Source organism: Intrasporangium calvum, assembly GCF_028446585.1.
In the GTDB taxonomy this organism is placed as follows: domain Bacteria; phylum Actinomycetota; class Actinomycetes; order Actinomycetales; family Dermatophilaceae; genus Intrasporangium; species Intrasporangium calvum_A.
Genome location: NZ_JAPFQL010000018.1, coordinates 1 through 40,473, shown reverse-complemented (window position 1 = coordinate 40,473; position 40,473 = coordinate 1). Strand labels below are relative to the sequence as shown.

Sequence of the window (40,473 nt, the reverse complement as noted above, 5' to 3'; positions counted from 1 at the left end):
ACGTCAGCGGGGGGGCGCTCAGCCCACCGCCACCTGCGTCATCAACCACCGCCCGTCGAGGCCCTCGAGCCGGAAGGCGAGCGCTCGCACCCTGCCGTGGGACACGACCACCGCGCAGGCCTCGACGACCCCGTCGGTCGGCTCGCAGACGCGGATCCGTCTGACGACGGCAGGGCGACGAGGGCCGGCTGCCAGTCGCCGGGTCGAGACCAGGGCGCGACGAGCCAGCAGTGAGTACACCGTCGGACTGGTGTGCCGGATGAGCTGGGTCGCAGGTCGCTGCCCCGAGATCACCTCCACCATCGCCTGGGCGATCTTGGCGACGAACGGCTCGGGGTCGGGCAGATCGCTCGAGCGAGTCGGCTGGCGGGCGAAGTCGTCCTCCATCGCCGGGAAGAAGTCGAGGGCCAGTGACTCCTGCGTGTAGGGCGCGGACTCGCTCGTCCAGGCCTCGTCGGCGCTGATCCGCCGGGGCGCCAAATCCGGAACGTGTCGCACCGAGAACGGGGCCGGGCCGGAGGCGTGGGGAACGGGCGGCCGAGCCGGCTCGGGGATCCTCACCGGGCCACCTCCGCGACCGGGACGCGCAGCAGCTGACCGGGCTCGACGACGTCGGGATTGTCACCGATGACGTCGCGGTTGGCGTCGTACCACCGCGGCCACTCGGCGGCAATCTCGGCATCGCTCGCCGCGGGGCCGAGGTGCCGCGCAGCGATGGACCAGAGGGAGTCGCCGCGACGCACCGTGACCGTGTCGATCGTGGTGGCGGAGGGCCGCAGGGCCACCCCCAGCGGAGCAGCGGTCCCTGACCGCATGACCTTCGCCGGGCGGTCCGGAACCCAGCCGGGCCCGGGTGAGCTCGTTGCACCTTGGGACCCCGCAGCCTCGGCGGGTTCGGCAGCTTCGGCAGCGTCGGCCGGGGATTCTGCAGCGGCGCTGGGACGGAAGCCGGGACCGGTCACCTCATTGACCGACAACGTGGCTGTGCCGGCGGCTGAACCCGCGGCTGTTGCCGGTCCATCGACCTCGACAACGGCCGCCAGCCCCATCGGGGCGGGGAGGGCGACGGTGCCGACGGACACACCCAGGGCGAGCGACAGGGCGCGACGGGCGCAGTGAGGTGTCAGCCACCCAGCCAGGCGCCGAGCGCCGCGGCCCAGCGCTCCGGGCGCTGCGCTCAGAAGGGTGATCGTGGCGACGCACGCGAGCCAACCGCAGAGGGCCACGGCTCCCCAGAGCAGCCCGGTGATGAGCACCCGTTCGAGGTCCGCGGGCGCGCTTCTGCCGGCCACGGCCCCGTCTTGATGCGCCAGCAGCGCCAGCGCCCACGTGGCTGCTACCGAGCCGGCAGTGAGGCCGAACGCCCGCGCCCACGAGTGTGGAGGACCTGCCTTGTCATGTACCCCTGACCATGTCATGAAGGCATTTAATGGCGTTTGATGTTGTTTGACAACCTCAACTTCTGCAACCTGTGGAAACGTCCACTAGCCTCGGAATCGCCAAGACTGGCTCTGACAGGGGGCACGGATGCGTTGGGAGCAGCTCTTCGACGACCTCGAGGCTGCGTGGACCGCGGAGTCGGGAGCGCAGCACGAGGCGGAGGTCGCGGACCGGACCCGCCGCGAGCGGGCGCAGGTCAGCCTGCATGCGCGATTGCTCGCCAACGTCGGACGGGCCACGATCTCGGTCCGCTTGGCCGGAGGGACCCCGGGAGCGAGCCTCATGGGGACCGTGACGGACGTGGGGCCCGACTGGCTCCTCCTCGCCGAGGCTCAGCGGGGTTCGGTGCTGGCGCCCCTGGGTGCCGTGCGTGACCTGGTCGGCCTGGCGCCGGGCGCGCAGGAGCCGACTCTGGTGGCCAAGCGCTTCACCTTCGGTGCGGCGCTACGCGGCCTGAGCCGGGGCCGGGTGCCGGTGGAGCTGATGGACCTGGACGGTCGCGTCCTGACCGGCACGATCGATGCGGTGGGGTCCGACCACCTCGATCTCGCCGAGCACGCCCTCGACGAGCCCCGCCGGAGCAAGCACGTGCTTCGCAGGCATGTCCTTCCCCTCGCCGCCCTCAGCTGCCTTCGGCACCACTGACAGGGCGGCAGCCCCCTAGTCACGGTCCGGGGGCCCTCACTCCTCCAGGGCGCCCCCGAACGGGTGGGACTGCACGAACGACCTGGTCTCTGCGTACATGCGTTGGATGTAGTTCTCGAGCTCGGTGACCTCGACCCGCCACTGACCACGCCCGCCGATCTTGATCGCGGGCAGCTCCCCTGAGCGCACGAGTGCATAGGCCTGCGCCGAGGAGATGTTGAGGATCTCCGAGACCTCCGCCAACTGGAGGAACCTTTGGGCCACGATTGCTCCTTCACTTCGTTGCCGCAGGGCGACGGGTCGTGCGCGTCGTTGAGCAACTCATACCCCGGGCGGCGGCCGGTGCACACACCCGATACGAGGCGTCTTCATGTTAGGCACCGATGCGCCCACATGATTGAGTTTTCCACAGTTTTGCCCCTCAAGAGGCAGCTCGCTTACGGATGCGGCAGGATGAGCGCGGCGCCGGGGACTGATGCCGGCGCCTCGTCCGAGACGCCGTCCGCCGTTACAGCGAGATCATCCGACCGCTGCGCGGGGTTGCGCGTCCCAGGGCGCTTCACTGCATCACGCCGACCAGGGGGTTGACCGACCGATGAGCGAACTTGCCGCACCGACCGCGAAGCGACTGGAGAAACCCTCCTGGCGGGACAGCCGCCTCATCGTGGGAGTGATCCTCGTGCTCGCGTCGGCCGCCCTCGGCGCCCGGCTCGTCGCGACTGCCGACAACCGGACGCCCTACTACGTGGCGGTGGAGAACCTCGTCGCGGGTGACCGTGTGACCGCCTCGACGTTCCGGCCGGTCGAAGTTGCCCTGGCCGACGGAATGGGGGGATACCTCCGGGCCGACGCCCCGATCCCACAGGGAAAGCTGATCACTCGTGACCTCCAGGCGGGTGAGCTGGTGCCCTCATCGGCCCTCGGAGAACCGGGCGAGGTGGACGTCCAGCGCGTCACCGTGCGCACCGACGCGGTCGCGACAGCCGGCCTGGACCGCGGTCAGCGTGTGGATGTCTACGTCACCACCGACGACGCCACGCCCGGCTCCGGTGACGAGGCATCGGCCGGCACGACCCGGCTCCTCGACGGTGTCGCGGTCGTCGGCGTGCATGCGAGCGAGGGTGGCTTCGGCGCGGCGGCTCGCACCTCGGTCCAGCTCTACGTGCCGGCCGCAGAGGTGCAGGCCGTGGTCGAGGCGGTCGATCACGACGCGAAGATCACCTTGGTGCCGGTGTCCGGTGGCGGGGTCGCCTCGGGGGCTGATGACGCATGACCGACGTCATCACCGGACTGAGCCCGGAGTGGGAGTCGATGGTGGCGACGACCCTCGAGTCGGCACCGGGGCTCACGGTCACCCGGCGGTGTGCCGACGTGGCCGAGCTGCTCTCGGTCGCAGAGGCGGGACGTGGAAACTGTGCGGTGGTGAGTGCGGATCTTCGCGGTCTCGATCTGACGACCGTCCGTCGGCTCGCCCGAGCGGGCCTGGTCGTTCTCGGTCTCTATCCGTTGGGCGACGAGGGTGCCGAGCGGCGGCTGCGTCAGCTCGGGGTCACCTCCATCCTGTCCGTCGACGCCGATCCGGACTCGTTCGCTGAGATCCTCAGCCCGCATGCTGATCTCTCCGGCATCGACGCCCTGTCCGCCTCGTCGGCTGCGACTGCGACTGCGGCTCGGCTGACAGCGGACGGCGTCGTCATCCCCGACCACGTCCCTGACGGACTGGTGCAGGGTGACGCGCCCACCGACGGGATCTTGTCGCGGACCGAGGGGGAGCCGGGACCCGACCTCGCGTCGAGTGGGTCGCCAGCCAGTGTCGGGTGGCAGCCTCGAGGCTCCGAGGAGGTGTCAGAGGAGGTGTCAGAGCGCCTCGACGCCGACGTGCGTGGGCCGGAGCCCGACGCGAGCGGGTCCGGGCGGTCAACCCTGGTGGCCGTGTGGGGCCCGGCGGGCGCCCCGGGCCGCACCACGGTCGCGGTCAACGTGGCTGTCGAGCTCGCTTCCCGCGGCCAGGATGTCCTTCTCGTCGACGGCGACACCTACGGAGGCTGCGTCGCCCAGGTGCTGGGGCTGCTCGACGAGGCTCCCGGGCTCGCAGCCGCGTGCCGGGCCGCGGACCAGGGCACCCTCGACCTGCCCACCCTGGCTCGCCTCGCTCCCGTGGTCACTTCGCGGCTCCGCGTCCTCACCGGGCTCCCGAAGGCGGAGCGCTGGCCGGAGCTGCGGGTAGCCGCGCTCGAGCGCGTCCTCGACCTCGCTCGCCGGCTGAGCACCGTCATCGTCGTCGACTGCGGCTTCTGCCTCGAGGACGACGAGGAGCTCAGCTACGACACGACGGCCCCCCGCCGCAACGAGGCGACCCTCACGACGCTGTCCCGGGCCGACACGCTGCTCGCGGTCGGAGGGGCGGATCCTGTCGCGCTCCAGCGGTTCGTGAGGTCTCTCCAGGAGCTGGGGTCGGTGCCGTCGCCGATGCCGATCCCGGTCGTCAACCGGGTCCGTGCCACGGCGGTGGGCTCGCGACCGGAGGAGCGCATCGCCGAGTCGCTGCTGCGGTTTGCCGGTCTCGACGGCCTGCACTTCGTGCCGAACGACCCGGACACGGTGGACGCGGCGCTCCTCGCCGGGCGCACGGTCGTCGAGCAGGCTCCGGACTCCACTCTGCGTGCCTCCTATGCCGAGCTGGCCTCGGCCGTCGCTCCGTGGACCCGGACGCGGGCCGGTGAGCGACGGAGCCGGCCGTGGCGTCAGGGGGCGAAGAGGATGGTGAGTCCGGCGAACGTGTAGAAGAGCATGATCACCATGAGGGGGACCTGACCGACGATCGCGGAGCGCCGATCGAGCACGGTCACCGCTCGCTCGTGGGCCGCCAGCACGCCGAGCAGGTGTCCCAGGACGATGCTGCCTGCCTGGATGGTGGCAACGAGCGTCGCCTGGACCAGGGTGTCGTCCGGTCGGAGGCCAGCGGTGCCGAGCAGGTTGGCGCCGGTCCCGAGCGGGTCGCTGAGGAGGGCCAGCCCGACCGGCGTCTGGTAGACGAAGAGCGACCAGTAGTGGGCCACGACATAGCCACCCGCGATGGGGACGAGGGATGGGGCGATGTCGGACACGAAGTCGAAGGAGTCGCGCAGCGCGCGGCGGGCCAACGCCATCGAGACGGCGGACGCGAGCCAGAGAGTCAGCGCCACGGCCGCGAAGAAGGCGAGCAGCGTCGCGGTCTTGAGGACGGACGCGGAGACGGTGGAGGTCTGGACGAAGGTCGCCCACGCCAGGTTGGCCGAGAACCCGTCGTAGGCGGTGCTGCCCAGCATGACGGCGACGGTCGCCACGAGACCACGCTCGCCGCGCAGCTCGTTGATCCCGTGCAGCGGCGTCCGCAGGACCCACCGTCCGTCGGCCCGCCGGCCCACCGGGGCGAGGGCGCCGAGCAGTCGGGACCAGGCCTCGAAGGGGTCGGCCCGGTCGAACCACGCCCTGCCGAAGACGGCTGCCCCGAGGACGGAGACGAGGAGGAAGGCGAGGACGAGCAGGCGCAGGAACGGGAGGCTGGTGTTGTCGTTGGCGACCAGCTCGACCCACGTGAAGATGCCGAGCGCGATGGCCGCCGGCCACCACCCGAAGCGGTAGGGGAGCACGGCGAGGTCGGGTGAGACGCGAGCGAGCCGGAGCAGCCCGGTGTGCAGGAGCCGGAGCGGGTTGATGACCCGCCAGACGGGGCCGAACAGCATTGACGCGAAGGCCAGCCCGACCCACAGCCAGACGTAGACGACGTGGGGCACGGGGTTGCGGGCGCTGTCGGGTCCGAGGAGCAGGGCGGTGAGCGTCCACAGGGTGAGGGCGATGGACAGGGCCTGGGCGACCCGGCGGACCCAGCGCGACTCGAGGACGGCCGCCACGGGGTCGGGGAGGAGCAGCCCTTGGGACCGGTCGAGCCGGGGCTCGCGCCAGAGCACCCCGATCGCCAGGAAGGAGATGACGAGTGCCGCGAGGGCGCTCACGAGGAGCGCCCCGAAGGGGAGGGGAAGGTCACTCCGGCTCCCGACGCCATGGGTCGGCAGGACCGTGGCGACGTGGGAGAGGATGCCGTATGCCGCTGGGCTGGCCACCGCTTCCTCCTACCGGACCGCGACGGTGAGGATGGTGAGGGCCGGGTCGTGGGTCTCCACCTCGAAGACGCCCGACTCGGTGCCCACCAGCTTGACGGTGGTCGGCTGACCTGCCTTGAGCTCGGCTTCGGCTCCGTTGAACCCGTGGGCGTGCAGCTCGTCGTCGTGGTCCACGGTCACGGTGAGCTCGATGGCCTGCCCGACTCCGAGGTCGACCTGAGAGGGCGTCGGCGTGATCGTCGTGCCGTTCACTGCGATGTCCATGCGCTTCACCACGGGGGCGCTCGCGACGGCGTCGGGCGGGGGCGCGTCCGGCGAACCGCACGCGGTGGCGCCGCCGAGCGCGAGCAGGCAGGCGGCATACGGCAGGAGACGATTCACACGCATGGGGCGGATCCTACGGCCAGCGGTCTGGCAGAGTGTGAGCATGTCGGACCGCCTGACCTCCCTCGACGCGTCCTTCCTCTATCTGGAGCAGTCCACGACGGCGATGCACGTCGGATCGGTGATGATCTTCCAGCCGCCCGGGGACGGTTTCGACCACGACAAGCTCGTGCGGATCATCGAGAGTCGGATCGGCGCGATTCCGCGCTTCCGGCAGAAGGTCCGCGATGTGCCCGGCCGCATCGCCAACCCCGTCTGGGTCGACGACGAGTCGTTCGACATGAGCTACCACGTCCGCCGGACCGGCCTGCCGCGTCCGGGGACGGACCGCCAGCTGCAGGACTTCGTCGCCCGGGTGCAGCCGCGCAAGCTGGACCGGACCCGCCCCCTCTGGGAGGTCTACTACGTCGAAGGTCTCCAGCGCGGGCGGTTCGCGGTCGTCACGAAGACCCACCACGCCCTCATCGACGGGGTCAACGCCCTGGACATCGCGCACGTCATCGTCGACTCGACGCGCACGCAGGACCTCGGCGAGGAGCAGGTGCCGTGGGAGCCCAAGGCGCCGCCCTCGTCCGTGGAGCTCGTCGCCGGTGCCGTCGTCGACGCGGTGCGGCGTCCGACGCAGGTCCTCGACCTGGTCCGAGGCGGTGTGAACGACGCCCTGCACGTGGGCCTTCGGGCGGTGGAGTCTGCCGGGGCCGTCGTGTCCACCGTCGCGCGCACGGCGGCACGGCCGGCGCCACCGTCGCCTCTCAATGCGGAGGTGGGGTCGGCCCGGCGGTGGGTGATGGTCTCCACCGACCTCGAGGACTACCGGGTCGTGCGCAAGCGGTTGGCCAAGGGGGCCTACGCGGAGGACGTGACCATCAACGACGTCGTGCTGGCGACGATCACGGGAGGCTTCCGCAGCTGGCTGCTGGCCCGCGGTGAGCCGGTGCACAGCGGCACCGTCGTCCGTGCCATGGTCCCGGTGAGCGTCTACGGTGACGACCCGTCGGGCATGTACGCGAACCAGGTGATGGCCTGTGTCATCAACCTTCCCGTCGGTGAACCCGGCGCGTCGATGCGGCTGCACCAGATCGCCTTCGCCATGCGACAGCAGATGGAGGGCGGACAGGCCGTGGGAGCGACGTCCTTGGCGAACCTCGCCGGTTTCGCGCCGCCGACCCTGCACGCGCTCGGCGCGCGCCTCGGCTCGGCGGTGTCGCGGCGGCTCTACAACGTCATGATCACCAATGTTCCTGGGCCGCAGTCCCCGCTCTATGCCGGTGACGCGGAGATGCTCTCCACCTACCCGGTCACGCCCCTGGCCCGCGGTCAGGCCCTGTCCATCGGCATCACGTCCTACCACGGTGGCGTCTACTACGGACTCAACGCCGACCGTGACGCCATGTCCGATGTCGACGAGCTGGGCGCCTCCATCGTCGAGTCCTTGGCCGAGCTACGCAGTGGGAGGGAGTCCTGATGCCCGTGGTGCGCATCTATCTGCCGATCGGACGGCGCGAGCTGGATGCCCTCGCCACGACGGGCTCCCTCGACGCGTCGGAGGCGGACCCGCGGCCGGCCTTCGCCGTCACCGACGCGCTCCGCGGCCGGGCTCCGGGCCTTGACCTCGAGGAGCTCGAGTACGCCGCGTTCTCCGATGCCGTGGCCGCTGCGGCCTCCGCTCGGGCACGGCGGGGACACCGCCGCGTCGTCGCGGCAGCGGACGCAGACCCGGGCTGGCTCTCGCCTCGGGACGGCGCCTCCGTGACGGCGGTCCACCTGGTCCGTGCCGTCCCCGTGAACCGCGTGGCAAGCTTCCACGTGGACGAGGACGAGGGCCAAGGAGAGTCGAGCGGTGGTGACGAGCTGCTCTGGTATGACGTGACGGAGCTCGACGAGGTGCGCAGGCTGCTGAGTTGACCGGCGTTCCCGACGAGCGGGTCGCTGTCTACGACCCTGAGGGTGCGGTGGTCGGGGCCGCGCCTCGTTCGGTCGTGCGTCGCGAGAACCTCTGGCACGCAGCCTCTTCCATCGTGGTGCGGCAGGGCGCAGGTCGCATCTACGTGCACCGACGCACCGAGACCAAGGACCTCTTTCCCGGCCTGCTCGACGTGGCGGCGGGCGGGGTCGTCCTCGCGGGGGAGGATCCCGCGGCCGGCGCGGTCCGGGAGCTGGAGGAGGAGCTCGGCATTCGCGTCCCGGACGGGGGCGGGTCGCTGGTGCCGCTCGGAGCCGTCCCCTACGCGGCCCGGCACACGAGGTATCACGCCCACCGCTTCGTCGTGCAGTGGTCCGGACCCGTGCGCTGGCAGCCCGAGGAGGTGGCGTGGGGGGAGTGGGTGCCGCTGGCCGAGGTCGTCGGACGGATCGACCGGGAGCCGGACGCATTCGTCCCGGACAGCCTGGCGGTGTGGCGCGAGCAGCTGCACGAGTGGATCGGCCTGCCGCCGCAGGCGACCGGGCGCGCACCGTCCTGAGCTCTTGCGCTCAGACGAACGATCGTGCTTTTATGATGAGGTGAGCAAGGGCGAGCAGACCAAGGTGGTCATCCTCGGCGAGGCCAGTGAGCTGGCCTCTCGAGTCGGGCTCGGCGGTCTGACCATCGGCACGCTGGCGGCCGCGACCAACCTGTCCAAGAGCGGCCTCTATGCCCACTTCCTGTCCAAGGAGTCCCTGCAGGTCGAGGTCCTTCGGCACGCCCGTGACCTGTTCACCGACCATGTGCTGCGGCCCGCGGTCAAGGCACCGCGTGGCGAGCCGCGCCTGCGCGCCTTCTTCGAGCACTGGCTCGCGTGGCAGACGGGGCGTTTCAGCGGGGGCTGCATCTTCGTCAACGCTGCGAGCGAGTTCGATGACCAGGAGGGCCCGGTGCGCGACGAGCTGGTCCGGGCCGAGCGCGACAAGGAGGAGTCCATCGCGCTCGTCGTCCGCACGGCGGTGGCGGAGGGGCACTTCCGGACCGACGTGGACCCAGCCCTCGTGGCCTACGAGCTCGAGGGGATCCTCCTGGCCCACCACCATGCCCGCCGGCTGATGCGCGACCGGCGCGCCGACGAGCTCGCCCGGCGCTCCTTCGAGCGACTGCTCGACAGCTGTCGGGCCCAGGCCACCTGACGGGCGGCAGCACCTCCACACGCCGGACCCGGTCCGGACCTTCACCCAGGAGCAGCAATGGCACAGTCATCCGCACAAAAAAGCACGACCGATCGTTCAGTTTCCTTGACCCTGGCTTCCGTGGCCTTCCGAGCCGTGGACCTCGTCTCCCCGCCCGTCGCCGCGGCCTGGGCCTACCGCCTGTGGTTCCGCCTCCCGCCCCCGGCCCGCGTGGACCAGTCCGCACCGGGCGACGTCCGTGAGCTGCTCGGCAGCCCCTTCGAGGTGCAGCTTCGGCGCAGGGCGATCCGGGGATGGACCTGGGGCGAGGGGCCGGTCGTCTACCTCGTCCACGGGTGGAGCGGCCACGCCGAGCAGCTCCAGCCCCTCGTCAGGCATCTGCTGCACCAGGGCCTCCAGGTCGTCGCCTTCGACGGCCTGAGCCACGGGCGATCGGACCCCGGTGAGCATGGCTCAGGCACGAGCGATGCCGTTGAGCTCGGGCGGTCGCTCGACGCCGTCGCTGCGCGCTTCGGCCCGGCGAGAGCGGTCGTCGCGCACTCTCTCGGGGCCCTGTCCACGCTGCTCGCGCTGCGTGACGGTTGGCTCTCCACCGAGCGCCTGGTGCTCATCGCCCCCGTGGAGGGCGTGCCGGACTTCCTGGCCCGCTTGCGCGCGACGCTGCGATTCGGGCGGCGCACCGAGCGACGGCTCGTGGCTCGAGCGGAGCGACGCACCGGCTATCCCGTCATCGTGCTCGACGTGGCGCACCTCAGCCGCGAGCTGGAGCATCGGCCGGACCTGCTCGTGGTGCACGACCTCGTGGATCGTGAGACGGCCCACGGCCCGTCGGCTCGCCTGGTCGCCCAGTGGCCGGACGGCCAGCTCTACTCCACGTCCGGGTTGGGCCACCGCAGGCTGCTCGCCGACCCCGCGGTCGGGGGAGCGGTGGCTCGCTTCGCCGCCCGCCTGCCGGTCGAACCCTCGCTCCACGCCGGGGAGCGGCCGCAGGTGCGCGTCCTGCCGCGAGCGGAGGAGAGCAGCGTCGCCTGAGACGTCGTATGCCGCTGGGCTCGGTCCGCGCCCCGCCGCCGATCCAGCCCTTCCGTCCGTCCCATTCAGGGTGGCTCCGGGTGCTTGTCCAGCCCGTGGGCGGGGCTGGACCGGCGGCAGCGGGCCCTTGTTACCGTGCGTCAATGGACTTCACTGCCGATGAGTACGCCCGCCGCGACGCAGAGCGCTTGCGAGAGGTGCTCGGCGGGCCGCCGGTGACGTGGACCTTCATCGGCGACAGCATCACCCAGGGAGTGGTTCACACCCACGGCCGGCGCAGCTTCGTCGAGCTGTTCGCAGAGCGGGTTCGCGGCGAGCTGGGGCGCCTCGGTGATGCCGTGATCAACTCTGGTGTGTCCGGGAGCACGGCACAGGATGTCCTGGGCGAGTTCCACTGGCGCGCCGCCCGTTTCGCCCCGGACGTGCTCTTCGTCATGTACGGCACGAACGACATGCTCGACGCCGACGAAGGCGTGCGAGGCTTCCGGTTCCGCCTGGACCAGATCGTCCAGGCGGGGCGGGACGTGGGGGCCACGGTCGTGCTGCAGACGCCGCCCCCCGTGCTCGCCGAGGCGGTGCGCACACCCGAGCTCATGGCGGGCTACGCGGCGGCGGTGCGCGAGGTGGCGGAGTCCCTGGGGGTGGTTCTGGTGGACCATGCGGCTGCGTGGGAGCGGGCCGCGACGGCCGCTGGCGTGGAGGTCGCTCCGGCCGACTGGCTTGATGATGCCGTCCACCCGAGCGCGCGGGGTCACCAGGTCATGGCCCGCACGCTGCTCCAGGCCTTGGGCATCGATGCTGCGGGCAGCCAGGTCGCCGACTCCGCCGACCCCGCCGACACGGTCGGAGCCGTCGCATCGGCGTGACGCCGAGTGGGCCGTCGGCTCAGGGTGGCGTCAGGGTGCGGTCAGGGAGGACCTGCATCGCGGAAGGGGATCCCGGGCCTCAGACTGGCGTCATGACGTACCCGTACCAGCCAGACCCGAGCCGCGACGCTGTCGCAGTCACCGATGACGAGCGCACGTGGGCGGTCCTCGGTCACATTTCCACCATCGTCGCCGCGGTCGTGTCCGTCGGTTGGCTCTCCTTCGTGGGGCCCCTCGTCATCTGGGCGCTCTACCGGGACAAGAGCGCGTTCGTGCGCCAGTCGGCAGCGGGCGCCTTCAACTTCAACCTCGTGATCTGGGCGGTGACCATCGTCGGCTGGATCTTCTTCATCACGCTGATCGGCATCCCGATCGCCATCATCCTGTGGCTGGCCGCCTTTGCCGCGGGGGTGTACTGCCACGTGCGCGGTGCCGTCCTGGCCAGCCGTGGCGAGCTCTACCGCTACCCGTGGGGGATCACGGTGCTGCGCTGACCCACCGCCTCCCGATCCGTCCGAGCGGGGGCGTGGAACGATGGGATGGTCGCCCACGAGGCGACCATCCCATCGCCGTCAGACGGCGCCGACGCACACAGCAGGAGTCTCGATGGACGCAGTGACCCATGTGCCTGCACCGGTCAACGAGCCGGTGCTCGACTACGCGCCCGGTTCGCCGGAGCGCTCCGGGCTGGAGGCGGCCCTGAAGGAGCTCGCCTCCTCGCCGGTGGAGCTGCCGCACGTCATCGGAGGCGAGCGGGTCATGGGCGGTGGTGAGGAGATCTCGGTGCGCCAGCCGCACGCCAACGCCAAGGTGCTCGGCACCCTCCGCGGTGCGACGAGGGAGGACGCCCAGCGGGCCGTGGACGCCGCGAAGGCCGCCGCCCCGGAGTGGCGCGCGCTGTCCTTCGACGATCGGGCGGCGATCCTGCTCAAGGCGGCCGAGCTGCTCGCAGGCCCGTGGCGGGCCCGGCTCAACGCCGCGACGATGCTCGGCCAGTCCAAGACGGCCTACCAGGCGGAGATCGACGCAGCCTGCGAGCTGATCGACTTCTGGCGGATCAACGTCCACTTCGCGCGCCAGATCCTCGAGCAGCAGCCGCCGCTCAACAGCAAGGGGGTGTGGAACCGCTCCGACTACCGCTCCCTCGAGGGGTTCGTCTACGCGATCACGCCGTTCAACTTCACCTCGATCGCCGGCAACCTGCCGACTGCGCCGGCACTGATGGGCAACACCGTCGTCTGGAAGCCGGCCCCGACTCAGCAGCGGGCGGCCACGGTGATCATGGACCTGCTCGGGGAGGCGGGACTGCCCCCGGGGGTCATCAACATGCTGACCGGTCATGGCGCCGAGGTCTCGAAGGTGACGCTGACCGATCCGGACCTGGCCGGGATCCACTTCACCGGGTCCACACCGACGTTCCAGCACCTCTGGAAGGAGGTCGCGAGCAACCTGGACCGCTACCGGACCTATCCGCGCCTCGTCGGGGAGACAGGCGGCAAGGACTTCATCCTCGCCCACCCGAGCGCCGACCCGGCGGTGCTGCGCACGGCGATGATCCGCGGCGCGTTCGAGTACCAGGGCCAGAAGTGCTCCGCGGCCTCTCGCGCGTACGTCCCCGTGTCCGTCTGGAAGCTGATCAAGGACGACCTCGTCTCGATCACCGACGGCCTGGCCCAGGGCGACATCACCGACTTCCGCAACTTCATCGGCGCGGTCATCGACGACCGGGCCTTCGCCAAGCACAAGTCCGCGATCGACCGGGCCCACGCGACCGACGGCGTCGAGGTCATCGCCGGCGGCACCTACGACGACTCGGAGGGCTGGTTCATCCGGCCGACGATCTGGGTGGCGTCCGACCCCGACGACGAGTGCTACACCACCGAGTACTTCGGGCCGATCCTCGCGGTCCACGTCTTCGACGACGGTGACTACGACCGGGTCCTCGGACAGATGGAGCGGGTCGCGCCCTATGCCCTGACGGGCTCGATCATCGCCCAGGACCGGCACGTCATCGCCGATGCCACCGAGCGGTTGCGCTTCGCGGCCGGCAACTTCTACATCAACGACAAGCCGACCGGAGCCGTCGTCGGCCAGCAGCCCTTCGGCGGCGGCCGCGCGTCAGGCACGAACGACAAGGCCGGCGCGGCGCAGAACCTCCTGCGTTGGACGAGCGTGCGCTCGATCAAGGAGACCTTCGTGCCCCCGACGGACCACCGCTACCCCCACATGGGCTAGGGCGCCGACGGGAGAACCCGCCACGTCGGGAGGCGACGGTCCCTCGCCAGCCAGCCCAGCGGCATACGAGAGCAGTCGTATGCCGCTGGGCTCGGGGCGGCGCGGATGCAACCTGCGGCCGGGCGGCCGCTCAGCGGTGCTCGTCCAGCCACCGACGGCCGGACTCGTGCTCGCTGCGCAGCGCCTCGATGAAGGCGGGCGCGGCCGCCTTCTCGATGCGGCCGCCGACGAGCGGCACGCTGGCCTTGAGGTCCCCGTCGATGGTCAGATGAGTCGCCCCCGACTCGGGGGTCATGCGCACGGTGCCCCGCATCGCCACCGGCGCGCCTGCGGCCTCGACCGTCAGGGTGCCTTCACGGGAGCCGTCGGCCGCGGGCCCGTCCCACTGGTAGGTCTCGGTGACGGACAGGTGCGCACCCACGATGGACTTGACGAAGTCGGGCAGCCCGTCGGTGGACAGGTCCCGGCGGGTCACGACGACCGCCCCCTCCCCCTGCTCGCGCACGGCCACGTCGTGCTGCAGTGCCCCCGAGTCGGCGCACTTGCGCTCCTGGAACTCAGGGTTGGTCTTCATCGCATAGACCACCTCGACCGGCGCGTGGTAGGTGATCGTCTCGGTGATCCGCATGGCCCCAACGCTAAGGCACGCGCCCGCGCTGCGGCCGGTCAGGACCCGAGCCGCGAGCGTTCGCTGATGCCGGCGAGGGCCGGACCGGAGCGCTCGAGCTCACGGGCGACCCGGCCCAGCTCCTTGCCCTCGGCGGCGGTGACGCGGTTGAGCAGCTCCTGCAGCCGCTCCTTCGCCCTGAGCCGCGCGGTGGGGTCGACCCGGCTCGGCCCGGCGGGCTCGACCACGAGGCTGCCGTCGACGAGCAGGTGGGCCCGGTGCGCCTCGGCCGTCAGCTCCCGGGTGCGCGCCGAACCGTCGAGGACGGTCGAGGTGAAGGACTGCAGCGCTGCGCCGACCGCGTCCAGCTCGCGAGCGGTCCGGGAGAGGAGCTCGCGCTCCCGGCCGGTCGGGTCGGGTCGGCCCGCCCTGGTCGCGCGCTCAGCAGCCTCGGCCAGGTCCACGACCAGGTCGGTCAGGGTGATCGCCTGCTGGCGCAGGGCACCGCCGAGGGCCGACGTGGAGCCCGGGTCGCCGAGGCCCGTCATGCGCGGTCCCGCCCTGCTGCCCGCACGGCGCGGCTCGAGCCGTCAGTGGCAACGGGCCGACCGGCGGCGGCCGGGGCGCTGACCGTGACGGGCCCACCGGAGCTGCTCCCCACCTCGATGAGCCGCTCCTCCAGGGCCTCGGAGAGGGCACGGAGCGTGTCGGCGGCCTGCTCGACCCAGCTGTCCAGAGCCCGCTGCGTGGTGATGTCCCCCACGTCGGGAAGGTGGGTCAGCAGCTGGTCGGCCAGGTCCGCCGTGACGCGCCGTCCCCGGTCGAGGGTGCGCAGCGTCGCTGCATCGCCTGCTGCGCCTGGGGCAGCGGCGTGGCGGCCGGAGCCGGTCATCCCGGTCATGGCTCCACTGTAGGGACTCGGCGGCGAGGGGCGCCGCAGTTCTCCACCGGTCACCCGGGCGCCCGCTCCGATGTGGTCAGGGCGGTTCGGGTGCCGCCATCGGCGGATATAGGCTCACATCATGAGATGCGCGCACGACGGTGTGACGCGCACGGGCCATTGATGAGGAACAAGAGCATCGCATGTCTGCGCCACTCGAGCAGTCCCGGATCGACGTTCTCCAGGCCGCTGCGGCGGCCCTGACCGCCACCAGCCCCAAGGGTGCACCGGCCGGTCGCACCCGCGGCAGGGCCAAGGCGAGATCCGCCCCCCAGGACGGGTCCCAGGCCTTCCTCAAGGCGTACTACCGACTCGTCGCGACCGAGGACCTCGTCGCTCGTGACCCCGCCGAGCTCGCCGCGATCGCCTTGGGGCACAAGGAGTTCGCCGCCCACCGGCCCGTCGGCACGTTCAACGTCCGCGTGGTCAACACCGACGTCGACGCCGCGGGTCACGACGTCAAGTACACGAGCGTCGACATCGTCGTCGACGACATGCCCTTCCTCGTCGACTCCGTCGTCGCCGCCCTCGGCGGCTTCGACCGCGGGGTCCACATCATCGTCCACCCGCAGATGAACGTCACCCGGACCGTGACCGGCGAGCTCGTCGACATCGTGACCGATGCGACGACCGACATCCCCGACGGCGTCGCCCAGGTCCGCGAGTCGTGGATGCACCTGGAGATCGACCGGTTGCCCGCCTCCGCGATCCCCGACGTCGAGGAGCGCCTGCGTCACGTCCTGCAGAACGTGCGGGACGCCGTCGAGGACTGGCCCAAGATGCGGGCCCACGCCCTCACCATCGCCAGCGACCTCAAGGCCGCGACGCCCCCCGGCACGAGCCCCCACGAGGCGCGGGAGGCGGGCCGCTTCCTCGAGTGGCTCGCCCACAACAACTTCACCTTCCTCGGCTACCGCGAGTACTCCCTCACCCGGGAGGACGGCAAGGACGTCTCCCGTCAGGTCCCGGGGACCGGTCTCGGCCTGCTCCGGTATGACCGGCCGCAAGCCGGCACCGGCATCGTGCTGACCCCGGCCGCCAGCCGGGCCGCTCGCGACTCGACGATCCTCATCATCACCAAGGCGAACTCCCGGGCGACCGTGCACCGCGACGTCTACCTCGACTACATCTCGATCAAGCGGTTCAACGCCCGTGGCGAGTGTGTCGGCGAGCAGCGGTTCCTCGGGCTCTACGCGTCGCCGGCCTACAACGACACGATCCACGACATCCCGCTCCTCGACGTCCGCGCCCAGGAGGTGCTCCGACTCACCGGGCTGACCCCGGAGAGCCACTCGGGCAAGGACATCCTCCAGATCCTCGAGACCTACCCGCGCGACGAGCTGTTCCAGACGAGCGCCGCGCAGCTCGCCGAGATCGCCACGTCGGTGCTGCACATCCAGGAGCGCAGGAAGACCAAGCTGTTCCTCCGGCGTGACGAGTTCGGCCGGTTCATGTCGTGCCTGGTGTATCTCCCTCGGGACCGCTACAACACCACCGTCCGGCTCAAGATCCAGGCGGTCCTGCTGGACGCGTTCGGAGGCGAGACGATCGACTTCACCACCCGGGTGAGCGAGTCGACCCTGGCCCGGCTCCACTTCGTGGTCCGGATGCCCTCGGGCGTCGAGATCCCCGAGGTGGACGCCGGTGCGCTGGAGCAGCGGGTCGTCGACGCGACGCGGACCTGGGACGAGGACCTCGTCGAGGAGCTCGGCCGCCGGCGGGATGCCGAGGCCACCGCCCGGGCCATGGCGGAGTACGCCAAGGCGCTTCCCGAGGCCTACAAGGAGGACTTCGGGGTCGACATCGCCGCCGAGGACCTCGACCGGGTCGAGGCACTCGGAGAGGGTCCGTCCGCGACGGCGCTGCACCTCTACCGGGACCCCAACTCGAAGGACCCGCAGGAGCGTCGCCTCAAGCTCTATCGGCGCGGACGGCTGTCCCTGACCCAGGTCCTGCCGCTCTTCACCCACCTCGGGGCCGAGGTCACCGACGAGCGCCCCTACGAGGTCCACGGTCCCGACGGCGGCGAGCTGCACATCTACGACTTCGGCCTGCGGGTCGAGGGCGGCCGGTGGGCCGAGGGCGCCGCTGCAGCCGACGTCAAGGCGAGGTTCGAGGAGGCCTTCCGGGCCGTGTGGGCCGGTGAGACGGAGTCTGACGGCTTCAACGCCCTCGTCCTCGTCGCCGGTCTCACGTCGCGCCAGGTCGTGATCCTGCGGGCCGTCGCGAAGTACCTGCGCCAGTCCGGGTCGACCTTCTCGCAGGAGTACGTCGAGTCGGCCCTCGTCGCCCACCCCGAAGTGGCGCGACGCCTCGTCGAGCTCTTCGAGACCCGGTTCGACCCGGACCGCTTCCCCGACACGGAGGCCGGCCGGGGCAAGCGGGAGACCCGCGCCAAGGCCCACGTCGCCAAGATCCGCGAGGCGCTCGACGACGTCGCCAGCCTCGACCACGACCGGATCATCCGCGCGCTGCTCGGCGTCATCCGGGCCAGCCTGCGCACGAACTTCTACCAGGTGGGCGACAACGGCGCCGCGAAGCCGTACGTCGCGATCAAGCTGGACCCGAAGCGGATCCCGGACCTGCCGGCGCCGCGCCCGATGTTCGAGATCTGGGTCTACAGCCCCCGGGTCGAGGGCGTCCACCTGCGCTTCGGCAAGGTCGCGCGTGGCGGGCTGCGCTGGTCCGACCGGCGCGAGGACTTCCGCACCGAGGTGCTCGGGCTCGTCAAGGCCCAGATGGTCAAGAACGCCGTCATCGTGCCCACCGGCTCCAAGGGCGGCTTCTATCCCAAGCAGCTGCCCAACCCGGCCGTCGATCGGGGCGCCTGGCTCGACGAGGGCATCGCCTCCTACCGAATGTTCATCTCCGGCCTGCTCGACGTGACCGACAACCTCGTGTCCGGTGCGGTCGTCCCGCCGGAGCGGGTCGTGCGCCATGACGACGACGACAGCTACCTCGTGGTCGCCGCGGACAAGGGCACGGCCAAGTTCTCCGACATCGCCAACGGCATCTCGGCCGACTACGGCTTCTGGCTCGACGACGCGTTCGCGTCCGGTGGCTCGGCCGGCTATGACCACAAGGGCATGGGCATCACCGCCCGTGGCGCGTGGGAGTCGGTCAAGCGACACTTCCGCGAGATGGGCGTCGACACCCAGTCGCAGCCCTTCACCGTCGTCGGCGTCGGCGACATGAGTGGCGACGTCTTCGGCAACGGCATGCTCCTCTCGGAGCACATCCGCCTCGTGGCCGCCTTCGACCACCGCCACATCTTCGTCGACCCCAACCCGGACGAGGCCACCTCGTACGCCGAGCGTCGGCGCCTCTTCGACCTGGCCGGCTCGTCGTGGGCGGACTACGACAAGAGCCTGATCTCCAAGGGCGGCGGCGTGTTCGACCGGTCCCTGAAGTCGGTCCCGGTGACGCCGCAGATGGCGCAGGCGCTGGGCCTGCGTCCCCAGACCAAGAGCCTGACCCCCGCCGAGCTGATGAAGGCCATCCTGCTCGCGCCGGTGGACCTGCTGTGGAACGGCGGGATCGGCACCTACGTCAAGGCCTCCGGAGAGACGAACTCCGAGATCGGCGACCGGGCCAATGACGCCATCCGCGTCAACGGCGCCGACCTGCGGTGCAAGGTCGTGGGGGAGGGCGGCAACCTCGGCGCCAGCCAGCTGGGTCGGATCGAGGCAGCCCTCGCGGGCGTCCGGATCAACACCGACGCCATCGACAACAGCGCCGGCGTCGACACCTCGGACCACGAGGTCAACATCAAGATCCTGCTCACCGAGCTCACCCGTTCCGGCGAGATGACGATGAAGCGCCGCAATGCGCTGCTCGCCTCGATGACCGACGAGGTGGCGGAGCAGGTGCTGCGCGACAACTACGAGCAGAACGTGCTGCTCGGCAACGCTCGCGCCCAGCAGCACGGGATGCTGCCGGTCCACGAGCGGCTCATCCAGTTCCTCGAGGAGCACGGTGACCTCGACCGCGCCCTCGAGTTCCTCCCGAGCGACGCCGAGATCGCCCGCCGCCACAAGGACGGCCATGGCCTCACGTCGCCCGAGTTCTCGGTCCTCGTGGCCTACTCGAAGCTCTACCTGAAGAACCAGCTCATCACCTCGTCGCTCCCGGACGACCCGTGGTTCGGCTCGACGCTGGCCGAGTACTTCCCGACGCCGCTGCGCAAGAAGTTCGCCGACCAGATCGCGGCCCACCCGCTGCGCCGCGAGATCATCACGAACTCCGTGGCCAACAGCATGGTCAACCGTGGTGGGATCACCTTCACCTACCGGGCCGTGGAGGAGACCGGGGCGTCGCCGGAGCAGGTGGCCCGCGCCTACGTCGTCTGCCGCGAGATCTTCGACCTCGCCGGCTACGTCACGCGGGTCGAGGCGACCGACAACGTCGTCACCACCGCGGCGCAGACCAGCCTCTACCTCGAGTTCCGCCGGCTCCTCGACCGGGCCGTGCGGTGGTTCCTCACGACGAGGCCCGCCACTCTCGACATCGCCGCGGAGATCGCCCGGTTCCAGCCGGGCATCGCCGCCCTCGGTGGGCGGATGCACGAGCTGCTGCAGGGTCGGGAGCAGGACCGCCTGCGTGCTCGGGCCCAGGAGTTCGAGGGCAAGGGCGTCCCCGAGGACCTCGCGCTCTCGGCCGCCTCGCTGCTCGACTCCTACTCACTGCTCGACTGCATCGAGATCGCCACCGACACCGGCGAGAGCCTCGACGCGGTTGCGGCGGTGTACTTCCTCACCTCCGACACCTTCTCCATCGACGCCATGCTCAACCGCGTCACCTCGCTGCCCCGAGAGAACCGCTGGGACGCCATGGCCCGCGGCGCCCTGCGGGACGACCTCTACGCCGTCCTCGAGGTACTGACCCGGTCGGTGCTCGACGTCAGCAAGCCCGGAACCCCTGCCGAGGTGCGGCTCGCCCAGTGGTCCGAGCTCAACGCCGATGCGTTGACGAGGGCAAGGGCGGCCCTTGGCGGCATCGAGCGGATGTCGTATGCCGGCATCGCCGCGCTGTCCGTCGCGCTGCGCACCCTGCGCACCGTCACCAAGCCGGCCGCCTCCAGCACCACGCCCGATCACCCTGCTGACGACGGAGGGGCCGAGCAGCGGGTGGCCGCCAAGGGAGGCAGCCGCGAGGCCAAGGCGGCAGGGACCAAGACGACCGGGACCAAGACGACCGGGACCAAGACGACCGGGACCAAGACGACCGGGACCAAGACGACGAAGGCGAGCCCCGGACCACGCGGCACGCGTGCCGCGACGACGAAGCGAACGGCGGCGGCCAAGCCGGCCGACACCTCGTCGAGCAGTTGAGCTGACCCAGCGTCACAGTCTCCCTCTCACCCGGCCCCGCGCCCCCGGTGAGAGGGAGACGAGGCCCAGCTCAGCGGCATACGGAAGCGGCTTTCTTCCCGCGCCGTCAGGCGGGCGGGCGACGGTCCGGCCGACCGGGCCGCATAGGCTCATCCTTGTGGCAACCCTGAGCGAGCTCCTCCGGCGTCGGACCGTGCTCGGCGAGCATGACGTGGAGTGGCTCCATCTGCTCGTCGGGGACTGGCAGCTCATCGCCGACCTGTCCTTCGCCGACCTCATCCTCTGGGTGCGTGCGCTGGACGACACCTGGGAGGCGGTAGCCCACGTCCGACCGACCACCGGGCACCTGGTCTACGTCGACGACCAGGTCGGCCGGCGGGCCGACGACGACCACGCCGGTCCGCTCCTCTCGGAGGCAGCCGACGAGCAGCGCATTCTTCGGGTGCGCCAGGTCGAGGTCCCGACGGACTCGGGGCAGCAGTCGGTCCGCGAGGAGTACATCCCCGTCGTGCGCGACGGCCGGGTCGTTGCCGTCGTCACGCGCCACACCAACCTGTGGACGACCCGGACTCCGAGCCGCCTCGAGATCACCTACCTCGCCACGGCGGACGCCCTCTGCCGCATGGTGTCAGCCGGCGAGTTCCCCCACAGCGCCGCACCGACCGGGCTGCGACGCGGCGCCCCCAGGGTCGGGGACGGCGTGATCCGGCTCGACATCGACGGGGTCGTCACCTACGCCAGTCCCAACGCCGTGTCCGCCCTGCACCGGCTCGGCCACCTCGGCGAGGTCGTCGGCGCGAGCCTCGCGCAGGTCGTCACGGACAACATCCGCGAGTCGCACACGGTGGACGAGGGCCTACCGCTCGTCGTGACCGGCCGCCAACCCTGGCGCACCGAGGTCGTCGGAGGCGGCACCACCGTCTCCATGCGGGCGATCCCGCTGACCGAGGCCGGGCAGCGGTTCGGTGCCCTCGTCCTGCTGCGCGACGTCGGCGAGCTGCGGCGGCGCGAGCGCGAGCTGATGACCAAGGAAGCGACGATCCGGGAGATCCATCACCGGGTCAAGAACAACCTCCAGTCGGTCGCCGCCCTGCTGCGTCTGCAGGCCCGTCGCGTGCCCGAGGGCGAGGCGAGGACGGCGCTCGAGGAGGCTGAGCGGCGTGTCGGGACGATCGCCATGGTGCACGACCAGCTCAGCCAGGGTTTCGACGAATCCGTCGACTTCGACACCATCGCCAAGCGCGGCCTCCAGGCCATCGTCGAGGTGTCGTCCAACGGCGCGCCGATCGAGACCCGGTTCGAGGGGTCCTTCGGTCGGCTGAGGGCCGAGGACGCGACCGCTCTGGCGATGATCATGAGCGAGCTGGTGCAGAACGCCATCGAGCACGGGCTCGGTGAGCGCGGCGGCACGGTCTCCGTCACCATCGAGCGGCTCAGCGACGAGCGAGGCCGGGCCATGGTCATCGTCTCGGTCATCGACGACGGTGAGGGGATCGACCCTGCGCGGCCGCCCGGCTCAGGGCTCGGCACGCAGATCGTCCAGTCGCTCGTCGCCGACCTGCAGGGTCGCATCACCTGGGAGCCGGCGAGCCCGAAGGGGACCCGGGCCAGGTTCACTGGGAGCCTGCGGCCACCGAACTAGCCACCGAACTAGCCACCGAACTAGCCACCGGAAGGACTGAGCCGGACACATGAAGGCCCGGTGACCGCGGGGTCACCGGGCTCACATGAGTCGTCGGGTCAGCCAGCGCGGCGGGCCCTCGCGTTGCGGCGCTTCAGGGCGCGGCGCTCGTCCTCACTGAGGCCACCCCAGACACCGGCGTCCTGACCGGTCTCGAGGGCCCACTTGAGGCAGGTGTCGATGACCGGACAGGTCCGGCACACGGCCTTCGCCTCTTCGATCTGCAGGATGGCCGGACCAGTGTTGCCGATGGGAAAGAAGAGTTCCGGGTCGGCATCCAGACAGGCAGCGCGGTCGCGCCAATCCATGTGGCTCGTGCTCCTTCATCATGTCGTTCGGCACCACGCGGGGGTTGCTGGTGGTGCGGTTCTCGGGCGCCAGCGTCGTTGTCGGAGCCATTGGTCGTTGGTGTCGGTGTGACCGTGCCGGTGTGACCGGAGATCACGCTCCCCTGACCAACGGAGACGCGCACGAAAGGGTTCCGTACGCGTCTCGGATCGTCAACCAGTGTGCCGAGAGCCCATGGGGTGCATCAAGGCTTTGGGCGCAGATCACACCAAGGCTTGATCTTATCTGCACTTCGCGTTCAGATCCATACCCCCTCAGCGTGGACTTGGCCGGTAGCGGTCCTCCCGGCACCGGCGGACCGCGCTGATCAGAGCGGGCGACTAGGCTCGAACGGTGACCGACGAGCCCCGTCCGACCCCGCCCGACCAGCGACTCGTCGCCGCCCGCGGCAAGGCCCGGGCCCCCATAGCGGCCGGAGCGCTGATGCTGGTCCAGGGGTCGGTCCTCCTGCTGCTCGCGGGCTTCTACGGCTACGAGATGGCGGTCGGCGCCGCCGACTCGCTGACGACCGCAGCCACGTCCGGGGCACTCATCCTCATCTTCGGAATCGCCATGCTGTTCGTGGCTCGTGGGTGGCTGCGCGGGCAGAGCTGGCCCCGGACGCCCACCCTCGTCTGGAACGCCCTCCTGCTGCCGGTCGCGTGGTCCCTGCACCAGTCCGAGCAGACCCTGCTCGCCATCGGGCTGGCACTGCTGTCGGGCGCCTGCCTGGTGGCCGCCGTGGCGGCAGCGCCGGCCCCGGCACGGCTGCCGGGGGAGCCAGAGCCGCGAGGCTGAGGAGCCAGCCGGCTCTACTGTGACGAAGGCCACGGCGGGTCCAGCCGGTCGGGCCCCTCTCCCCAGCCCGACGCCGGCCTCCGCCCCTCAGCGCAGAGACAGCCAGTCGTTCCAGCCGTTGTGCAGGACGAGCCAGGCGATCAGGCCGTAGCCGGCCTGGCCGGGGTGGGCGCGGTCCGGGCTGGCGGCCAGGTCCGCCATCCACTGGTCGTGGCTCGCGAGCGGCCGGAAGCAGTCGACGTAGGTGACGCCTCGTCTGGAGCACACGTCGGCCTGGGCCTCGGCCAGCGCCTCGATGCGCCGGTTGAGCTCGCCATCGAGGGAGGGCGTCAGGCCCACGACGAAGACGCCGATGCCGGCGCTCGTGGCCTCGTCGATGACGTTGGCAAGGTTGAGACGGGACCGGGCCATGGTCATCCCACTCAGGATGTCGTCGGTGCCGAAGGAGAGCACGAGGCGACGCTCCGATCGGCCCTTCCAGCGCGGCTGCGACTCTGCCGACCACCGGGCGACGACGTCACCCGACGTGCTGCCGCGGATACCGAGGTTGTAGGCGGTGAGGTCGACGTCCGGGTGCTGGGTCCGGGCGACGACCCGCCCGACCCAGCCCAGTCCCTTCGGGTCTCCGTAGCCCGCCGTCGTCGAGGCGCCGACGAAGACCATGCCGACGTCGCGGACGCCCTCGGCCACCGTGAAATCGGTGCTGGGGGCGAAGTACGGCTCCCGGGGCGGCTCACTGGACGCAGCCGGATCCTCGGCGGGAGCGGGCGGCTCCTCCGGGGCGCTCGACTCGGCAGCGGGTCCGCGGAAGGGCCGTTGGGCCGAGGCGGCGTCGTCGAAGCGGGTGTGCGCGGAAGGGTAGGCCGGTCCGACGCCGTAGGGCTGCCTGTCGGAGCCGTTGTCGGAGCCGTTGGCGGAGTCGGTCACGTCGTCAGTCCTCGTCGTCGAGTCGGGCCAGCCAGGTCGCCAGGCGTTCGATGGGCACCTCGAACTCGGGATTGAGGTCGACGAAGGTCCTCAGCTGGTCGGCGAGCCAGTCCAGGCTGACTTCTTCCTCGCCGCGTCGACTGGCGAGCTCCTCGATGCCGCGGTCCGTGAAATACACCCTCGGAGATTATCGCGTGGGCTTCGTGCCGCGGCGGAGGCTCGGCCGGTGCCGGCGCCCACCGCGCAGGGCGGTGAGCGCCGGCCGACGTGCCGTTGACCAGCGGTAGTGGGCCGGTCAGCCTGCCTGGGTCCGGCCGAACGCCTGGTCCATCAGCTCGGCCTGCTCGGCGGCGTGCTTCTTCGTGGAGCCGGTCGCCGGGGACGCGGAAGCCTTGCGCGCCACCACTCGCCACGGGCGGGTCTCACCGACCGCGGAGAGGTCCTCGTGCAGCCACTGGGCCATGAGCGGCCAGGCGCCCTGGTTGCGCGGCTCGTCCTGGACCCACACCAGCTCGGCGCCGGGGTAGCGCGCTGCTGCTTCGCGGATCTCGTCGACCGGGATCGGATAGAGCTGCTCCACCCGGACGATCGCGGTAGACCTGTCCTCGCGCTTGGCCCGCTCGGCGTCGAGCTCGTGGACGACCTTGCCGGAGGCGAACAGGACGCGGTCGACGTTGTCGGTGACGCCCTGGTGATCGGCCAGGACCGGCTGGAAGCCGCCCTGCGTGAAGGCCTCGACGTCACTCGCGGCGGCCTTGCTGCGCAGCATCGACTTCGGCGTGAAGACGACGAGGGGGGTGCGGGGTCGCGCGTAGGCCTGGCGCCTCAGCAGGTGGAAGTAGCTGGCCGCCGTCGACGGGTAGGCGACCGTCATGTTGTTCTCGGCGCAGAGCTGCAGGTAGCGCTCGATGCGCGCCGAGCTGTGGTCCGGCCCCTGTCCCTCATAGCCATGCGGCAGGAGCAGGACGACAGAGCTGCGCTGCCCCCACTTCTGCTCGGAGCTGCTGATGAACTCGTCGACGATGGTCTGCGCGCCGTTGGCGAAGTCGCCGAACTGCGCCTCCCAGAGCACGAGGGCGTCCGGGCGCTCCACCGAGTAGCCGTACTCGAAGCCCATCGCGGCGTACTCGGACAGCAGCGAGTCGTAGACCCAGAAGCGGGCCTGGCCCTCGCCGAGGTAGAGGAGCGGGGTCCACTCCTCCGCGGTGTTCTTGTCGATGAGCACGGCGTGCCGCTGGACGAAGGTGCCGCGGCGGCTGTCCTGGCCGGCGAGACGGATCGGCGTCCCCTCCTTGAGGAGGGTGCCGAAGGCCAGCAGCTCGGCCATCGGCCAGTCGATGCCACCCTCGTGGACCATCTGCACGCGACGGTCCATCAGCTGCTTGAGCTTGGGGTGAACCGTGAAGCCGGCCGGCGGGCTGCCGAACACCTGGCCGATCTGAGCGATGGTCTCCGCCGGCACACCCGTCTTGGAGGAGGACCGATGGGGTGCACGGTCGTCGAGCACCTGGGCGGTGGGCTTCTCCAGACCGGCGTTGTCGGGCACCTCGGTGTCGGGGTCCGCAGGAGTGGCCGCGTGTGTGGGCTGCTCCTTGGCCGCCTCCCGGGTCTCGATGAAGACTCGCTCGAGCTGCTGCTGGTAGTCACGCAGGGCCGCCTCTGCGTCCTCCACGCTGATGTCGCCGCGGCCGATGAGCGACTCGGTGTAGAGCTTGCGGACCGAGCGCTTGGCCTCGATCAGGTTGTACATCAGCGGCTGGGTCATCGACGGGTCGTCGCCCTCGTTGTGCCCGCGTCGGCGGTAGCACACCATGTCGACGACGACGTCCTTGTTGAACTCCTGGCGGAACTCGTAGGCCAGCTCGGCGACCCGCACGCAGGCCTCCGGGTCGTCGCCGTTGACGTGGAAGATCGGCGCCTGGATCATCCTGGCCACGTCCGTCGAGTAGACGGACGAGCGGGACGAGCTGGGGGAGGTGGTGAAGCCGACCTGGTTGTTGATGACGATGTGGATCGTGCCGCCGGTCCGGTAGCCGCGCAGCTGCGAGAGGTTGAGGGTCTCGGCGACGACCCCCTGACCGGCGAAGGCGGCGTCACCGTGCAGGAGGACGGGCAGCACCGGGAAGGACTCGCCGGCCAGGTTGAGCCGGTCCTGCTTGGCCCGGACGATCCCCTCGAGGACCGGGTTGACGGCCTCGAGGTGCGAGGGGTTGGCCGCGAGATAGACCTTGGTGCTCTTGCCGTCCTCGGTGTGGAACTCGCCCTCGGTGCCGAGGTGGTACTTCACGTCACCGGAGCCCTGCACCGACTGCGGGTCCTGCTTGCCCTCGAACTCGCGGAAGATCTGGCCATAGGACTTGCCGGCGATGTTGGCGAGCACGTTGAGGCGTCCGCGGTGCGGCATACCGATGCAGACCTCGTCGAGGTCGTCGCCGGCAGCCCGCCAGAGGATGCGGTCCAGCAGGGCGATGACCGACTCGCCACCCTCGAGCGAGAAGCGCTTCTGGCCGACGAACTTGGTCTGGAGGAACGTCTCGAAGGCCTCGGCGGCGTTGAGCCGCCGCATGATCCGCAGCTGCTCCTCGCGCGAGATCTTCTTGTAGGGCACCTCCATCTTGTCCTGGATCCACTTGCGCTGGTCCGGGTCCTGGATGTGCATGTACTCGATGCCGACGGTGCGGCAGTACGAGTCGCGCAGGATGCCGAGGATCTTGCGCAGCTTGAGGAACGGGGCGCCGCCGAAGCCGCCGGTGGCGAAGGTGCGGTCGAGGTCCCAGAGGGTCAGGCCGTGGGTCGTGACGTCGAGGTCGTGGTGCCTGCGCTGCTTGTACTCGAGCGGGTCGGTGTCGGCCATGAGGTGGCCGCGGACGCGGTAGGCATGGATGAGCTCCTGCACCCGGGCGACCTTGTTGATGTCGTCATCGTGCGAGGAGTCGATGTCCTGCACCCAGCGGACCGGCTCGTAGGGGATGCGCAGCGACTCGAAGATCTCGTCGTAGAAGCGGTTGCCACCGAGGAGCAGCTCGTGGATGACGCGGAGGAAGTCTCCGCTCACGGCACCCTGGATGATCCGGTGGTCGTAGGTCGACGTGAGGGTGAGGATCTTGCTGACGGCGTTGCGGTTGAGCGTCTCGGTGCTCGCGCCCTGCCACTCGGCCGGGTAGTCCAGCGCGCCGACGCCGATGATGGTGCCCTGGCCCTTCATGAGGCGCGGCACGGAGTGGACCGTGCCGATCCCGCCGGGGTTGGTCAGTGAGATCGACGTGCCCTGGAAGTCCTCGACGGTCAGCTTGTTGTTGCGCGCCTTCTTGACCATGTCCTCGTAGGCGGTCCAGAAGTGGACGAAGTCCATCTCCTCCGCCGACTTGATCGACGGGACGACGAGGGTGCGCGAGCCGTCGGGCTTCTGCAGGTCGATGGCCAGCCCGAAGTTGACGTGGGCCGGCTGAAGGACGGCCGGCTTGCCGTCCTTCTCCGCGTAGCTGTAGTTCATCTCGGGCATGACGGCCAGGGCCTTCACCATGGCGTAGCCGATGATGTGCGTGAAGCTGACCTTGCCGCCCCGGGAACGGGCGAGGTGGTTGTTGATCACGACACGGTTGTCGATGAGCAGCTTCGCCGGGACGGCGCGCACGCTCGTGGCCGTGGGGATCTCCAGGGAGGTCTCCATGTTGGCGACGACGCGCGCCGGTGCGCCCCGCAGCGGCGTGAGGACGTCCTCGTTGACCGGCCCGGTCTCCTTGACGGCGGGGATGTCCCGGGGCTTCGGCGGGACGCCGTCGGCGCCGGGGGCGCTCGGCGAGGCCGGGGCGCTCGGCTCAGCCTTGACGGCCTTCGCGTCCGTCGTGGGCTGGGAGGCTGCCGGCTTCGCCGGGGCGGCAGCCGGCTTCGCCGGGGCAGGCTGTGAGTTCGGCGCCGGGGCGGGTGTGGCCGCTGCGGGCGCGGCCTTCGCGGCTGGTGCGGGCTGCGCCTTGGCGGCCGGCGTCGTGCCGGCCGTGGCCGGGGGAGCGCCGTTGGCCCGGGCTGCGTCTCGGCGCGCGTCCGCGTCGTGCGGACTGTAGTCCTCGAAGAACTCCCACCAGGCTCGGTCCACCGAGTTCTTGTCAGTCAGGTACTGCTGGTACAGCTCGTCTACGAGCCATTCGTTCGGTCCGAAGGTTGCCATCGGGTCACCGGACGTGGACTGATCAGACACGGCGAATGCGCCTCTTTCGTTGCCTGGGGTGCGTCAATGCGAAGTACAGGGTCAGCCTAGCCGCAACCCTTCCGGGGCCCGACAGACGTCTGAATGGCGAAAGCCGCCGATGGAGGCCTCAGGAGATGTCGGAGCGGACCGTCCGGAGCGTGCCGATGAGGGCCATCACCACGGCGTAGCCGGTGAGGACGAGAGCCCCGCCCCACCAGGGCAGCTGGTCGGTGACGGGCCCGCCGAAACCGACGGTCTGGATGTCGAGGGTGGCGTTGGTCGCCTGCGACGGCAGGTAGCGGGCGATGCTGCCGCCGATCTCGCTCAGCGGGAGCACCGCGCCGACGATCGGCTCGACGATCCAGGCGACGCCGACGGCGATGAGCAGGGCGGCGACCTGGTTGGGGATGAGGATGCCGACCCCGAGGCCGATGAGAGCCCACAGGCCGAGCACGAGCAGCGAGAGGGCGAGCGTGCGCCAGATCTCGGGGTCGGCGAAGGGCTCGTGGCCGCGGGACGAGAGAATCGCGGCCCCTGTGGCCACTGACGCGAGGAGCGACGCTGCGCCGTACATCGCGCCGACCACGAGGAGCAGGATCGTCTTGGCCCCCATGACGACGCTTCGTTTCGGCTCGGCCAGGAAGGTCGCGGTGATGGTCTTGTGCCGGTACTCCGCGCCGACGGTCATGACGCCGATGGCGAGGGTGAGCAGGTAGCCGACGCCGATGCCACTGGTGAACGCCGTCCGCGCCAGGTCGGCGTCGCTGGTCGGGACTCCCATCCCGTCGCCTCGCATGACGGTGTCACTGGTGAAGAGCAACGCGAAGAGGGCAGCGAGCGCGGCCCCGGCGACGACGATCGCGATGAGCATGCCCCACCAAAGCCGCGTGGTGAAGAACTTGCGGAACTCTGCCTTGATGGCCTTGCTCATGACCCGTTCTCCTGTCGCGCCGTCCGGGTCGGGGCCGAGTCGCCGACGGTGGTGCCGTCCCGGCCCGTCTCGCCGCTCGCGCCGTCGGGGTCCGGCGGCTGGGGGCGCTCCACCGGTCTCCCGGTGGGCGGGGGCAGCTGGCCGAGCTCTCGGTCCACCGGGCCGCCGGGACCCGTGCCTTCTGCATCCCCGAGGTTGCGGTTGCGGTACTGGTCCTGGTCCGTGAGCGTGAAGTAGAGCTCCTCGAGGTGGGTCTTCTCCGAGCGCAGCTCGTGGATGGCGATGTCCGCAGCGTGGGCCAGGTCTCCCACCATGGCCAGGTCGTTCGTCGTCACCCTGAGACCGCCGTCCCGGCGGGCCACGCTCAGGCCGCGTCCGGCGAGCGTGCTCGCGAGCCGGTCGGGATCGGACGTGCGGACGAAGGCGGTCGGGTCGCCGCGCAGCTCGTCGACAGTGCCCTGCGCGACCCGCTTGCCGTTGGCGATGATGACGACGTCGTCGACGGTCTGCTCGACCTCGGACAGGAGGTGGCTCGAGATGAGCAGGGTGCGACCCTCGGAGGCCAGGTGCCGGAGGAAGCCGCGCAGCCACCGGATCCCGTCCGGGTCGAGGCCGTTGGCCGGCTCGTCCAGGATGATGACGCGCGGGTCGCCGAGCAGGGCCCCGGCGAGCCCCAGCCGCTGCCGCATCCCCATCGAGTAGCCGCCGGCACGCTTGCTCGCTGCGGCCGGGATCCCCACCAGCTCCAGCATCTCGTCCACGCGCCGCCGGTCGATCCCGGCGGCGTCCGCCAGCACGCGAAGGTGGTTGCGACCGCTCCGGCCCGGGTGGAAGTTGGTCGCCTCGAGCGCCGAGCCGACGACGGTGAGCGGGTTGGGGATGTCGTGGTAGCGGCGGCCCTCGATGGTGGCGGTGCCCGCAGTCGGACGGATCAGCCCGAGGAGCATGCGCAGGGTCGTCGTCTTGCCGGCGCCGTTGGGGCCGAGGAAGCCGGTGATCCGTCCGGGCACGACGTCGAGGTCGAGGTGGTCGACGGCGGTGAACCGGCCGAACCGCTTCGTCAGCCCGCGGACCTCGATCCGGCCTCTCGTGGGGTCGACCGCCGGGGTGGGGCCGCCCAGGGCGGACTGACTGGGTGTCCCGGCCGATGCGGCTGTCACTGACGCCTCCTTCAAGGCCCCCGAAGGGCGCAAACCTGATGTGCGCACCAACTCAACCACACCACGCCGACGAGGCCTCGCCCTCCATGCCCAGCAGGACGGTACCTCCATATAGTGGGCGCCCAGGAGGGGCTCGTGACGGTCGAGGGGAGGTTGCGGTGACGGAGTGGTTGCTGCTGGTCGCGGCCGTCCTGCTCACCGCGGGCACCGCGGTCTTCGTCGCGGCCGAGTTCTCCCTGGTGGCCCTGGATCGTCCGACGGTCCAGCGCGCCATCGACGGCGGCGATGCACGAGCCCGGGTCGTCCTGCAGTCCCTGAAGCAGCTGTCCACCCAGCTCTCCGCAGCCCAGGTCGGCATCACGATCACCACGCTGGTCGTCGGCTACCTGGCGCAGCCCTCGATCGGCCGCCTGCTCGCTGGGCCGCTCGGCAGCCTGGGGCTGGCGCCCTCGGCCGTCGCGCCCGTCTCGAGCGGTGTGGCGCTCGTTCTGGCCACCGTGCTGTCGATGGTCCTGGGCGAGCTGCTGCCGCAGTTCCTCGGGATCTCGGCCCCGCTGGGGACGGCGAAGGTGGTGGCCCTGCCCGTCCGCGTCTTCGCCACCATCGCCAAGCCGCTCATCCTCGTCCTCAACGGCTCGGCCAACGCGTTCCTGCGGTTCGTCGGGATCGAGCCCCAGGAAGAGCTGTCGGGCGCTCGCACCCCTCAGGAGCTCGCGAGCCTCGTCCAACGGTCGGCGGAGGCCGGCACCCTCGAGGTGACGACGGCGCGCCTGCTCACCCGGACGTTGGGGTTCGGCGAGCGCACCGCGGACGACGTCATGACCCCACGGGTCAGGTGTGCGGGGATTCACCGCGACGAGTCGGCCGACGACGTCCTCCGGCTGTCGCGGCGCACGGGCCACTCCCGTTTCCCTGTTCTCGGCACCGACTGGGACGACGTGGACGGGGTCGTCCATGTCAAGCGGGCCATGGCTGTCCCACACGAGCGCCGCAAGGACGTCCCGGTGTCCGCGCTCATGTCGGACCGCCTGGTCGTCCCCGAGACCATCCAGCTCGAGCCTCTGCTGCGGCAGCTGCGTCAGGGTGGCTTCCAGATGGCCGTGGTCGTCGACGAGTACGGCGGGACGTCCGGGATCGTCACCCTCGAGGACGTGGTGGAGGAGATCGTCGGCGAGGTCGCGGACGAGCACGATCGCCGTCGCCAGAGCGGCCGGGAGCTGACCGACGGGTCGTGGACGGTGCCGGGCCTGTGGCGACCGGACGAGATCCGCGAGGCCTTCGACGTGGACGTCCCGGACGGCGCGACCTACGAGACCGTCGGCGGGTTCGTGATGGCGATCCTCGGTCGGGTGCCCGTCGTGGGGGACGTGGTGGAGGTGCCCGGGTGGCGGATCCACGTGACGGGGATGGCCCGACGGCGCGTCGACCGCCTCCGTTTCGTGCCGGTGCCGGAGCCGGCGCCGGAGCCGGAGCAGGAGCGGGCAGCAGGGCCGCCCTCCCCGCCCTCCCCGGCCGCGGACCCGGAGGTGCGGCATGGGTGACGCGTGGGTCTATGTCGTCTCACTCTTCCTGCTCCTCGCCAACGCCTTCTTCGTCGGCGCCGAGTTCGCGGCGATGGCCGTGCGGCGCTCGAGCCTGGAGCCGCTGGCCGACGCGGGCAGCAAGCGGGCGGCCACCAGCCTCGAGGCGCTCGAACGGCTGGGCTCGATGCTCGCGACGGCGCAGCTCGGCATCACGGTGTGCTCGGTCGGTCTCGGCGCGCTGGCCGAGGCGGCGCTGCACGACCTGCTCGAGCCGGTCTTCGCTGCTTGGGGGCTCCCCGAGGCCTGGGCGGGCGGCGTGGCCTTGGCGGTCGCCCTGCTCATCGTGTCGTACCTGCACGTCGTCGTCGGCGAGATGATCCCGAAGAACCTCGCCATCGCCGGTCCGGAGCGGGCGGCGATCGTCCTGGTCCCGGCGCTCTACCTGGTGACGCGGACGTTGCGCCCCATCGTCTTCGCCATGGAGGCGGTGGCCAAGGCGCTCGTCCGGCTCTTCGGGATCGAGCCCAGGGACGAGATCTCGTCCGCCTACACGGCGGAGGAGGTGGCGCACATCGTCGGGGAGTCCCACCGTGAGGGCCTCATCGCCAAGGAACGCCACGGGCTCGTCGCCAAGACGCTGGAGTTCTCCGACAAGCTGGCACGCGACGTCGCGGTGGGCCTCGACGCGCTGACGACGGTCCAGCTGGGGGTGACGCCGGCGCAGATCGAGCAGCTCGTCGCCCGGCAGGGCTTCTCCCGCTACCCCCTCGTCGACGCGGCCGGGGACCTCGCCGGGTACGTCCACCTCAAGGACATCCTCTACGCGGACGACGAGCGCCATGACCTGCCGATCCCGCCCAAGCGGGTGCGCCGGCTGGCGACGGTGCGCGACGAGGACGAGGTCGAGGACGTCCTCGCGACGATGCAGCTCACCGGTGCCCACCTGGCCCGGACCATCGACGACGCCGGCGTCGTCACCGGCGTCGTCTTCCTCGAGGACGTCCTCGAGGAGCTCGTCGGCGAGGTGACCGACACGACGCAGCGCTGAGTCGCCGCTTCCGTATGCCGCTGGGCCGGCTCCCAGCCCACCCGCGCGGTCCGCGCCCCCTCCTCCGCCTGCAACACACCCCCTTGCCGCGTGCAGGTGCCGGGGGATGGGCAGGGGGATGGGCAGGGGGATGGGCAGGGGACGGGCGTGCCCGGGAGGGTGGAGGCGCGCGGAGGGCCTAGCCTGACTCGCATGTCCACCGAGCACCCCGACCGCGCGGCCACGCTCTGGATCGATGCCTCATCGGGGGTGGCGGGTGACATGCTGCTCGGCGCCCTCCTCGACGCCGGTGCGTCGCTCGAGCGGGTGCAGGCCGCCGTGGACGCGGTCGTGCCCGGCCTGGTGCGACTCGGCGTGGCCGAGACCCGTCGCGCGGGCATGCGGGCCCTCAAGGTCGATGTGCAGCCCACGAGCGAGGACCAGCCGCACCGCAGCTGGGCGGAGGTCGAGCAGCTCGTCCTCGGCGCGGAGCTCCCGGCGCCGATCGCCCGCCGGGCCCACGCCGCCTTCGCCGCCCTGGCTCGGGCCGAGGCGGACGTGCACGGCGTGCCGGTCGAGGAGGTGCACTTCCACGAGGTCGGGGCGTGGGACTCGATCGCGGACGTCGTCGGGGTCTGCGCCGCGCTCGAGGACCTCGCCGTGACTGACGTCGTGACGAGCGTCATCGGCGTCGGGTCCGGGACGGTGCAGGGAGCCCACGGACGGATGCCGGTCCCCGTGCCTGCCGTGCTGGGGCTCGTCACGGGATGGACGGTCGACGCCGTCGGTGACGGAGAGCTGGCGACGCCGACGGGGGTCGCCCTGCTCACCACCCTCGCGGCGAGCCAGGGACCGCTGCCGCGGATGGCGGTGTCCGCAGTGGGCGTCGGTGCCGGCACCAGGGACGTCCCGGGCCGGGCCAACGTCGTCCGGGTCGTTCTCGGCCGGCTCTCCACTCCACCGGCACCCCAGTCCGGTTCTCCGACAGGCGATCTCGAGCACACGAGCATGGTCGTGCTCGAGGCGAACGTCGACGACCTCGACCCGCGGGTGTGGCCCTCCGTGCTCGACGCGCTCCTCGCGGCGGGGGCGGCCGATGCCTGGCTGGCGCCGATCCTGATGAAGAAGGGCCGCCCGGCCCACACGCTGTCCGTCCTGTGCGCCCCCGACGACGCCGAACGCCTCCGTGACCTCGTCCTCGAGGCGACGAGCACGATCGGGGTGCGAGGCACCGCGGTGGACCGATGGGCCCTTCCGCGGCAGTGGGTCGCGGTCGACGTCGACGGGCAGCGGATCGGCATCAAGGTCGCGCACCGCGCGGGCAGGGTCGTCCAGGCCACCCCCGAGTTCGCGGACGTCGAGGCCGCAGGCGGGGCGCTGGACCGGCCGGTCGGGATCGTCCTCGACGCCGCCGTCGCGGCAGCGGCAGCGGCAGGGCTCGTGCCGGGGGCGCCCCTCCCGACGGCGAGCGCCCGCGGCCTGGCGCAGCGCTGAGGCTCAGGTCGCGGGGAGTGGCGCGGCGATCTGCGCGGCGAGGTGCCCTGCGCCGTAGCCGTTGTCGATGTTGACGACCCCGACGCCGGGCGAGCAGGCGTTGAGCATCGAGAGCAGGGGAGCGAGCCCCTCGAATGCCGCGCCGTAACCCACCGAGGTGGGGACCGCGACGACCGGCGAGTGCGCCAGGCCGGCCACCACCGAGGGCAGCGCGCCGTCCATTCCGGCCACGACGACGATGGCCCGCGCGGCGTCGATGAGGTCCTGTCGGGCGAGGACCCGGTGGATCCCGGCCACGCCGATGTCGACGACGAGCTCGGTCGGGCGCCCCAGGTAGGTCAGCGTGAAGACCGCCTCCCGAGCCACGGGCAGGTCGGAGGTGCCTGCGCACAGCACCGCGACGAGCCCACCGGTCGGCTCGGGCGCGCGCGGCGGCCAGGCGAGGATCCGTCCGATCTCGTCGTGGACCGCGTCCGGCAGCACGCCGAGGACGGCCTCGGCGTGCTCGGCGGCCGCTCGGGTGAAGAGCACCGTCCCGCTCGTCGTCCCGGCTTCGTGAGCGTCCTTGACCGCCAGGGCGATTGCACCTACCTGGGCCGCGGACTTGCCTGCGCAGTAGATGGCCTCGGGATAGCCGCGCCTGGCGGCCCGGCCCAGGTCCAGCTCTGCAATCCCGTGCAGGCCAAGGGACTCGGAGTCACCCATGGTCGACCTGCACGAGCGGCAAGGTGAAGGCGCCGGACTGGATGCCCATGACGTCGACCGCGACGAACCGGAAACCCGCAGCCACACCGGCCGCGTGCAGCGCCGCCCGAGTGTCGGGCTCCAGCGCACGTGCCAGGTCGACGTCGGCCAGCTCCACCCGCGCCACCTCGCCGTGGTGCCGGACCCGGCAGTCGGCGAACCCCAGCCGACGCAGCTCCCGCTCGAAGCTCTCCACCTGGCCGAGCTTCACGGGATCGACCTCGCTGAAGTGCGGGATCCGCGAGGCGAGGCACGGTGCCGCGGGCTTGTCCGCGTTGGGCAGGCGCAACGCCCGGGCCAGCGCCCGCACGTCCGACTTGCCCAGCCCGGCGTCGGCCAGGGGGCGGAGCACGTCGTGGTTCGTCGCCGCGCGGGACCCCGGCCGGTCCGGGCGCCGCGCGTCGTCGGCATTCTCGCCGTAGGCGACGGCGACGAGCCCGTGCCGGCCCGCCACCTCGTCCGAGATCCGGCTGAAGAGCTCGTCCTTGCAGAAGAAGCACCGGTCAGGGCCGTTGGCGCGATACATGGGGTGGTCGCCCTCGTGGGTCGCGACCTCGACGACGGGCGCCCCGATCGCGGCCGCCACGTCCCGGGCGCCGTGCAGCTCGTCGCGGGCCAGGCTCGGCGACACCCCGATGACCGCGAGCACTCGGTCGGCCCCGAGCGTCCGGACGGCGAGCGCGAGGAGGAGGCCTGAGTCGACACCCCCCGAGAAGGCGACGCCGAGGCGCCCGACCGAGCCCAGCGGCATACGGTCGACGAGGGTGCGACCCACGGCGGCAGCCGACCCGGCTAGCGAGGCGGGCAGCGGCGCGTGGACGTCCATGAGGCCAGTCTGACCCATTGACGGGCTCAGAGCTGGACCTCGCTCCGGTCGGCGGACCACAGCGTGTGGAAGGCGCCCTCGCGGTCGATGCGCCCATACGTGTGGGCGCCGAAGTTGTCCCGCAGCCCCTGGACGAGAGCGGCCGGCAGCCGCTCCGCCCGCACCGTGTCGTAGTAGGCGAGCGCACTCGAGAAGCCCGGCACCGGGACGCCCGCAGTCGCGGCCGCTGCGACCACTCGCCGCCACGCGCCCTGCCGCTCGGCCAGCCCGGCCTGGATGCTCGGGGCGACGAGGAGCGTGGCGAGCCGGCCGACGGCGTACTCCTCGCTGATCTGCTTGAGCAGCCGGGCGCGGATGATGCAGCCGCCCCGCCAGAGGCGCGCCACCGTCGCGATGTCGACGCCCCAGTGGTACTCGTCGCTCGCCTTGCGGATCTGCTCCAGTCCCTGGGCGTAGGCGACCACCTTCGACGACCACAGCGCGTCGCGCACGTCGTCGACGAGCTGCTGCCGATCGACGGCGGGCAGCGTGCGGTCCGGCCCGGTGAGCACCCCACGCGACGCCTCCCGCACGGTCCGGTCGCCTGACGCGGACCGGGCGAAGACCGACTCAGCGATCGTCGACACCGGCACGCCGAGCTCGAGCGCGGTCTGGACCGTCCATCGCCCGGTGCCCTTCTGCTCGGCGGCGTCGACGATCAGCTCGACGAGGGGGCGGCCCGTTGTCGCGTCGACCTGGTCGAGCACCTCGGCGGTGATCTCGATGAGGAAGGAGTCGAGCTCTCCGGTGTTCCACTCGCGGAACACCTCGGCGGCCTCCGCGGCCGTCAGCCCCGCAGCGCTGAGCACGTCGTAGGCCTCGGCGATGAACTGCATGTCGGCGTACTCGATGCCGTTGTGGACCATCTTGACGAAGTGGCCGGCGCCGTCGGGGCCCAGGTGGGCGCAGCACGGCTCGCCGTCGACCTGGGCGGCGATCGACTCGAGGATCGGGCCGAGCGCCGCGTAGGACTCCGCGGAGCCGCCCGGCATGATCGACGGACCCTCGAGCGCGCCGACCTCGCCGCCGGAGATCCCGGTGCCGACGAATTGGAGGCCGATCTCGCGCAGGCGCGCCTCGCGGCGGCGGGTGTCCTCGAAGTGGGCGTTGCCGCCGTCGACGATGATGTCGCCCTCCTCGAGCAGGGGTGCGAGCTGGTCGATGACGGCGTCGGTGCCCGGGCCGGCCTGCACCATGATGATGACGCGCCGCGGGCGGATCAGGGAGTCGACGAACTCCTCGACCGTCTCCGCCCCGACGAACGCCCCCTCCGCGCGGTGCGCCTCCAGGTGGGCGAGCGTGCGGGCGTGGGTCCGGTTGAAGACCGCGACGGTGTGCCCGTGCCGGGCGAGGTTGCGGGCCAGGTTGCTGCCCATCACGGCGAGGCCGATGACGCCGATGTTCGCTGTCGCGGAGGTGCTCACGGGGTTCCTTTGCGGAGAAGGGGGAGGTCAAGCGGTCGTATGCCGCTGGGCCGGCTCGGCGGGGCCGCCGGGCCGGGCGCGTTGCTCCGATTCAGGCAGAACGAGCGGCCGGTGGAAAGGGCTTGCCACCAGTTGCCGACGGTTGCCGACGTCGGCGGCCTGCGAGGGGCGTTGCAACTCATGGCAACTCGTTGGGATGTCGGCGAGGGGAGCGCGACGGTGTGCCCACCCTCCCGTCCGATATGCCTCCCTTCGAGTTCAAAGAGGAACCAGGATTGATGAAGACACTTCCGCGTACGCGACGTCGTCGCGGCCTGCTCGGCGTCGCTGCTGCGTTGCCCCTGACCCTGGCCCTGACCTTGGCCGTGACCCTGGCCGGGGGCCTGGGGGCGACAGCGGCTCCCGAGGCCGCCGCGGCTGACGAGGGCAACCACGGTCGCCCTCCGGTCCTCGAGGCGCGCGCCAAGGACCTGATCACCGTCAAGGGCCGCACGTTCAAGGACCTCAACGACAACGGCCGCCTCGACACCTACGAGGACTGGCGCAAGCCGGTCGCCGACCGGGTGGCTGACCTCGTCGGGCGGATGACGCTCGAGGAGAAGGCCGGCCTCATGCTCATCGACACGCTCAACGCGTCCTGCGACGTCGGGACGGGGGAGCGGGGGACCGTGCCCGCGGTGGCCGCGAACTACATCGACGTGCAGAAGATGCACCGCTTCGTCTTCCGCAACACCGTCACGAGCCCGGACCAGGCGCTCTGCACCGCGGAGACCGGCGGCTTCGGCACCCGCATCTCGGTGACGCCCGCCGAGGCGGCGAAGTTCACCAACAGCGTCCAGGAGCTGAGCGAGGCGACCCGTCTGGGGATCCCGTCGCTCTTCAAGTCGAACGCCCGCAACCACATCGACCCCGACGCCCGAGCCGGGATCAACGAGTCCGCCGGCGCGTTCTCCGCCTTCCCGAAGGAGGCCGGGATCGCCGCCGCTGCGCTGGGCGAGGAGGCGGTGCGGACCGGCTCCGTCCCGACCATCGGGGACATGGCCGTGGTCGAGCGCTTCGCCGAGGTCATGGGCCAGGAGTGGTCCTCGATCGGCCTGCGGGGCATGTACGGCTACATGGCGGACCTGTCCACCGAGCCGAGGTGGTACCGCACCCACGAGACGTTCACCGAGGACGCCGACCTGGCGGCCAACATCATGGAGACCCTCGTCGGCACGCTGCAGGGCCCGGTGGGTGCCGACGGCACCGCGCTCACCCGGGACTCCGACGTCGCCTTGACGCTCAAGCACTTCCCGGGCGGGGGCCCGCAGGAGCTCGGCCTCGACCCGCACTACGCCTTCGGCAAGACGCAGGTCTACCCGGGTGGCGGCTTCGGCTACCACCTCAAGCCGTTCGAGGCGGCGATCAACGCCGGCGTCGCGGCGATCATGCCGTACTACGGCGTGCCCATGGGAGTCACCCATGACGGCGTCACCTACGACCAGACGGGGATGGCCTTCTCGTCGCAGATCGTCAACGACCTGCTGCGGGACCGGCTCGGCTTCAAGGGCTACGTCAACTCCGACACCGGGATCATCAACGACCGGGCCTGGGGCCTCGAGACCGCGACCGTCCCGGAGCGCGTGGCCGCCGCGATCAACGGCGGCACCGACACCCTCTCCGGATTCCACGACGTCAAGACGATCACCGACCTCGTCGGGGCCGGTCTCGTCACGAACGAGCGCGTGGACCTTGCCGCGGCGCGCCTGCTCGAGCCGCTCTTCCGGATGGGCCTGTTCGAGGACCCCTACGTCGACGAGGCGGTCGCGACGGCCACGGTCGGCAACGCGGCGAACCGGGAGGTCGGCCTCGACCTCCAGCGGAAGTCCGCCGTTCTCCTGCAGAACAACGAGGCCGCCGACGGCGGCAAGGTGCTCCCGCTCAAGCCGGGGTCGAAGGTCTACATCCTCGGCGACTTCAAGGAGGAGACCGTGGCCGGCCACGGCTACGAGGTCATCAACGGCAACGTTCCGGCCGGCACGCCTCGCCCGAGCGCTGCCGGGGCGGACTACGTCATCATCTCGATGACCGCGAAGAACAAGAACACGTCCGCCTACCGCAGCAACGACCCGGCGACCGGGCTCAACCCCGACCACGTCAACCCCATCGTCATGCCGGGGACGGCGGGCCTGGACGGGGAGAGCCCCTACGGCGAGTCCGACGCCTGCGTGTCCTACGGGGCGACCGCGTGCACCGACAGCGGCCTGCGCTTCGGCGGCTCCTACCCGTGGGAGTCGGGCATCCTGGACTTCAGCGGCATGGAGACGTCCGAGTCCTGGCAGGTCGTCCCGTCGCTCAGCACGATCCAGCAGGTGATGGCCGAGGTCGGCGACCCCGACAAGGTCGTCCTGCACGTCTACTTCCGCCAGCCCTTCGTCCTCGACGACGCGAGCGGGCTGCGGGACGCGGGCGCCATCGTGGCCGGCTTCGGGATGAGCGACACGGCCCTGATGGACGTGCTGTCCGGTGACTTCGCACCGCAGGGCCGGCTGCCTTTCGCCCTGGCCGGGACCCGAGCCGCAGTGCAGGAGCAGAAGAGCGACCTCCCGGGCTATGACGAGACGGCCGACGGGGCACTCTTCCCGTATGGCTTCGGCCTGACCTACGACCAGGGCTGACCGGCCCTGGGTCCGTGGGACGACGAAGGGGCCCCGCTGCGGCGGGGC

General features: G+C 71.1%; 35 protein-coding genes. 18 read left to right on the top strand and 17 right to left on the bottom strand.

All coding sequences use genetic code 11. The annotated features are described in order from the left end of the window. Window positions 1–18: 18 nt before the first annotated feature. A complete protein-coding gene (locus OO014_RS06040; protein WP_272461384.1) occupies window positions 19–561 on the bottom strand; it encodes an Rv3235 family protein in 543 nt (180 codons plus the stop codon). After that, entirely contained in the window at window positions 558–1,292 is a 735-nt protein-coding gene (locus OO014_RS06035) for a LysM peptidoglycan-binding domain-containing protein (RefSeq protein WP_272461383.1), read from the bottom strand. The genes OO014_RS06040 and OO014_RS06035 overlap by 4 nt, the downstream gene beginning before the upstream one ends. A 235-nt stretch (window positions 1,293–1,527) precedes the next feature. Here OO014_RS06035 and OO014_RS06030 point away from each other — a divergent pair, with 235 nt between their 5' ends. Then, entirely contained in the window at window positions 1,528–2,085 is a 558-nt protein-coding gene (locus OO014_RS06030) for a hypothetical protein (RefSeq protein WP_272461382.1), read from the top strand. 36 nt (window positions 2,086–2,121) lie between these two features. Here OO014_RS06030 and OO014_RS06025 read toward each other — a convergent pair whose 3' ends face one another. Continuing rightward, window positions 2,122–2,349: a helix-turn-helix domain-containing protein gene (locus OO014_RS06025; RefSeq protein WP_272461381.1), complete on the bottom strand. Its 228-nt coding sequence runs from the start codon at window positions 2,347–2,349 to the stop codon at window positions 2,122–2,124. A gap of 331 nt (window positions 2,350–2,680) precedes the next feature. Here OO014_RS06025 and OO014_RS06020 point away from each other — a divergent pair, with 331 nt between their 5' ends. Next, window positions 2,681–3,358, top strand: a complete 678-nt coding sequence (locus OO014_RS06020) for a hypothetical protein (protein WP_272461380.1) — start codon at window positions 2,681–2,683, stop codon at window positions 3,356–3,358. Continuing rightward, a complete protein-coding gene (locus OO014_RS06015) occupies window positions 3,355–4,869 on the top strand; it encodes an AAA family ATPase (protein ID WP_272461379.1) in 1,515 nt (504 codons plus the stop codon). Before OO014_RS06020 ends, OO014_RS06015 begins: the two co-directional genes overlap by 4 nt. Here the strand turns inward: OO014_RS06015 and OO014_RS06010 are convergent. Continuing rightward, window positions 4,830–6,188, bottom strand: coding sequence for a hypothetical protein (locus OO014_RS06010; RefSeq protein ID WP_272461378.1), 1,359 nt, complete (start codon window positions 6,186–6,188; stop codon window positions 4,830–4,832). The two genes, OO014_RS06015 and OO014_RS06010, sit on opposite strands and share 40 nt — an antisense overlap. Window positions 6,189–6,197: 9 nt before the next feature. Next, window positions 6,198–6,575, bottom strand: coding sequence for a hypothetical protein (locus OO014_RS06005; protein WP_272461377.1), 378 nt, complete (start codon window positions 6,573–6,575; stop codon window positions 6,198–6,200). Between the two features lie 40 nt (window positions 6,576–6,615). On the opposite strand from OO014_RS06005, the gene OO014_RS06000 reads away from it, so the two are divergent. The 8 genes from OO014_RS06000 (at window position 6,616) to pruA (ending at window position 13,804) form a co-directional block, all read left to right on the top strand. Further along, window positions 6,616–8,037 carry a WS/DGAT/MGAT family O-acyltransferase gene (locus OO014_RS06000; RefSeq protein ID WP_272461376.1) on the top strand — a complete coding sequence of 474 codons (1,422 nt, stop codon included), beginning with the start codon at window positions 6,616–6,618 and terminating at the stop codon, window positions 8,035–8,037. Then, window positions 8,037–8,477, top strand: a complete 441-nt coding sequence (locus OO014_RS05995) for a DUF6912 family protein (protein ID WP_272461375.1) — start codon at window positions 8,037–8,039, stop codon at window positions 8,475–8,477. The genes OO014_RS06000 and OO014_RS05995 overlap by 1 nt, the downstream gene beginning before the upstream one ends. Beyond that, the gene (locus OO014_RS05990; protein WP_272461374.1) at window positions 8,474–9,034 is read left to right on the top strand and encodes an NUDIX hydrolase; all 561 of its coding nucleotides are present in this window, start codon (window positions 8,474–8,476) and stop codon (window positions 9,032–9,034) included. Before OO014_RS05995 ends, OO014_RS05990 begins: the two co-directional genes overlap by 4 nt. A 40-nt stretch (window positions 9,035–9,074) precedes the next feature. Continuing rightward, the gene (locus OO014_RS05985) at window positions 9,075–9,671 is read left to right on the top strand and encodes a TetR/AcrR family transcriptional regulator (RefSeq protein ID WP_272461373.1); all 597 of its coding nucleotides are present in this window, start codon (window positions 9,075–9,077) and stop codon (window positions 9,669–9,671) included. Between the two features lie 120 nt (window positions 9,672–9,791). Then, window positions 9,792–10,703, top strand: coding sequence for an alpha/beta fold hydrolase (locus OO014_RS05980; protein ID WP_272461372.1), 912 nt, complete (start codon window positions 9,792–9,794; stop codon window positions 10,701–10,703). Between the two features lie 143 nt (window positions 10,704–10,846). Further along, window positions 10,847–11,569, top strand: a complete 723-nt coding sequence (locus OO014_RS05975; RefSeq protein ID WP_272461371.1) for an SGNH/GDSL hydrolase family protein — start codon at window positions 10,847–10,849, stop codon at window positions 11,567–11,569. A 92-nt stretch (window positions 11,570–11,661) separates the two neighbouring features. Further along, on the top strand, window positions 11,662–12,063 hold the full coding sequence (locus OO014_RS05970; RefSeq protein ID WP_272461370.1) for a DUF4870 domain-containing protein: 402 nt from the start codon (window positions 11,662–11,664) through the stop codon (window positions 12,061–12,063). Between the two features lie 112 nt (window positions 12,064–12,175). Further along, on the top strand, window positions 12,176–13,804 hold the full coding sequence (gene pruA / locus OO014_RS05965) for an L-glutamate gamma-semialdehyde dehydrogenase (protein ID WP_272461369.1): 1,629 nt from the start codon (window positions 12,176–12,178) through the stop codon (window positions 13,802–13,804). Between the two features lie 130 nt (window positions 13,805–13,934). Here pruA and OO014_RS05960 read toward each other — a convergent pair whose 3' ends face one another. From OO014_RS05960 to OO014_RS05950, 3 genes are read right to left on the bottom strand one after another with little or no spacing between them, the layout of a single operon-like run. After that, window positions 13,935–14,432: a DUF2505 domain-containing protein gene (locus OO014_RS05960; protein WP_272461368.1), complete on the bottom strand. Its 498-nt coding sequence runs from the start codon at window positions 14,430–14,432 to the stop codon at window positions 13,935–13,937. A 38-nt stretch (window positions 14,433–14,470) separates the two neighbouring features. Further along, window positions 14,471–14,959, bottom strand: coding sequence for a hypothetical protein (locus tag OO014_RS05955; RefSeq protein WP_272461367.1), 489 nt, complete (start codon window positions 14,957–14,959; stop codon window positions 14,471–14,473). Continuing rightward, on the bottom strand, window positions 14,956–15,312 hold the full coding sequence (locus OO014_RS05950) for a hypothetical protein (RefSeq protein WP_272461366.1): 357 nt from the start codon (window positions 15,310–15,312) through the stop codon (window positions 14,956–14,958). Before OO014_RS05950 ends, OO014_RS05955 begins: the two co-directional genes overlap by 4 nt. Before the next feature lie 182 nt (window positions 15,313–15,494). On the opposite strand from OO014_RS05950, the gene OO014_RS05945 reads away from it, so the two are divergent. Together OO014_RS05945 and OO014_RS05940 are read left to right on the top strand one after the other, a co-directional pair. Continuing rightward, window positions 15,495–20,681, top strand: a complete 5,187-nt coding sequence (locus OO014_RS05945) for an NAD-glutamate dehydrogenase (RefSeq protein ID WP_272461365.1) — start codon at window positions 15,495–15,497, stop codon at window positions 20,679–20,681. Between the two features lie 157 nt (window positions 20,682–20,838). Further along, a complete protein-coding gene (locus OO014_RS05940) occupies window positions 20,839–22,323 on the top strand; it encodes a sensor histidine kinase (protein WP_272461364.1) in 1,485 nt (494 codons plus the stop codon). A 98-nt stretch (window positions 22,324–22,421) separates the two neighbouring features. Here OO014_RS05940 and OO014_RS05935 read toward each other — a convergent pair whose 3' ends face one another. Continuing rightward, a complete protein-coding gene (locus tag OO014_RS05935) occupies window positions 22,422–22,670 on the bottom strand; it encodes a WhiB family transcriptional regulator (RefSeq protein WP_013493302.1) in 249 nt (82 codons plus the stop codon). A gap of 373 nt (window positions 22,671–23,043) precedes the next feature. Here OO014_RS05935 and OO014_RS05930 point away from each other — a divergent pair, with 373 nt between their 5' ends. Next, window positions 23,044–23,487: a hypothetical protein gene (locus OO014_RS05930; protein ID WP_272461363.1), complete on the top strand. Its 444-nt coding sequence runs from the start codon at window positions 23,044–23,046 to the stop codon at window positions 23,485–23,487. A gap of 87 nt (window positions 23,488–23,574) precedes the next feature. Here the strand turns inward: OO014_RS05930 and OO014_RS05925 are convergent, their stop codons facing one another. The 5 genes from OO014_RS05925 to OO014_RS05905 all read right to left on the bottom strand — a co-directional run bounded on the left by OO014_RS05925 (window position 23,575) and on the right by OO014_RS05905 (window position 30,652). Beyond that, window positions 23,575–24,414: a GDSL-type esterase/lipase family protein gene (locus OO014_RS05925; RefSeq protein WP_272461362.1), complete on the bottom strand. Its 840-nt coding sequence runs from the start codon at window positions 24,412–24,414 to the stop codon at window positions 23,575–23,577. A 4-nt stretch (window positions 24,415–24,418) separates the two neighbouring features. After that, window positions 24,419–24,592, bottom strand: a complete 174-nt coding sequence (locus OO014_RS05920; RefSeq protein WP_272461361.1) for a DUF6104 family protein — start codon at window positions 24,590–24,592, stop codon at window positions 24,419–24,421. A gap of 117 nt (window positions 24,593–24,709) precedes the next feature. Continuing rightward, the gene (locus OO014_RS05915; RefSeq protein WP_420485482.1) at window positions 24,710–28,579 is read right to left on the bottom strand and encodes a multifunctional oxoglutarate decarboxylase/oxoglutarate dehydrogenase thiamine pyrophosphate-binding subunit/dihydrolipoyllysine-residue succinyltransferase subunit; all 3,870 of its coding nucleotides are present in this window, start codon (window positions 28,577–28,579) and stop codon (window positions 24,710–24,712) included. A 148-nt stretch (window positions 28,580–28,727) separates the two neighbouring features. Continuing rightward, window positions 28,728–29,531 (bottom strand): ABC transporter permease, encoded by an 804-nt coding sequence (locus OO014_RS05910; RefSeq protein ID WP_272461359.1) that lies wholly within the window; start codon window positions 29,529–29,531, stop codon window positions 28,728–28,730. Then, on the bottom strand, window positions 29,528–30,652 hold the full coding sequence (locus OO014_RS05905) for an ABC transporter ATP-binding protein (RefSeq protein WP_272461385.1): 1,125 nt from the start codon (window positions 30,650–30,652) through the stop codon (window positions 29,528–29,530). Before OO014_RS05905 ends, OO014_RS05910 begins: the two co-directional genes overlap by 4 nt. A 197-nt stretch (window positions 30,653–30,849) precedes the next feature. Here OO014_RS05905 and OO014_RS05900 point away from each other — a divergent pair, with 197 nt between their 5' ends. The 3 genes from OO014_RS05900 (at window position 30,850) to larC (ending at window position 34,735) form a co-directional block, all read left to right on the top strand. Then, window positions 30,850–32,232 (top strand): hemolysin family protein, encoded by a 1,383-nt coding sequence (locus OO014_RS05900; protein ID WP_272461358.1) that lies wholly within the window; start codon window positions 30,850–30,852, stop codon window positions 32,230–32,232. Continuing rightward, window positions 32,225–33,262 carry a hemolysin family protein gene (locus OO014_RS05895; RefSeq protein WP_272461357.1) on the top strand — a complete coding sequence of 346 codons (1,038 nt, stop codon included), beginning with the start codon at window positions 32,225–32,227 and terminating at the stop codon, window positions 33,260–33,262. The genes OO014_RS05900 and OO014_RS05895 overlap by 8 nt, the downstream gene beginning before the upstream one ends. A 192-nt stretch (window positions 33,263–33,454) precedes the next feature. After that, window positions 33,455–34,735: a nickel pincer cofactor biosynthesis protein LarC gene (gene larC / locus OO014_RS05890; RefSeq protein ID WP_272461356.1), complete on the top strand. Its 1,281-nt coding sequence runs from the start codon at window positions 33,455–33,457 to the stop codon at window positions 34,733–34,735. A gap of 3 nt (window positions 34,736–34,738) precedes the next feature. Here larC and larB read toward each other — a convergent pair whose 3' ends face one another. From larB to gndA, 3 genes are read right to left on the bottom strand one after another with little or no spacing between them, the layout of a single operon-like run. Beyond that, window positions 34,739–35,440, bottom strand: a complete 702-nt coding sequence (larB, locus tag OO014_RS05885) for a nickel pincer cofactor biosynthesis protein LarB (protein WP_272461355.1) — start codon at window positions 35,438–35,440, stop codon at window positions 34,739–34,741. Beyond that, a complete protein-coding gene (locus tag OO014_RS05880; RefSeq protein WP_272461354.1) occupies window positions 35,433–36,305 on the bottom strand; it encodes an ATP-dependent sacrificial sulfur transferase LarE in 873 nt (290 codons plus the stop codon). Before OO014_RS05880 ends, larB begins: the two co-directional genes overlap by 8 nt. 26 nt (window positions 36,306–36,331) lie before the next feature. After that, window positions 36,332–37,768, bottom strand: a complete 1,437-nt coding sequence (gndA, locus tag OO014_RS05875; protein ID WP_272461353.1) for an NADP-dependent phosphogluconate dehydrogenase — start codon at window positions 37,766–37,768, stop codon at window positions 36,332–36,334. A gap of 278 nt (window positions 37,769–38,046) precedes the next feature. Here gndA and OO014_RS05870 point away from each other — a divergent pair, with 278 nt between their 5' ends. Next, window positions 38,047–40,425, top strand: coding sequence for a glycoside hydrolase family 3 protein (locus OO014_RS05870; protein ID WP_272461352.1), 2,379 nt, complete (start codon window positions 38,047–38,049; stop codon window positions 40,423–40,425). The last annotated feature ends 48 nt before the right edge of the window (window positions 40,426–40,473 follow it).

Bases quoted from the DNA above. Each gene is read 5' to 3' on its own strand.
- OO014_RS05955 (WP_272461367.1), bottom strand. From the start codon at position 14,959: ATGACGGGCCTCGGCGACCCGGGCTCCACGTCGGCCCTCGGCGGTGCC.
- OO014_RS05995 (WP_272461375.1), top strand. From the start codon at position 8,037: ATGCCCGTGGTGCGCATCTATCTGCCGATCGGACGGCGCGAGCTGGAT.
- OO014_RS06005 (WP_272461377.1), bottom strand. From the start codon at position 6,575: ATGCGTGTGAATCGTCTCCTGCCGTATGCCGCCTGCCTGCTCGCGCTC.
- OO014_RS05975 (WP_272461371.1), top strand. From the start codon at position 10,847: ATGGACTTCACTGCCGATGAGTACGCCCGCCGCGACGCAGAGCGCTTG.
- pruA (WP_272461369.1), top strand. From the start codon at position 12,176: ATGGACGCAGTGACCCATGTGCCTGCACCGGTCAACGAGCCGGTGCTC.
- OO014_RS06020 (WP_272461380.1), top strand. From the start codon at position 2,681: ATGAGCGAACTTGCCGCACCGACCGCGAAGCGACTGGAGAAACCCTCC.
- OO014_RS05880 (WP_272461354.1), bottom strand. From the start codon at position 36,305: ATGGACGTCCACGCGCCGCTGCCCGCCTCGCTAGCCGGGTCGGCTGCC.
- OO014_RS05870 (WP_272461352.1), top strand. From the start codon at position 38,047: ATGAAGACACTTCCGCGTACGCGACGTCGTCGCGGCCTGCTCGGCGTC.
- OO014_RS06000 (WP_272461376.1), top strand. From the start codon at position 6,616: ATGTCGGACCGCCTGACCTCCCTCGACGCGTCCTTCCTCTATCTGGAG.
- larB (WP_272461355.1), bottom strand. From the start codon at position 35,440: ATGGGTGACTCCGAGTCCCTTGGCCTGCACGGGATTGCAGAGCTGGAC.
- OO014_RS05915 (WP_420485482.1), bottom strand. From the start codon at position 28,579: ATGGCAACCTTCGGACCGAACGAATGGCTCGTAGACGAGCTGTACCAG.
- OO014_RS05950 (WP_272461366.1), bottom strand. From the start codon at position 15,312: ATGACCGGGATGACCGGCTCCGGCCGCCACGCCGCTGCCCCAGGCGCA.
- OO014_RS05960 (WP_272461368.1), bottom strand. From the start codon at position 14,432: ATGCGGATCACCGAGACGATCACCTACCACGCGCCGGTCGAGGTGGTC.
- OO014_RS06015 (WP_272461379.1), top strand. From the start codon at position 3,355: ATGACCGACGTCATCACCGGACTGAGCCCGGAGTGGGAGTCGATGGTG.
- larC (WP_272461356.1), top strand. From the start codon at position 33,455: ATGTCCACCGAGCACCCCGACCGCGCGGCCACGCTCTGGATCGATGCC.
- OO014_RS05910 (WP_272461359.1), bottom strand. From the start codon at position 29,531: ATGAGCAAGGCCATCAAGGCAGAGTTCCGCAAGTTCTTCACCACGCGG.
- OO014_RS05895 (WP_272461357.1), top strand. From the start codon at position 32,225: ATGGGTGACGCGTGGGTCTATGTCGTCTCACTCTTCCTGCTCCTCGCC.
- OO014_RS06030 (WP_272461382.1), top strand. From the start codon at position 1,528: ATGCGTTGGGAGCAGCTCTTCGACGACCTCGAGGCTGCGTGGACCGCG.
- OO014_RS05935 (WP_013493302.1), bottom strand. From the start codon at position 22,670: ATGGATTGGCGCGACCGCGCTGCCTGTCTGGATGCCGACCCGGAACTC.
- OO014_RS05945 (WP_272461365.1), top strand. From the start codon at position 15,495: ATGTCTGCGCCACTCGAGCAGTCCCGGATCGACGTTCTCCAGGCCGCT.
- OO014_RS05970 (WP_272461370.1), top strand. From the start codon at position 11,662: ATGACGTACCCGTACCAGCCAGACCCGAGCCGCGACGCTGTCGCAGTC.